Annotated in this window: 46 protein-coding genes; 28 read left to right on the top strand and 18 right to left on the bottom strand. The window is 60.8% G+C overall.

Annotation, left to right across the window (positions count from 1 at the left end):
• Positions 1–98 precede the first annotated feature (98 nt).
• Positions 99–368, bottom strand: coding sequence for an acyl carrier protein (locus tag JQ600_RS29680; protein WP_192738752.1), 270 nt, complete (start codon positions 366–368; stop codon positions 99–101).
• 247 nt (positions 369–615) lie between these two features.
• On the opposite strand from JQ600_RS29680, the gene JQ600_RS29675 reads away from it, so the two are divergent.
• From JQ600_RS29675 to JQ600_RS29630, 10 genes are all read left to right on the top strand, one after another.
• Positions 616–1,842 carry an acyl-CoA dehydrogenase family protein gene (locus JQ600_RS29675; RefSeq protein WP_212263826.1) on the top strand — a complete coding sequence of 409 codons (1,227 nt, stop codon included), beginning with the start codon at positions 616–618 and terminating at the stop codon, positions 1,840–1,842.
• Positions 1,843–1,870: 28 nt separating this feature from the next.
• Positions 1,871–2,824, top strand: a complete 954-nt coding sequence (locus JQ600_RS29670; protein WP_212389565.1) for an amino acid--[acyl-carrier-protein] ligase — start codon at positions 1,871–1,873, stop codon at positions 2,822–2,824.
• A gap of 83 nt (positions 2,825–2,907) precedes the next feature.
• Positions 2,908–4,182 carry an O-acetylhomoserine aminocarboxypropyltransferase/cysteine synthase family protein gene (locus JQ600_RS29665; RefSeq protein WP_212389566.1) on the top strand — a complete coding sequence of 425 codons (1,275 nt, stop codon included), beginning with the start codon at positions 2,908–2,910 and terminating at the stop codon, positions 4,180–4,182.
• 27 nt (positions 4,183–4,209) lie between these two features.
• The gene (locus JQ600_RS29660) at positions 4,210–5,271 is read left to right on the top strand and encodes a homoserine O-succinyltransferase (RefSeq protein WP_212389567.1); all 1,062 of its coding nucleotides are present in this window, start codon (positions 4,210–4,212) and stop codon (positions 5,269–5,271) included.
• Between the two features lie 101 nt (positions 5,272–5,372).
• Complete coding sequence (locus JQ600_RS29655) at positions 5,373–6,254, top strand: acyl-CoA acyltransferase (RefSeq protein WP_212389568.1); 882 nt, start codon at positions 5,373–5,375, stop codon at positions 6,252–6,254.
• A 25-nt stretch (positions 6,255–6,279) separates the two neighbouring features.
• A complete protein-coding gene (locus tag JQ600_RS29650; RefSeq protein WP_212389569.1) occupies positions 6,280–7,167 on the top strand; it encodes a branched-chain amino acid aminotransferase in 888 nt (295 codons plus the stop codon).
• Complete coding sequence (locus JQ600_RS29645) at positions 7,167–8,864, top strand: thiamine pyrophosphate-dependent enzyme (RefSeq protein WP_312017269.1); 1,698 nt, start codon at positions 7,167–7,169, stop codon at positions 8,862–8,864. The genes JQ600_RS29650 and JQ600_RS29645 overlap by 1 nt, the downstream gene beginning before the upstream one ends.
• Positions 8,865–9,162: 298 nt before the next feature.
• A complete protein-coding gene (locus JQ600_RS29640; protein WP_212389571.1) occupies positions 9,163–10,221 on the top strand; it encodes a TAXI family TRAP transporter solute-binding subunit in 1,059 nt (352 codons plus the stop codon).
• Between the two features lie 661 nt (positions 10,222–10,882).
• Positions 10,883–11,485, top strand: coding sequence for a DsrE family protein (locus JQ600_RS29635; RefSeq protein WP_212389572.1), 603 nt, complete (start codon positions 10,883–10,885; stop codon positions 11,483–11,485).
• A 110-nt stretch (positions 11,486–11,595) separates the two neighbouring features.
• A complete protein-coding gene (locus tag JQ600_RS29630) occupies positions 11,596–14,331 on the top strand; it encodes a hypothetical protein (protein ID WP_212490208.1) in 2,736 nt (911 codons plus the stop codon).
• Between the two features lie 150 nt (positions 14,332–14,481).
• Here the strand turns inward: JQ600_RS29630 and JQ600_RS29625 are convergent, their stop codons facing one another.
• The 6 genes from JQ600_RS29625 to JQ600_RS29600 all read right to left on the bottom strand — a co-directional run bounded on the left by JQ600_RS29625 (position 14,482) and on the right by JQ600_RS29600 (position 25,010).
• On the bottom strand, positions 14,482–15,909 hold the full coding sequence (locus JQ600_RS29625; RefSeq protein ID WP_212389574.1) for an HlyD family type I secretion periplasmic adaptor subunit: 1,428 nt from the start codon (positions 15,907–15,909) through the stop codon (positions 14,482–14,484).
• Positions 15,896–18,655, bottom strand: coding sequence for a type I secretion system permease/ATPase (locus JQ600_RS29620; protein ID WP_212389575.1), 2,760 nt, complete (start codon positions 18,653–18,655; stop codon positions 15,896–15,898). Before JQ600_RS29620 ends, JQ600_RS29625 begins: the two co-directional genes overlap by 14 nt.
• 113 nt (positions 18,656–18,768) lie before the next feature.
• Positions 18,769–20,613 carry a hypothetical protein gene (locus tag JQ600_RS29615; RefSeq protein ID WP_212389576.1) on the bottom strand — a complete coding sequence of 615 codons (1,845 nt, stop codon included), beginning with the start codon at positions 20,611–20,613 and terminating at the stop codon, positions 18,769–18,771.
• A 1,045-nt stretch (positions 20,614–21,658) separates the two neighbouring features.
• On the bottom strand, positions 21,659–22,453 hold the full coding sequence (locus JQ600_RS29610) for a hypothetical protein (RefSeq protein WP_212389577.1): 795 nt from the start codon (positions 22,451–22,453) through the stop codon (positions 21,659–21,661).
• A 173-nt stretch (positions 22,454–22,626) separates the two neighbouring features.
• On the bottom strand, positions 22,627–23,826 hold the full coding sequence (locus tag JQ600_RS29605; protein ID WP_212389578.1) for a glycosyltransferase family 4 protein: 1,200 nt from the start codon (positions 23,824–23,826) through the stop codon (positions 22,627–22,629).
• A 32-nt stretch (positions 23,827–23,858) separates the two neighbouring features.
• Positions 23,859–25,010, bottom strand: coding sequence for a glycosyltransferase family 4 protein (locus JQ600_RS29600; RefSeq protein WP_249136151.1), 1,152 nt, complete (start codon positions 25,008–25,010; stop codon positions 23,859–23,861).
• 244 nt (positions 25,011–25,254) lie between these two features.
• On the opposite strand from JQ600_RS29600, the gene JQ600_RS29595 reads away from it, so the two are divergent.
• Complete coding sequence (locus JQ600_RS29595; RefSeq protein WP_212389579.1) at positions 25,255–26,262, top strand: polysaccharide deacetylase family protein; 1,008 nt, start codon at positions 25,255–25,257, stop codon at positions 26,260–26,262.
• 21 nt (positions 26,263–26,283) lie between these two features.
• On the opposite strand, the gene JQ600_RS29590 is transcribed toward JQ600_RS29595, so the two are convergent.
• Both JQ600_RS29590 and JQ600_RS29585 read right to left on the bottom strand, forming a co-directional pair.
• The gene (locus tag JQ600_RS29590) at positions 26,284–26,484 is read right to left on the bottom strand and encodes a hypothetical protein (RefSeq protein WP_212389580.1); all 201 of its coding nucleotides are present in this window, start codon (positions 26,482–26,484) and stop codon (positions 26,284–26,286) included.
• Positions 26,485–26,550: 66 nt separating this feature from the next.
• The gene (locus tag JQ600_RS29585) at positions 26,551–27,411 is read right to left on the bottom strand and encodes an acyl-CoA acyltransferase (RefSeq protein ID WP_212389581.1); all 861 of its coding nucleotides are present in this window, start codon (positions 27,409–27,411) and stop codon (positions 26,551–26,553) included.
• Positions 27,412–28,028: 617 nt separating this feature from the next.
• Here JQ600_RS29585 and JQ600_RS29580 point away from each other — a divergent pair.
• From JQ600_RS29580 to JQ600_RS37465, 3 genes are all read left to right on the top strand, one after another.
• Complete coding sequence (locus JQ600_RS29580; protein WP_212389582.1) at positions 28,029–28,490, top strand: cupin domain-containing protein; 462 nt, start codon at positions 28,029–28,031, stop codon at positions 28,488–28,490.
• Positions 28,491–28,795: 305 nt separating this feature from the next.
• On the top strand, positions 28,796–29,896 hold the full coding sequence (locus JQ600_RS29575; protein WP_212389583.1) for a glycosyltransferase: 1,101 nt from the start codon (positions 28,796–28,798) through the stop codon (positions 29,894–29,896).
• Complete coding sequence (locus JQ600_RS37465) at positions 29,893–31,197, top strand: O-antigen ligase (protein WP_212490207.1); 1,305 nt, start codon at positions 29,893–29,895, stop codon at positions 31,195–31,197. Before JQ600_RS29575 ends, JQ600_RS37465 begins: the two co-directional genes overlap by 4 nt.
• A 511-nt stretch (positions 31,198–31,708) precedes the next feature.
• On the opposite strand, the gene JQ600_RS29565 is transcribed toward JQ600_RS37465, so the two are convergent.
• From JQ600_RS29565 to JQ600_RS29555, 3 genes are all read right to left on the bottom strand, one after another.
• Entirely contained in the window at positions 31,709–33,154 is a 1,446-nt protein-coding gene (locus JQ600_RS29565; RefSeq protein ID WP_212389586.1) for a lipopolysaccharide biosynthesis protein, read from the bottom strand.
• Positions 33,155–33,312: 158 nt separating this feature from the next.
• Entirely contained in the window at positions 33,313–34,455 is a 1,143-nt protein-coding gene (locus JQ600_RS29560; RefSeq protein ID WP_249136149.1) for a hypothetical protein, read from the bottom strand.
• A gap of 150 nt (positions 34,456–34,605) precedes the next feature.
• Entirely contained in the window at positions 34,606–36,102 is a 1,497-nt protein-coding gene (locus JQ600_RS29555; RefSeq protein WP_212389587.1) for an undecaprenyl-phosphate glucose phosphotransferase, read from the bottom strand.
• 345 nt (positions 36,103–36,447) lie between these two features.
• On the opposite strand from JQ600_RS29555, the gene JQ600_RS29550 reads away from it, so the two are divergent.
• From JQ600_RS29550 to JQ600_RS37290, 4 genes are all read left to right on the top strand, one after another.
• Entirely contained in the window at positions 36,448–37,815 is a 1,368-nt protein-coding gene (locus tag JQ600_RS29550) for a polysaccharide biosynthesis/export family protein (RefSeq protein ID WP_212389588.1), read from the top strand.
• Between the two features lie 166 nt (positions 37,816–37,981).
• Positions 37,982–39,088, top strand: coding sequence for a UDP-glucose 4-epimerase GalE (galE, locus tag JQ600_RS29545; RefSeq protein ID WP_212490206.1), 1,107 nt, complete (start codon positions 37,982–37,984; stop codon positions 39,086–39,088).
• A 123-nt stretch (positions 39,089–39,211) separates the two neighbouring features.
• Positions 39,212–39,421 (top strand): hypothetical protein, encoded by a 210-nt coding sequence (locus tag JQ600_RS29540; protein ID WP_212263847.1) that lies wholly within the window; start codon positions 39,212–39,214, stop codon positions 39,419–39,421.
• A gap of 79 nt (positions 39,422–39,500) precedes the next feature.
• The gene (locus JQ600_RS37290; protein WP_283814736.1) at positions 39,501–39,635 is read left to right on the top strand and encodes a hypothetical protein; all 135 of its coding nucleotides are present in this window, start codon (positions 39,501–39,503) and stop codon (positions 39,633–39,635) included.
• 582 nt (positions 39,636–40,217) lie between these two features.
• On the opposite strand, the gene JQ600_RS29535 is transcribed toward JQ600_RS37290, so the two are convergent.
• The gene (locus JQ600_RS29535; protein WP_212389590.1) at positions 40,218–41,114 is read right to left on the bottom strand and encodes a response regulator transcription factor; all 897 of its coding nucleotides are present in this window, start codon (positions 41,112–41,114) and stop codon (positions 40,218–40,220) included.
• A 658-nt stretch (positions 41,115–41,772) separates the two neighbouring features.
• Between JQ600_RS29535 and JQ600_RS29530 the strand changes: the two genes are divergently transcribed.
• The gene (locus JQ600_RS29530; protein WP_212389591.1) at positions 41,773–42,453 is read left to right on the top strand and encodes a response regulator transcription factor; all 681 of its coding nucleotides are present in this window, start codon (positions 41,773–41,775) and stop codon (positions 42,451–42,453) included.
• An 812-nt stretch (positions 42,454–43,265) separates the two neighbouring features.
• Here the strand turns inward: JQ600_RS29530 and JQ600_RS29525 are convergent.
• A complete protein-coding gene (locus JQ600_RS29525) occupies positions 43,266–43,916 on the bottom strand; it encodes a class I SAM-dependent methyltransferase (RefSeq protein ID WP_212389592.1) in 651 nt (216 codons plus the stop codon).
• A gap of 1,071 nt (positions 43,917–44,987) precedes the next feature.
• Entirely contained in the window at positions 44,988–45,875 is an 888-nt protein-coding gene (locus JQ600_RS29520; protein ID WP_212389639.1) for a LysR family transcriptional regulator, read from the bottom strand.
• Positions 45,876–45,997: 122 nt separating this feature from the next.
• Here JQ600_RS29520 and JQ600_RS29515 point away from each other — a divergent pair, with 122 nt between their 5' ends.
• The 6 genes from JQ600_RS29515 to JQ600_RS29490 all read left to right on the top strand — a co-directional run bounded on the left by JQ600_RS29515 (position 45,998) and on the right by JQ600_RS29490 (position 52,939).
• The gene (locus JQ600_RS29515; RefSeq protein WP_212389593.1) at positions 45,998–47,428 is read left to right on the top strand and encodes an amidase; all 1,431 of its coding nucleotides are present in this window, start codon (positions 45,998–46,000) and stop codon (positions 47,426–47,428) included.
• A 68-nt stretch (positions 47,429–47,496) separates the two neighbouring features.
• Positions 47,497–48,447 carry an ABC transporter permease gene (locus JQ600_RS29510; protein ID WP_212263852.1) on the top strand — a complete coding sequence of 317 codons (951 nt, stop codon included), beginning with the start codon at positions 47,497–47,499 and terminating at the stop codon, positions 48,445–48,447.
• Positions 48,444–49,340: an ABC transporter permease gene (locus JQ600_RS29505; protein WP_212263853.1), complete on the top strand. Its 897-nt coding sequence runs from the start codon at positions 48,444–48,446 to the stop codon at positions 49,338–49,340. The genes JQ600_RS29510 and JQ600_RS29505 overlap by 4 nt, the downstream gene beginning before the upstream one ends.
• A gap of 2 nt (positions 49,341–49,342) precedes the next feature.
• Positions 49,343–50,356: an ABC transporter ATP-binding protein gene (locus JQ600_RS29500; RefSeq protein ID WP_212490205.1), complete on the top strand. Its 1,014-nt coding sequence runs from the start codon at positions 49,343–49,345 to the stop codon at positions 50,354–50,356.
• A 2-nt stretch (positions 50,357–50,358) separates the two neighbouring features.
• Complete coding sequence (locus tag JQ600_RS29495; protein ID WP_409363313.1) at positions 50,359–51,387, top strand: ABC transporter ATP-binding protein; 1,029 nt, start codon at positions 50,359–50,361, stop codon at positions 51,385–51,387.
• 55 nt (positions 51,388–51,442) lie between these two features.
• Positions 51,443–52,939, top strand: coding sequence for an ABC transporter substrate-binding protein (locus JQ600_RS29490; RefSeq protein ID WP_212263856.1), 1,497 nt, complete (start codon positions 51,443–51,445; stop codon positions 52,937–52,939).
• A 74-nt stretch (positions 52,940–53,013) separates the two neighbouring features.
• On the opposite strand, the gene JQ600_RS29485 is transcribed toward JQ600_RS29490, so the two are convergent.
• Positions 53,014–53,274, bottom strand: coding sequence for a hypothetical protein (locus JQ600_RS29485; RefSeq protein ID WP_212389595.1), 261 nt, complete (start codon positions 53,272–53,274; stop codon positions 53,014–53,016).
• A gap of 135 nt (positions 53,275–53,409) precedes the next feature.
• Here JQ600_RS29485 and JQ600_RS29480 point away from each other — a divergent pair, with 135 nt between their 5' ends.
• Complete coding sequence (locus JQ600_RS29480) at positions 53,410–53,895, top strand: Lrp/AsnC family transcriptional regulator (protein ID WP_212034820.1); 486 nt, start codon at positions 53,410–53,412, stop codon at positions 53,893–53,895.
• Between the two features lie 3 nt (positions 53,896–53,898).
• Here the strand turns inward: JQ600_RS29480 and JQ600_RS29475 are convergent, their stop codons facing one another.
• Positions 53,899–54,585, bottom strand: coding sequence for a GntR family transcriptional regulator (locus tag JQ600_RS29475; RefSeq protein WP_212263857.1), 687 nt, complete (start codon positions 54,583–54,585; stop codon positions 53,899–53,901).
• A 140-nt stretch (positions 54,586–54,725) separates the two neighbouring features.
• Between JQ600_RS29475 and JQ600_RS29470 the strand changes: the two genes are divergently transcribed.
• Positions 54,726–56,123: a sulfatase gene (locus JQ600_RS29470; protein WP_212389596.1), complete on the top strand. Its 1,398-nt coding sequence runs from the start codon at positions 54,726–54,728 to the stop codon at positions 56,121–56,123.
• Positions 56,124–56,340: 217 nt separating this feature from the next.
• Here the strand turns inward: JQ600_RS29470 and JQ600_RS29465 are convergent, their stop codons facing one another.
• Entirely contained in the window at positions 56,341–56,499 is a 159-nt protein-coding gene (locus JQ600_RS29465; RefSeq protein WP_212389597.1) for a hypothetical protein, read from the bottom strand.
• A gap of 507 nt (positions 56,500–57,006) precedes the next feature.
• Here JQ600_RS29465 and JQ600_RS29460 point away from each other — a divergent pair.
• The gene (locus tag JQ600_RS29460) at positions 57,007–57,651 is read left to right on the top strand and encodes a FecR domain-containing protein (RefSeq protein WP_212389598.1); all 645 of its coding nucleotides are present in this window, start codon (positions 57,007–57,009) and stop codon (positions 57,649–57,651) included.
• The last annotated feature ends 20 nt before the right edge of the window (positions 57,652–57,671 follow it).

Raw genomic sequence — 57,671 nt, 5'->3', positions numbered from 1 at the left:
CGGAAGGAGCGACGAGGCGCACTGGACCGCGCGCGACCTTGCGATCACTGTCGAAGGGGTTTCGCTCGATCGCACCGGGCGCATCTCTGTCCAACTCCCTATCCCGTCGCGGGTCCGAGTTGGTTGAGGATCATGACCTCCAGCGTCTTCACCGATTGGAAGTTTTCGGGCGTGATCTCGGGCTGGGGAAGGGTGAGATCGAACTCGGCCTCGACCTTGAGCATCAGCGCGACCATATCCATCGAGTCCAGTCCGATATCCACCAGCCGGGATTCCGGGTGGACATCCGCGATGATAGCGTTCTGCGCGAGGACGTTCCTGACGACGGAAAGAACACGCTCTTGGACGTTTGCGGCAAAGTCTTGCATTTCAGCTCCACTCATCGCGTGACGGGGCAGATCATAATCGGCGTGACGATACCTGACTGCAGCTCAGGTCAGTAGCTCCACTTCGGGGGTACCCCGCTTGGGAGCACGTTCTCGGCAACATCCACCTTTGCGCCGCCGACTCCGCAACTGCGGTCGGTTAGATTGCCGCCATCGAACTCGCGCGGAATTCGTCTCGACCCGGTCGGGTCTTCGACCATCAAACCATCCAAATGGGAGCTGTTGGGCCATGAATGTGCAGGAAGTCCAGTTCCGCAGTCTCGCTCGAGAAGCCAGCCGAGTGCCATTCTCTCCCGATCGCGCTTCGTTCCAGCAGCGGGTTGCCGCCGTCGCGGAGGCTGCGGCGTCGGAGGCCGTAGCGGTCGACCGCGAAGCGCGCTTCCCGCAGAAGGCTATCGACGCTGCACGCGCGGAAAGACTTCTAGGCGCCCAGATCCCGATCGAGTTCGGCGGCGACGGCGCGTCGATTTCCGAGGTGGCCGACATGTGCTACGCGCTCGGACGCGCCTGCGCATCGGCCGGGATGATCTTCGCGATGCATCAGACCAAGATCGCCTGTCTGGTCCGTCACGGCGCGGGCAGCAGCTGGCACGAAAGGCTGATGCGCCGCGTGGCGGCCGAACAAATGCTCCTGGCGTCTTCGACCACGGAAGGCCAGAACGGCGGAAACATTCGCTTCAGCTCGGCCGCGGTGGAGCACGAGGGCGCCGAGATATCGCTGGTGCGCGACGCGACGGTGATTTCCTACGGCGCCGAGGCGGACGGCATCGTAACCATCGCCCGCCGCTCCGACGACGCCACCGGATCCGATCAGGTACTGTTGGCCATCACACGTGACGACTACACGCTGGAGCAAACTCTCGCATGGGAGACGCTCGGCATGCGTGGTACCTGCAGCGCCGGCTTCAAGCTGAGCTTCAAGGGCTCGGCGGAACAGATATTCCCCGTGGCATACGAAAAGGTCCATGCGCAGACCATGACGCCCGTCGCGCACCTATGCTGGTCGTCGGTCTGGGCGGGGATCGCGGCTGCGGCAGTGGACCGGGCGCAGCTCTTCATCCGCAAGGCTGCCCGCGGGGCCGGCGGCAACCTGCCTCCCGGCGCGCCGCATTTTACCTCCGCCAAGATGACTCTGACGAAACTGCGCGCCATCATCGCCGCAAACCTCGATTCCTTTGCGGCCCGCGAACAAGACGAGCGCGCGCTTTCGTCCATCGACTTCCAGTCCTCGATCAACCTTCTCAAGGTGGAGGCTTCGGAACTCGCGGTCACGGTCGTCATGCATGCGATGCGCGCGTGCGGCCTGTCCGGCTATCGCAACGACACCGATGTCAGTGTCGGCCGCCATCTCCGCGACGTGCTGTCGGCTCCGATCATGATCAACAACGATCGCATCCTTGCCAGCATGGGTAGCGCCACTCTGATGAGCGCCGTCCCGGCGTCCCTGCGCGATTGATTTTTTTTCTCGAAGAAATGGGGTTGGTATGAACGTAGCCATGTTTGCTGCACCGGCGGAACCCACTCAGGCTGAGGCTGATCCGCTGGACCATCTTGCCGACGTGCTGTTCCACAAGATGGGCTCTCCGGGTGTCTATGCCCGCACCGCGCTCTATGAAGACGTCGTGGAGCGGCTCGCGGCGCTGATCACGCGGCACCGCGAACCGGACACCGAGGTGATGCGCTTTCCTCCCGTCATGAGCCGCGCGCAGCTTGAGAAGTCGGGTTATCTGAAGAGCTTTCCGAACCTGCTCGGCTGTGTCTGCGGCCTGCACGGCACGGACAGTGAGATCGACGCGGCGGTCAGCCGTTTCGATGCTGGCGGCGACTGGACCATGTCACTTTCACCGGCCGACCTCGTGCTGTCGCCGGCCGCCTGCTATCCGGTCTATCCGATCGCGGCGAGCCGGGGTCCCCTGCCGGCGGGCGGCTTATGTTTCGACGTCGCCGCCGATTGCTTCCGTCGCGAGCCCTCGCGCCATCTCGACCGGCTGCAGTCCTTCAGGATGCGCGAATACGTCTGCATCGGCAGCCCCGACCACGTCTCGGCGTTCCGCGAGCGTTGGATGGTGCGCGCTCAGGAGATCGCCCGCGATCTCGGACTGACCTTCAGGGTCGACTATGCCAGCGATCCGTTCTTCGGCCGGGTCGGCCAGATGATGGCGGTGAGCCAAAAGCAGCAGTCGCTGAAATTCGAGTTGCTGGTGCCTTTGCGCTCCGAGGAGAAACCGACTGCATGTATGAGCTTCAACTATCACCGCGATCACTTCGGCACCACCTGGGGCATTAAGGACGCGACCGGTGAGCCGGCCCATACTGGTTGCGTGGCCTTCGGAATGGATCGTCTCGCCGTCGCCATGTTCCATACCCACGGCAAGTCCGTCGCAAGGTGGCCGACTGCGGTGCGGGATCTGCTCGGCTTCCCGCGGAACGACCGGTAGCCGACGACGGCATTCGAGGAACTGAAATGCACCAACGAACTCCCGAGGTAGCCCGCGACCGAATAGCCGAAGGGCCGACCTCCATGAAAAGAGAGACTCTCGCCGTACACGGCGGCTTCGACAACGATCCGACCACCAAAGCCGTCGCCGTCCCGATCTATCAGACCGCCTCGTACGCCTTCGACAGTGCCGACCATGGCGCCGCGCTCTTCAACCTCGAAGTGGACGGCTTTCGCTACACCCGGATCGGCAATCCGACCAACGCGGTGCTGGAGAAGCGCGTTGCCGCCCTGGAAGGAGGCGTCGAGGCGATGAGCGTGGCGTGTGGCCAGGCCGCGGTGAACTATTCGGTGGTCAACATCGCGGAGATGGGCAGCAACATCGTCTCGGTCCCGCAGCTCTACGGCACCACGCATACGCTGTTCGCACACATCCTGCCGAGGCAGGGCATCACGGTCCGGTTCTCGGAAGACGACAGTCCGGCGAGCATGGAGAAACTGATCGACGACGATACGCGTGCGGTGTTCTGCGAGAGCGTAGGAAATCCGGCCGGAAATGTTTGCGACATCGAAGCGATCGCCGAGGTCGCCCACAGGCATGGCGTACCGCTGATCGTCGACAACACGGTTCCTACCCCGATCCTGCTCAGGCCGATCGAGTACGGAGCGGACATCGTGGTCGAGTCGCTGACGAAGTTCATGGGCGGGCACGGCACCACGCTCGGCGGAATCATCGTCGATAGCGGCAGGTTCCCATGGGCGAAGCATGCCCGGCGCTTTCCGATGCTGAACGAGCCGGAGAAGTCTTACCACGGGCTGGTCTTCACCGAGCGCTACGGGGCCGCCGCCTACATCGCCCGCTGCCGCGCCGTTTCCCAGCGGACCACCGGCTCCATCCTGGCGCCCTTTAACGCTTTCCTGCTGCTCCAGGGCATCGAGACCGTCGCGGTGCGGATCGATCGGCACGTCGAGAATGCCGAGAAGGTCGCGCGGTTTCTGCGCGACAACCGCCGCGTCGGATGGGTCAACTACGCGGGCTTTGACGATAGTCCCTATTACGCGTTGACGCAGAAATATCTGGGCGGCCGCGCGTGTTCGCTGCTGACCTTCGGCGTGGCCGGAGGGTTCGAGGCCGGCAAGCGGTTCTACGACGCGCTGAAACTGTTCAAGCGGCTGGTCAATATCGGGGACGCGAAATCGCTTGCCTGCCACCCGGCATCGACCACCCACCGGCAAATGTCGCTCGAAGAGCAGGAACGGGCCGGCGTGCGGCCCGAGATGATCAGACTGAGCGTTGGTATCGAGCACGCCGACGACATCATCGCCGACCTCGATCAGGCGCTCCGTGCCGCAGATTGAATTGAGGTCAACCATGAAGGCATTCCGATGCCCGTCCTAGTAAATATAGACTCGTACGAACACCACCTCTTCTCAAGAGCGCGCAACGGAAGCGGCGCCGAGTCCCCGGGAAACCGGAAGGAGTGTCTCGATATCGGGCTGATCAACAACATGTCGGATGCCGCCTTGATGTCCACCGAGCGCCAGCTGTTCGACCTGCTCGGCGCGGCGGCCGGAGAGCTCTTGGTTAGGCTGCATTTCTACACGATGGAGACGACGCCCCGTTCGGACTGGGGGCGCGACTACGTGCGTCGCTACTACCGTGGCACCGACGATCTGCTGAACAGGAGCCTGGACGGAGTGATCGTGACCGGCGCCGAACCGAAAGCCGCCAGCCTGCCGGAAGAACCATACTGGTCCACCTTCGTCCAAATCATCGACTGGGCCAGGGAGAGCACCGTTTCTTCGGTGTTTTCCTGTCTGGCCGTCCATGGGGCCGTCCTGCACCTGGATGGTGTGGAGCGCCACAAGCTGCCTGCCAAATGCATCGGCGTCTTCGCTCAAACGAAGACGAGAGATCATCCCTTGATGCGCAACGTTCCGGCGACCTTCAGAACACCGCACGCCCGGTGGAACGAGGTGCAGGAGGGGGCTGTCGAGAGCTGCGGATATTCCGTTCTCACCAAGTCGGCAGAGGCCGGCGTCGACTGCTTCGTCAAGCAACAGGGGAAGAGCCTCTTCGTCAATTTCCAGGGCCATCCGGAGTACGACACCCATAGCCTGCTGGCCGAATTCAGAAGGGACATGGGTCGTTTCCTCCGGAGAGAGAGCGAGGTCTGTCCGACGATACCGAGAGGCTATTTCGCCTCGGAGGCGGAAGAGATTCTGACGGCCTTCCGTCGGAAAGCCCTTTCCGACAGAAGTCCGGAGCTTTTCGCCGATTTTCCGGTCGACCAACTGGCGAAGGATCTGAGAAACGTCTGGCATCCGCCGGCCCGGCGCATATACCGCAACTGGCTGCTGTACATGGCCTCGCAGCGAGCTGGACGCTCAAAGCCGTTTGCCTTCAACGGAAGTTATCGAACGAGGCCCAGACCTGCCGCGGCGTAGATCATGCATGCGTCCGGGCAACATGGAGAACCGGAACAACGGCCGCGATCCGTTCGCCGGGCTCTCGCTCGCCGACCTGCCGACGAAGAAGCGGGAGCGGATTGTATGATGGAGTTCGGACCGTGATCCGATGCCGCGAGATAGGACCAGCCGATCTTGCTGCCATCGCCGATCTTCTGACGCGTGGCTTTGCCCGCCGTTCGCGCGACTACTGGATGGACGGACTCCGGCGCGCTTCCGTGCGCGAGGTACCCGATGGTTTCCCTCGCTTCGGGTACATGCTCGACCATGAAGGGATGCCCGTCGGCGTTCTGCTGTTGATCTACACGGAACGGGACGATGACGGCGGGACCTCGATCCGCTGCAATCTCTCCAGCTGGTATGTGGAACCTGCCTTCCGCAACTACGCGCCGATGCTGACCAGCGTCGCGCAGCGCCACAAGCGCGTCACCTACGTTAACATCAGCCCGGCGCTCTGGACCTGGCGGACCATTGAGGCCCAGGGATTCCGCGCCTATTGCGGCGGCTTGTTCTTTTCTTTTCCGGTGCTGTCGCGTCCGGCGAAGGGTATGCGCGTCGAAGTCGTTCAGCAGGGCACGCATGCGGTCGACGGCTTGTCCGATGCCGACGTCGCGCTGCTTACGCGGCACGCGGCCTATGGCTGCCTAAGCCTGGTGTGCCGCGCGGGCGACGGCCGCGCCTACCCCTTCGTCCTGCAGCCGATGCGCAAACGCGGGATCCCCCTGCTGGCGATGCGGCTGATCTATTGCCCCGATGTGACCGACTACGTCGCCTGCGCCGGCGCCATCGGCCGCTTCCTGCTCCGGCGCGGCCGGATATTGCTCGCCCTCGACGCCAACGGCCGCATGAAGGATCTGGTCGGCTTCTACAGGGGACAGCGCGGCCGCAAATACTTCAAGGGTCCGCAGTGTCCCCGGATTGCCGATCTGTCGGATACCGAGCTGGTCATCTATGGACCGTAACTTTGCTGCCCAATGGAGAGCCGTCATGATTCCCACCAGCAAGTCCGTCAGCCATTCGCAGACATGGACATTCTTCCAGGGCCAGTGGCACGAAGGCAATGTTCCGATCATGGGGCCACGCACCCATGGGCTTTGGCTCGGCTCGACCGTGTTCGATGGCGCACGCGCCTTCGAAGGTGTTACGCCCGATCTCGACCGCCATTGCGCCCGCGTCAATCAATCCGCGCTCAACTTCGGGCTCAAGCCGATCGTCGATCTCGACACGTGGCTGGGTCTGGCGCGCGAAGGCATCGCGCGCTTCCCGGCCAATGCCGAACTCTACGTCCGCCCGATGTACTGGCCGCAGAATGGTGTGGGCGGCGGCGTGCTCTTCGATCCGGAGACGATGGACTGGTGCCTTTGCATCTACGAAGCGCCGCTACCGAAGCCTGTCGGCAACGCGATCACGCTGTCGCCGTTCCGCAGACCGACCGCCGAATGCGCGCCGGTCGATGCCAAGGCCGCCTGTCTCTACCCGAACTGTTCGCGTGCGCTGATCGAGGCCGCCTCGCGCGGCTTCCAGAACTGCCTGATGCTGGACATGCTGGGTAACGTCGCGGAGTTCGGCAATGCCAACGTGTTCATGGCGAAAGACGGTGTGGTCTACACGCCGGCGGCGAACGGCACCTTCCTGAACGGCATCACCCGGCAGCGGGTGATCGAACTCCTGCGTGGTTCGGGCGTCACCGTGGTGGAGGCCACGCTGCGCTATGCCGATTTTCTCGCCGCGGACGAAATCTTTTCGTCCGGCAATTTCGCCAAGGTTGCGCCCGTAATTCGGATCGACGACCGGTCGCTCACGCCCGGGCCGTTCTATGCGCGTGCGCGGAAGCTGTATTGGGAATTCGCGCACGCGGTAAGGCTTGCGGCGTGATGATGATGACCTTCCAACCGAGATCGTGTCGCATGGCTTTTCGAGTTGCCGATCTACTCGTGGATTCCCTGATCGCGCACGGCGTCGACCGGGCATTTAGCGTACCCGGCGAAAGCTTTCTTGCGCTCCTTGACGCTCTGTATGAACGCGCCGAGATCGATCTCGTGACTTGCCGCCACGAGGGAAGCGCGAGTCTTGCCGCAGTTGCCGACGCCAAGCTCACCGGCCGGGCCGGCGTGGTGATGGTGAGCCGCGGGCCGGGCGCATCCAACGCGGCGCTTGGTCTGCATGTAGCTTCCCAGGAGGCCATACCGCTCGTATTACTGGTTGGTCAGGTCGGTACGTCTGAGCTGAATCGTGACGCAGTGCAGGAGATCGACACGGGGCGGGCGTTCAGTGGCCTTATCAAGTGGTCCACTAGAATCGATTCGGCGGCCCAGGTGCCCGAGATGATGGCGCGCGCATTTTCCGTGGCGCTTGGCGGCACGCCCGGGCCGGTGGTGATCGAGCTTCCTGAAGACGTTCTCGAGATGGAGGCGGGTCTGCTCTCCGCCAGGGTTCACGGCATCGCGCGAGCCGAGCCCAGTCGAGCCGCCGTGGAACAGGCGATCGTCTTGCTTGGCAAGGCGGAGCGACCGATCCTGCTGGTTGGAGGAGAGTGTCGAACGGCGGAATTTCGTAAGGACTTGCTCGCGCTGAGCGAGCGCTGGAACGTTCCGGTCGCGGCCACCAACAAGATGCAAGATCAGTTTCCGAACGATCACCGGCTCTGGATTGGACAGCTTGGCTTCTTCACGTCGCCAGCGCATGTTGAGCTCTTTGAGCGAGCGGATCTGATCGTTGCGATCGGAACACGGCTCGGCGACCTGTCGTCCATGGGTTTTCGGTTTCCGCGACAATCGCCGCCGTCTCAGCCACTGGTTCACGTCTATCCCGATCCGAATGCGATCGGAACCCACTTCCATACGGATCTTCCAGTCGTCGCGTCGGCGCATCCGTTCTTGAGATCCTGGCTCGACTTTCCGGCCGTGTCGCGTGAGCGCGGTGGGTGGATCGAAGCCGTGGCGAAAACTCGAGAGGCGGTGCACGCGTGGCCCGAGCTGGGGATCCCCAGCGCTGATGTCTTCGGGCATGCGGTTGCGGCCATCGTCAAGCGCTTCCCGGCAGATGGTATCGTGACGACCGATTCCGGCAACTTCGCCGCCTGGGTACACCGCATATTCCGCTTCCAGCCGTCGGCCCGGCTGCTTGGCTCCGCCTGCGGCGCGATGGGCAGTGGTGTTCCTTCTGCATTGAGCGCGAGCCTTCGTTATCCGAACAATCAGGTGATCGCGTTTTGCGGAGACGGCGGTTTCCTGATGACCGGAAACGAGCTGGCAACAGCGGTCGCCCGCCGGCTCAATATCAAGATTGTGATCTCCAACAACCAATCGTACGGCACCATCCGTTCGTATCAGGAGAAGGCATTTCCGCAACGTCCTTGCGGTACCGACCTGTTCAACCCCGATTTTGCGGCCCTTGCCCAAGCATTCGGCGCGCAGGGCTATACGATCACGAACGCGGCGCAGGCAGCCGAGGTCGTCGCGGAAGCAATGTCGGCCAAGGGCCCCGTAGTGATCGAAGTACGATCTGATGTACGCCAAACACTCGATCGATCCCTCGCTGCTGCGCGCGCTGATGCATCGGAGCGCCGGTAGGCTGTTTATCTGCGGTCCTCGGGCCGCGAGCGCCTAATGATTCTGATTGTCCCCCGCTAGGTGTACCTCTGAAGGGTTACCTACGGATATCAGCTGCGCATTGAAAACAGGGATCGTGAGAGGGAATGGGGCACGAGAGCCGATACCAAACCAATTCGTGCCGTTCCATCTGTTCACATGATGAGGGCTCCGCGCAGAGCATAGCCCGGAAGGGTAGGTGTGGTTTCTCCGTGCAGGGAATAGGATGCGCAGCGAAGTGCATAAAGCTGCGTAAGACGGATTAGAAAAGGATATCACCATGGGACAGGTGATTGCCGATGGGGCGCGGAACGCAAAGGCTGCGTTGCGCAAGCTGCTTGTGCTGGCGGCGCTGGCCCCGCTGCTCACGATCATTCAACCGTCCGACGTGGATGCACAGACGCAACCTGCCACTCGTCAATTGCGACGTGAGGCACCGCTGCAAAAGCCGCAAGTGACGATGAACGCCTGGACGGTTGGCCTCGCCGGAGGTCTTCTTGAGGGTGCACCTATCCGCCTGGCGGCTGAAGTAGCCCGCGTCGTGGATGATGGTGACAAGCTGCACGTTCTTCCGATCGTGACGCGCGGGGCCACGGAAAACGTGAACTCGCTGCTTTATTTGCGCGGCATCGATGCTGCCATCATCAATTCCGACGTGCTTGAGGAATACAAGAGCCAGGTGCCCGATATTCAGCAACGGCTGGCCTATGTGCTGAACTTGTTTCCGTCCGAACTTCATATCTTCGTTCGTCCCGAGATTCAGAGCCTGAACGATCTCGTCGGCAAGAAGGTGAACTTCAATACCCAGGGCACCGCGGCAGCCTATTCGGGGCCGCTGATCTTCAGTCGTCTTGGCCTCGATGTGGAAAAGACCTTCATCCCGCATCAGATCGCACTCGAGCAGATGCGCAAGGGCGAGATGGCCGCGGTCGTCTTCATTACCTCGAAGCCGGTGGATGCTTTCGTGCGCGGCCGCTGGGAGTCGGGGTTCAAGTTCCTGCCCGTCCCCTATGACCGCAAGTTCGAAGACTATTATCTTCCTGCCGCGCTCGATGCCGCAGAATACCCCAACCTGATCAAGCCGGGCGAACGTGTAACGACGATTGCGGTGCCGACCGCTCTCGTCGCGTTCAACTTTCCAGCCAAATCAAACCGCTACGAGCGGCTAGCGCGCTTCGTGGACCATCTTTTCTCCCGGATTGAAAAGTTGCAGCAGCCTGGCTTCGACCAGAAGTGGAAATCGATCAATCTCGCGGCTACCGTTCCTGGTCTGGCGCGCTTCCCTGCGGCGCAGGCATGGCTCGATCGTGGGCCGCGTGCTGCGCATGCATCGCAATGAGACGCGCAGCCGTATGGTTCGTGGCTGGAATCACGCTCGCAAGCGGCAATGCGTTGGCGCAAGGGGCACAAGATCATCCGGCAGCGCAGCTTCACGATTGTTCCCCGGCTGAACGCGCAGCAGGCCTGGAGTGCCCCGAGAGGGCGCCGCGGACCACCGCGCCGCGTCAGGCGAACCAGGCAAACAACTGGATCATCAGCGTGACGATCTCACCCGTCGACTATTCACCGGTCGCTACCGCCACAACATCGTCACGCGATGGTGCAGGCGAATCCGGAGTGAAGCTTTCGATTCGCTGCCGCGGCGGGCGGAGCGAACTGGTGGTCGCCGGGCCCGGCGTTTCCGGTCGCGGCACCGATTATGCGATTTCCTATCGCGTCAACGATGGTCAGGGGCTGCAGATCGCGGCAACAGCGCCGACGTCCGGAATCGGAGTGGCGTTCGGGGGCGACGTTGTTCGCTTGCTGCAATCTCTTCCAGACAGCGGAAGCCTCAGTGTTCACCTTACATCCCGGATGGGGACTGCTCTGGATGCAGTGTTCTCGCTAGGCGGGCTGGAGGCGGTGCGTACGAAGATGGCCACTGTGTGCAGGTGGCCACATCCAGCCACGAAACCTAACGGATGAGCGGTCCAACAACGTGTATTGATAGGAGAGGCATCATGAGCATGTTTCAGTATATTGCGCGGGTAATCACCATGGCAGCCGCAACGGTACTGTTCGCCGCGCCATTCGCTGCGGCGGAGCAGGGCGGACGGTACTGGGTGCCGACAACGACTGAGCCCGCTACACACCATCAGCGCATTGCAGCAAAAGCCACCACACCTAACAAAGCAACCACACAAAAAAGGGCACGATCCCCTCTTGCCGCCAACGCCCGGCTTGCGTCCGACTCCAAAGCGCACCGTTTGATTTTGCAAGTGAACACGAACGACCCCGCCGCCATGAATCTCGCGCTCAACAATGCAACGAACGTTGCGCAATACTACAAGGATGCCGGCGAGAAGGTGAAAATCGAGGTGGTCACGTTCGGGCCCGGCCTGCATATGCTGCGCGATGACACGTCGCCGGTAAAGGCCCGTATCGAGGAGATGGCGCTGAGCACGCCGGAGGTATCGTTCAAGGCCTGCGGCAACACTCAGGAAAGAATGCACAAGGCCGAGAACAAGGACATCCCGATTGTTCGTCAGGCGGAGGTGGTGAAGTCAGGCGTCGTGCGCGTGATGGAGCTGCAGGAGAAGGGCTGGTCCTATGTAAAACCCTAACCCGAAAGGGGTGGGGGGTCCCCCATGCGAATCATAGGATTTGCGTAGCGGCGGGGCGCATAATAGCGCGACCTGAACGGGTCGCATCGCCAAGCGACGGGTGATTGCAGATGGGCCGCACGGTTATTCCCAGTGACGGATTAAATACCGTCTCCGATATCGAAAGCGCGTCGCGCAACGATTCGGACACGCCGCCGTTTGGGCAGAAGACATTGCAAAGGACAATGAGGCAACTGCCTGTGCCCGGACGATCCGCGCCCCTGTGGATGGCCGCCGCCATGCTCGCAATGACATGGGCGTCGGAAACGCAGGCGTCCCCCGATCGAGTGCGACCCTTGGCGGATGCGCAGCACGCGACGGCTGCCCGCAATCTCGATTCCGTTGGAACGGAGGGTGATGGCAATTTGGTAACCCTGCTGCCGAGCCGGGGCGGCTACGGCAAATCGGTGCAGGTTGTCCAAGCGACGATCGGCGACACAAGGCAGTCTCCGGAACAGGAACTTCACTGGGCGGAGACCCTGTCCCGCGAACTCAGCAATGCAAGGCGCGATATCGAGTTGCTGCAACGTCTCGAGCAGGAGCGCGATCGGGCCGAGAGGCTGGAGCAGGGTCTTGCGGCAGCGCGAAGGGATGTCGAAACCCAGAGCGCGCTAGCGGCTAAAGCGGTCGAAGAAACCGCGCGCATGAGGCAGGCTGCGCCGAGCGGTGCGGCGGAGTTGCAGAACTCCCTGCAAGAGGCGCGTGAACTGGCAGACCGGCTGGAGCAGGACCTCGCGGCGGCGCGACGCGATGTCGGGACCCAGACCGCATTGGCTGCAAGGGCAGGCGAGGAAGCTTCCCGGTCGAAACAGGCGGGGGAGAGCATCGCTGCGGAACTGCAGAAATCCCTGCACCAGGAGCGCGAGCGGTCCGCGCGGCTGGAGAAGGATCTGGCGACGGTGCGGAATGATGTCGAGACCCTGACCGCGCTGGCGAAGAAAGCGGGTGAGGAAACTGCCCTGCTGAAAGCGGCGGGAGAGAGCGGCGCAGAGCTGCAGAGATCCCTGCACCAGGAGCGCGAGCGGTCCGCCCGGCTGGAGCAGGATCTTGCGGCAGCGCGGGGTGATGTCGAGACCCAGGCCGCGCTGGCGGCAAAGGCAAGCGAGGAGGGTTTGCGGCGGAAGCAGGCGGCGGAAGCCGGGGCTGCCGAACTGAGGCAGTCGCGCGCAAGGGCCGACGCGCTGGCACAAGACCTCTCCCTGACGCGGAGCGCGATCTATGCATACGAAGCTCAGGCCCGCAAAGCTGGAGACGAAGCGGCAGAACTCAGGCAAGCAGCTGCAAACGGCGCGCCGTCGCCTGGCAAAGCCGCTCCGGACGAGCGCGAGCGGTTCGCACGTCTGGAGCAGGATCTGGCGGTTGCCCGACGTGACGTCGAGACCCAGGCTGCGCTGGCGGTGAAAGCGGGTGAGGAAGCGTTCCGGCTGAAACAGGAAAGGGAGAGCGGCGCGGCGGAGCTGCAGAAGTCCCGGCAACAGGAGCGTGAGCGATCCGCGCGGCTGGAGCAGGAGCTTGCAGCGGCGCGGCGTGATGTCGAGATCCAGACCGCGCTGGCGACGAAAGCAGGGGAGGAAACTTCCCGGCTGAAGGCGGCGGGGGAGAGCGGCGCGGCGGAGCTGCAGAAGTCCCGGCAACAGGAGCGTGAGCGATCCGCGCGGCTGGAGCAGGAGCTTGCAGCGGCACGGCGTGATGTCGAGACCCAGACCGCGCTGGCGACGAAAGCAGGGGAGGAAACTTCCCGGCTGAAGGCGGCGGGGGAGAGCGGCGCGGCGGAGCTGCAGAAGTCCCGGCAGCAGGAGCGTGAGCGATCCGCGCGGCTGGAGCAGGAGCTTGCAGCGGCGCGGCGTGATGTCGAGACCCAGACCGCGCTGGCGACGAAAGCAGGCGCGGAAACTTCCCGGCTGAAAGCGGCGGGGGAGAGCGGTGCGGCGGAGCTGCAGAAGTCCCGTCAACAGGAGCGTGAGCGATCCGCACGGCTGGAGAAGGAGCTTGCAGCGGCGCGGCGTGATGTCGAGACCCAGACCGCGCTGGCGACGAAGGCGGGTGAGGAAACTTCCCGGCTGAAAGCGGCGGGGGAGAGCGGCGCGGCGGAGCTGCAGAAGTCCCTCCAACAGGAGCGCGAGCGATCCGCGCGACTGGAGCAGGAGCTTGCAGCGGCGCGGCGTGATGTCGAGATCCAGACCGCGCTGGCGGCAAAGGCCGACGAGGAAGCTACACGGCGGAAGCAGGCGACGGTAGCCAGTGCCGCGGAGTTGAGGCGATCGACCCAAAAAGAGCACGAAACGGCCGATTTGCTTGAAGGCCTCCCGATGACGCGGAGCGCGATCTATGCGTACAAGGCGCAAGCCCGCAAAGCTGGAGGCGAAGCGGCGGAACTCAGAGAGGCGGCTGCAAACGGCGCGCCGTTGCCTCGCAAATCGGCACAGGACCAGCGCGAGCGGCCCGCGTGGTTGCAGCAGGATCTTGCAGAGGCGCGTGCCGAGTGGGCACCAGCGGCGCCCTCGCGTGGCGATGCTCAGCTCGATTCCGAGCAAGCCGCGGTGGCGACAGGGTTGGTTGCGCGCGCGAGCGCACTGCTCCGGCAGGGCGATATAGGCGCGGCGCGGCTTGTACTTGAGCGTGCCGTCGAGATGGGCAGCGCCCAGGCGAGCTTCGCGCTGGCAGAAACCTACGACCCATTGATCCTTGCGAAATGGAAAACTCAGGGCACGCGCGGCGATGCGAGCAAGGCGCAAAGCCTCTATGCAAGGGCCGACGCCGCAGGAATCCAGGGGGCGAAAGCGCGGCTGGAAGCGCTGCGTCGCTAGCGCATACGCCAATCGACTGGCGACATCCGCGCAATCGTCTCCACGGCCGGCATCTCCCGGCAGGTGCTTCGTTCGAAAGCGGGCAGCGCCTTACGGGCAATTGTCCGCTGCCAATTACCCGTAAGGCTCACCGATGGTGTTCCGCTTCGTCTACCGCTCTCGCATCGACTCCTGCTTGTATCGCGCCAGCGGCGACAGAAGGTAGCTGATGATCCTGCGCGTGCCGGTCTTGATTTCAACCGTCACCGCCATTCCGGGGCCGAGCTTGACGAGCTTGTCCTCCACCTGCATCTCCGGACGGTCGAGTGAAATGCGGGCGGCATATTCCAGTTCTTGACCTTTCGGCTCACTGCTGCTCTGCGCTGTACCCGATCCCCGGTCATTCGAACCGCTCTGCGGCCTGTCGCGCGTGATGGCATCTGACGACACGCTGAGCACGTCGCCATGAAGGAGCCCATAACGCGTGAAGTTGAAGGTGTCGACCTTGATCTCGGCCTTCAGTCCCGGATGAACGAAGCCAATGTCGCGATTGGAGAGCATGGCCTCGATCTCGAGCTGGCTGTCGCTCGGAACTACCACGGCCAGCGCCTGTGCCGGCGTCACCACGCCACCCACCGTATGAACGGCAAGCTGCTGCACGATGCCGTCGACCGGTGCGGTCAAGCGCTGTAGTTTCGTGCGCCGGTCCGCCTTGACCACCTCCTGCGCGGCGTTCGCAGCCTTCTGCTCGGCCTTCGCAAGTGCGTCATAGGTCGTGCGCCGATACTCCGCTGCGGTCCTTTCCTTCGTTTCCTTCAGCAACGCGGTGGCTGCGTCGGCTTCGAGCAGTCGACTTTGCTGCAAGAGGAGGTCCTGCTGAAGGCCGACCAGCTCCTGGTACTCCGAGAGGTAGATGACCTTCGAGGCCAATGCCTTCTCGACGAGGCCTTTGCGGATGTCGACGCGTTCCTGCAGCACCGGTATCGTCGCCTGCAGCTTCGCCGCGCTCGCCGACGTGGTCGCCCGTTCCGCTTCCTTCTGACCCAGCTGGCGCTCGATCTCCGCGAGCTTGGCGTTCTGTTCGGCGCGCTGGCTGATCAGGAACTGGCGATGCATTTCGACCTCGGCGGCGCTTGCGCTCTGCGGCGGCCGGAAGGCGGCGAGCGGATCAGCCGCCAGTGCCGCGCGCAGCCGCGCGACTTCGAGCTCGGCCGCAAGGAGATCGCTCTTTTGGCGCTCCTGGTCGGCTTCCGTCATCGTCGGGTCGAGCTCGATCAGGACGTCACCGGCCTTGACACGCTGTCCGTCGCGAACCTGGATGGCGCGGACAACGCCGGTTTCGAACGGCTGGATCAGCTTTGTGCGCCCACCCGGCACGATCTTGCCCGTCGCGCTGGCGACGATATCGACGCTGCCGAGCGACGCCCAAGCCAGCGCGACGCAGAAGAGTGCGATGATACTCGCCCCGATCGCACGCCCGATCGGCGACGGAGGCGATTCGGTGATTTCGAGAGCCGCCGGCAGGAACGCAATTTCGTTCTCGCGCCGGCGAACTTCGGCTCTCGGAAATGCAACGACGTTTCGGTTAGCGGACGTCATGGATACCAGCCTGCAAATAGTGAAGGTTTGCGTAACGACCGTTCGTGCGGATCAGCTCATCATGGCTGCCGTCCTCAACGATCCGACCATGCTCGATCGTAATGATCCGGTTCGCATTGCGCACGGTAGAGAGCCGGTGCGCGATGACGAAGACGGTCCGTCCGGCAGAAATTTGTTTCATGTTCTGCTGGATAGCGCGCTCGCTTTCGTAGTCCAGGGCGCTTGTCGCCTCGTCGAAGATGAGGATGCGCGGATCGGTGATAAGTGCGCGCGCGATCGCGATACGCTGGCGTTGCCCGCCTGACAGACTGCTGCCGCGTTCGCCCACGACGGTGTCGTAACCTTCGGGTAGCTCAAGGATGAAGTCGTGAGCGCCGGCGAGCGATGCCGCCTCGATGACTCGCTCCATCGGCATGGCCGGATCGGCGAGTGCGATGTTCTCGCGAACCGAGCGGTTGAAGAGCACGTTCTCCTGCAGCACGACACCTATCTGCCGTCGTAGCCAGCTCAGATCAACCATCGAGAGATCGACGCCGTCAACCAGCACGCGCCCGCTCTCCGGCACATAGAGGCGCTGGATCAGCTTGGTGATGGTGCTCTTGCCCGAACCCGAGGAGCCCACGATGCCGACGACCTGGCCGGGCTCGACGCTGAAGGAGACGTTGTGCAGCACCTCGGGGCCGTCGATGCGGTAGCGGAAGGTCGCGTGCTCGAACGTGACCTTGCCGCGGATCGCCGGCAGCGCGGCGCGGCCAGGATTGAAGCTCGGCTCGGGTTGGGTGTTGAGGATGTCGCCGAGACGATCGATCGACAGCCGGGCCTGATGGAAATCCTGCCAGATCTGTGCGAGCCGCAGCACCGGCGTGCTGACGCGCGCGGCCAGCATGTTGAACGCGACGAGCTCCCCGACTGTCAGTTCCCCGCCGATCACGAGCCTGGCGCCGAAGTAGAGGATTGCGGCGATGACCAGCTTGTTGATCATCTGCACTGCCTGGCTCGCCGTGTTGTTCAGGCTGAGCACGCGGAAGCTTGCAGCCACATAGCCGGCAAGTTGCTCCTCCCAGCGGCGTTGCATCTGCGGCTCGACGGCCATGGCCTTCAGGGTTTCGACGCCGGTGACGCTCTCGACCAGGAAGGCCTGATTCTCGGATCCGCGATTGAACTTCTCATCGAGGCGCCGGCGAAACAGCGGGGCAACTCCTGCGGAGATCCCGATGTAGAACGGGAAGGACGCGAGGACGATCAGCGTCAACGTCGTCGAGTAGTAGAACATTACCGCAAGGAAAACGACCGTGAACAGGAGATCGATGACCAGCGTAAGGGCCGAGCTCGTCAGGAACTGGCGGATATTCTCGAGCTCGCGGACGCGTGCCACCGAATCGCCGACACGGCGGACCTGGAAATAGGCGATCGGCAGCGCCATCAGGTGACGAAACAGCCGGGCGCCGAGTTCGACGTCGATACGGTTTGTCGTGTGCGCGAACAGATAGACGCGCAGCGTTTCGAGAATGGCCTCGAAAACGGTGAGGGCGACCAGGCCGATGATCAGAACGTCGAGCGTGCTCATGCTTCGATGCACGAGCACCTTGTCGATGACCACCTGGAAGAACAGCGGTGAAACGACGGCAAAGACCTGAATGAAGAAGGAGGCGACCAGCACCTCGCTGAGCAGGCTGCGATACTTGTGGACTGCACCGACAAACCAGCCGATATCGAAACGCCGGGAGAGATCGGTCAGGGTCGCGCGCCGGGCCATCAGGATGATGTCGCCGTCCCAGATGGCCTCCAGTTCGGCCTGCGTCATTGTTTCGGGTCGGGGGGACAACGGGCGCTGAACGAGGAGATTGTCGTCGACCACTTTGCCGAGGACCAGAAATCCGCCGTCGCGCAGCACGGCGATCCCCGGCAGCGGGGTAACCGCAAGCCGCTTCCAGCTCGTTTTCTGTACCCGTGCCTTGAGCCCAAATTCCTTGGCACAGCGCAGGATTTCGGTAACACCTACGCGCGCCGCGCCTATCCGATGGCGGATTTGCCCCGGGTCGGCCGCGATACCATGGCTACGCAGCAATATCGTCAGCGCAACGAGCGCGGAGTCATCGGCATTGTCGGATTCGGGACTCGCCGCCGCGACTTCGGTGTTCACCGGCGGGGGAGCAGGAGCAGTAGCGCCGCGGGCGGCGAAACGTCCACGCATCAAGGTATTGCGGGCTTTCATCAAGCTATCGCGCGTACGCATCAAGGCATCGCGCGTACGCGTCAAAGGCGCGAGGGCACGGAGCAGAAGGTCTCCGGCACGGCGCGCCAGGTCAACTCCGCTTGTGCTGATGCCGGCGAATGCATGAAGCACCCGATTGGCGACGTTCTGAGGTCCGGGCAGGATCAAGCCGCCGTCCCAGATTTCCTCGAATTCCGCGCGCGTCATCACCCTGGGATTTGACCAGGTCGGGTGCAGCACAAGCGCACCCCTGTCGTCGACCTTTCCGAGAAGCAGAAATCCGCCGTCATTCAGCGATGCGATTCCAGGCAGCTGGATGCCCGCAAGTCGCTTCCAATGCGTCGTCCGCGCACCGAGATTGACGCCAAATTCGCGCGCACAGCGCAGCATTGCGCGGATGCCGATTGCGTCGCTTCCGCATCGATCGCGGAGCTGCTCTGGCGTAGCGTTGACGCCATGAATCCGCAGGAACAGAGCCAGAGCTCGGAGCCCTAGATCTGCGGCGTGGGAATTTCCATTCTGGATCGCCATGTTTTCTACTCAACCCTTCGCGGCTACCGACCGCTTCCGATGTTCCTTCTCATGCATTCCCAAATTTCGATGTTGCCGCACCCGGGCGGCGAGCGCCCGGGTGCGGAAGCGGATCATGAAGCTGGTGGTCTGGTGAGGAACGATTCCTGACCCCAGGTCGTGCCATTCGATATGGCCGACACAATCTGACCGGAATCGACCCGGCCTGGGCTGGCGGCCATATACTGGTTCAGCAGCGCAAAGCTCTGGTTTGCCAGGGACGCCGTGGTAGTGCTGGTCGCAGGCGCCGTGGCCGTGGTGGTCGCAGGTGGGGCAGCCGTCACGGTGATCGACTGTGGTGCGGAGGCCGTCAGCGTGCTGGTGACCGGGCTCGTGGTAGCGGTCGCAGGCGCCATTACGCTGGGGGTCTGCGGCGTCGTGGTGGTCGGCGTGGTCGCAGACGTGGTGGTTGTAGACGGAGCATCCGACAGGGTCATCCACTTCGTCGAGGATGTCGTAACGGCGCCGGTGACCGGGTCCTTGGCGGTTGCGGTCAGCGTGATTGTGTCGACCGGATCGCGCGAGCCTCGGTAGTAGTTGTGCAGCGTCAGTCCGCTGTCAACCTGCTCCTTCGTCAAGGTGATGTTTCTTCCACTGAACGTGTGACCGAGGCCGTCGGTGATCGTCTCGTACGACGCCAATCCCCTGATGTTCACGGTCACCTTGTCGTTGGGATCGGTCGTTGAAACCTTCACCCCCAGGCCGACCGTGCCGCCCCTGCCGGCCACCGTGAGCGTGGGATCCACGACGGTGAGCACCGGCGCGACCGAGGATGGAGACGTCGGTGATGTCGGGTTCGTCGGTGAAGTCGGCGATGTCGGTGAAATCGGATCGACATCGACCTGGAGACCGGTGAATGTCTTCACCGCGCCCGAAAGGTTCGCCGCCAAGCCACCAGCATCCTTGATGCTCGAGCCGGTCGGAATATTGACGCCGGTGATGGCAAGCGCCGAGGTGTCGGTGTGGGTCGTCGCGACGGTCGTCTTGAAGGTGAGCGTATTCGTGCCCGACCCGCCGAAATAGGCGGCCTTGGCGCCATCATTGAGCGACAGCGTAGGCGTACCAATGACGTTCACGGTCTCGCTGAAACGGAGCGTCAATGTGATGGTATCGCCGACATGCTCGATTCCCGTCCCCGGTGAGGCGGACGCCTGCGTGACCGATGGCGCGAGGTTTTCCGGGGTAGTTGGGTTCGTGGGCGTGGTTGGCGTCGTCGAACCACCAGGCTCCAGGCCGGGCGGCGGATCTGCCGTCAATTCCGCCGCAGTGAGCGTAGTGAAATAGAGTTGCTGATACTCGGTTGTCAGTTTGGTCCAGTTGTTGTTCCCGGCCAAGGGATTGTTGGAAAAGTCGTTGACATATCCAGCGCTGGAGTTCCGCCACCAATCGGCGCCGAGCTGGGCGACCAGATTCGCGCTCGGATCGTTGGTCTTCATGTCCGCTACGACGTAAATACCGTCGACCGTTCCGGGTGTGTAAGTTCCGCGTCCCAAGGGCCAGAAATGGTCGTTGTATCCGCTTGTAGGCGCATCCACGATTGCGCTGCCATCGGACAATTTTTGCAGGCTCCATGGCACAGTTGCATCACCACCAGCGTAGTCAGCGTAATAATGCGCCCCTTGGATGCCCTGCGTCGACTGATTTTGCACCAGCACCCAGTTGCCATTTGTGAGATGCAGATACGTGCGGAAATTCGCGATCTGTACAGTGTCGTCCGATGGGCTCGGGCTGAGCGGCACTCCGGTCTGGGGATAGATTACTCCCCATGCCGTGACAGCCGAGAAATCGGAAGGCGGGTCGTCGTTGGCAACAAGTGCGCCCTTATACCAGCCCCAGCTCGAAGGGACGCCTAGCGGGTATCCATCGCTGTTCCCAGCCGTATTTTGATGGATGGCTTCGTTCAAAGCGCTTGTGGACACTAAGATCTCCTTTGCAGGAAGTTGAAGTTGAAGACGGGATTCCACTGCCGCGCATAACGGGGCGCACGACATATTGCTTGCTCGCAGTGTCCGACCGCGAACAGATTTCAAAGCATTGCAGCCTCGAACCGCGAGGGTATTTCACTGCCGCGCATGGTGGGGCGCGCGACATACCGCCTGATCGCAGCCTCACGCCGCGAACAGATTTCAAAGCATTTCAGCCTCGAACCGCGAGGATATTTCAAAGCAGTGGGATTTTGCCCCCCCGACTGCTGGATCGGTTGGTTAGTAAGCAAAAATGGCGAAAAGACTTCCAAAAAGTGATTTTAAACACATGTATATCGCCCTATTACGTGCGGATATTTCGTCGAAACGCGGCCGACTTCAAGACAGCCACTTTAGATCTGTCTGTCATTTGCGGCGGCGTCGCTGGCGCTGGAGCGTCATGCGGGTCGTCCCAAAGCGTCGGCGAACCAAGCTTGCGGATCGGTCGGCGCTCGCCACCGACTTCGCCACAGAGGTCACGAGGGGCTGGGGGTGTTCAGCAGGCTGGCCGGCGGATCAGCTTCAGTCGCTTTGGACTCAGCGATGAGTAGTAAAGCGTTTGCCATGGCGTCGTCAGCTTGATCCAGTTGTTCAAACCGACAGCGGTGTTGTCCGCGTTCAGCCCCGCGTATTGATCAGTGGCGTTTCGCTACCGATCGGCATCCACCAGATCTGCGTTCGGATCATTGGTCTTCATCTGCGCTTCAACGAAGACACCGTCGACGTTCCGGGCGTGAAAGCGCCGCGCGCCGCGGGCCAGAATGATTATTATATCAGCGGGCGGAGCCCAAGGACACCTGCCATCTGGCAATGTTTGCTTGCGAATTGGAATATGTGCGTCACCAGAGAAGTCCGCGACTGTTGGCTGCGCTGATGCCGACCTGAGCTTGGTCTCGTGCCTTGACCCAGGTGCCGTTGGTAAGGTGAACGAAGGTCGTGAAGCCGTGTACCTGCACAGTGTCGCTGGCATTATTCGGCCGCAGAAACGCCGATAGATCAGCTATTTCAAAGGCGGAGGCGGTTCGGCTTGTAGCTGCGATTTAGTCATGCTCGTGAAGAAGAAATACTGGTACGTCGTGGTCAACTTGACCCAGGCGCCCATGCCGACGGCGGGATTATTCACTTCTACTCCATTCTGTTTGAGGTACCGAGCCGAGGCACTTCTCCACCAGTCAGCGCCAAAGTTTGCGATCAGATTTGCACTTGCACTATCGGTGCGCAGCTGTGCCATCGAGAACACCCCGTTGACTGTTCCGGGAGTATAGGAGGCCCTCGGATCAATCCAGAAGTGATCGTTGTAGCCGGATGCCGGCGAACTCATTCTAGCGCTTCCGTCAGGCTGAACGATGAGACTCATTCGCGAAGCGGAGTCATTGGAGTAATCTGCCACGTAATGCCCGCCCTCGACAGAATTCGTGGCTTGATCTTGTACGAGCTGCCAGCCGCCACTCGTCAAGTGCACATAGACCCGATAATCCTTCAAATAAACATTGGCAGCTACGTTCGAAGCGCCGATTTGCGGATATATCTGTCCCCAACCAGTCAGTGCAAGGAAGTCGAAAGGAGGAGTACTGTTCCTCGTGGCCGGTCCACCTGCATACCACCCGAAGTAGGTCGGGACTCCGTATGGATATAATCCGTTGTCATATCCGGAATTTTGCGAAACGACACAATCGATAGATAACGATGTGCAGATGGGTTGGAGCTTCGGACGCTTGGTCTCGGCGCTCGCCGATGAGACGAGGGCGCCGAGGAACATGAGAGCCGGCAGCGGAAGAGCAAGATAGTTTTTCATGTTATTTATGGTCCAATTGGGCCGGTGATACAATCAGCGGCCACCAACGCGGACGCGACGGTTCGCCGTCCGAGACGCGAGGCGTTGTCGTCAGACCTAAGGCTACGCTCCCATTTCACAGGCTTGCGCCACGCTGGCAAAACACGTCGTTGGCGCCGCACGCTCATCCACCCTCACGCACTCACCAGTGATCGGTAGGTGTCTGTCAAATTGGCGTTGTGTTTCTCGATGGAAAATTGCCGCTCTGCTCGAACCCGCCCCGCAGCACCCATGCGCGCACGCAGCGAAGGATCGCCCATCAAGCGGCTGATGTGGCTTTGGAGTTCATCGGCATCGCCTGGCTCGAACAAGACTCCCGTCTCGCCTTCAACAACCAGTTCCGGAATGCCGCCTATCCGGCTCGCCACAACGGGTTTGCCATGAGCCATCGCTTCCAGCACCGACATTGGGCAATTCTCGTACCACTCTGACGGCACGACGATTGCCGAGGCGCCGCGGATCGTCTCCTTCAGCGGCTGTCCTGACAGCTGGCCAACAAACCGCGCATTGGGGTATCGCATCTGCAAGCCACGCTCCAAAGGACCGGTCCCGGCAACCACCAGGTCCCAGCTGCCGGCAGCTTCATGGGCCCGCAACAGAGTCTCGACGCCCTTCTCTCTGGAAAGCCGCCCCAAATAGAGAACGTATCCGTCGTCCTGCGTGCTCGCGTCGATTTCGGCGGTATCTACCCCATTATAGAGCAATACGACCTGTTCCGATCGGAACCGATGCAAAGCCGCATCGCGCATGAATTGGCTCGGCGCAAGAAATCGATCCACCTTTTCATAGCTGCCGAGCCAACGCTGAATCGCTGCTTCTGCGAAGAGCAGGGCACTGTCAGCGATGGCCCCGCCGGCACAGCGGTTCCTCAGGACGTGGCGGAAATCTCCGTCCAGGCACAGCGAACAAGGGCGCCCCTCCCGCAGACGCAAATATGCCGGGCAGACCGGCTTGAAGTCGTGCAGCGTCAACACAACCGGAATGCCCCGCGACTTGGCAATGCTGATGATCGAGGGCGTTATCTGATGATAGACGTTATGGCAGTGCATGAGATCTGGTTGCGTCTTGTCGATGAGCGCAGCGATCTTGCTTACTGCCTCGCGCGAATGAATAAACGAAAGCGCGGGGCTCAACTTCGACAGCTTGCTGCCTTTACGATAGTCCTTGTTGGATACGAAATGGGATTCGTAAGGGGAGTCACGATTCCGTTCGTCGTGCATGGAGAAATCGATCACTTGCTCGCCCGAGTGCAACAGGTAGTCGCGCTCCTGAAACATGACGACTTCTGCCCCGCCTTTGGGGAAGAAAAACTTATTGACCATCAGTACCTTCATCAGCGCAGTCTCGCTCCCAAGCCGACGTTTATTCACCCAGCTGACGCTCTATGCCGCCTAAGTTCGGCTTCTCCGCTGCGTACTGCTCTTCGATACACCCTCATGGTCTGCTTCACCACGGAGTGCCAGTCATAACGTTCGGCGACCCATCGGCGAGTGCTCTCGCGCATCTCCACCGGCCACGGCATGCGCGCGAATGACTCCAACCGAGCCGCAAGTGCAGGAACATCCCCCAAAGGAAAATAGTGCTTCGTCTCCAATCCAATCTCCTTATGTGCGGGGAGATCGCTGGCGACCACGGGGAGCCCGTAACTCAATGCCTCCAGCAGCACGATCGGCAAACCTTCGTGAGAAGATGGCAGGACGAAAACGCCGGCATGAGCATACAACTCGCGGAGCGCAAGGCCGTTCTGGAAGCCGGCCAAGACCGCGCCGGGGGTCGCATGTACGAGCGTCGCCACTTCCGCAGCGTATGCGTCCGGGTGATCGGACCCCCCAACCACCACAAGTTTCCATCCGTTCAGCTTAGCTGCTGCGTAGGCCGCGATCAGATCCTTGTGCCGCTTCTCTGGCACCATGCGGCTCACCGTCAACACGTATCGGCCCGGCGTCAGCCCGAACGTTTCCAACGCCGAAGTGCTGCTCGGCAATTCCGGCAGGTCGACACCGTTAGGTATCACGTACGATTCCAGACCGTATTTTTCACGTATGAGGTTGCGGATCGTCCGAGAGATTACAATACGGCGGTTGCAGAACCGCATTCCCCATGCCTCTCCGGCACGCAAAATTGCCTTGGCAAATAGCCCCCATTTTTCTCGATCATAATCAGGGCCATGATGCGTCACAACCACATGCAGTCCCAGCAAGCGTGCCAACGGCACCATCAGAGAGGGCCCGATTGCCTGGATGTGCAGGATCTGTGGGCGCCGCCAAGCTGCGGCCAGCACGCCCAGGAACGAATGAACTATCGTCTCAAGAGCCCGGGACTTGGGCGACCAGATCCGCAGGTAGCGTACCCCCTTCCAACCGTCGCCTCGATGACGCGGCACATAGGCAGAACGAACGACCACCTCAACATCACAATCCAGCTCCCTCAACATCTGGCACAAATGCTCCGCGTGAGCTTCCACTCCGCCTTGCACGCCGGGAAATCCGCGCAATCCAAGCATCATCACACGCAACATGGAACGACCCCGTGCTTACCAACATAGTCATGCTGTTTCAGCGAAAGTGACCTTGCCGACGGTCACGTTAGGCCACTCGCCAATGTTGCTGCGGGGCTAAAAGGCGTTACTGGGAGGGAGTCCGGAGTACCCACAAAGAGGTGTCCGCACGAGACGAGTGGTGGTCTTGGCAAATCCGCTCGCTCGATGCGATGCTTCCGCTCATCGAAATTGGGTTGTGCGAGCAGAAGGAGTCCCTTTCTCCATGAACCAGCAACTGAAGGATTTCGTGTGCCGCGGCGTTAGTTGGGCTGGGCTTATGCCGGCCGTTCGCAGTCTTTTTGCGGGCCGCGCCGCGATAATCATGTTCCACGAGATACAGAGAGAGTTTCGATCTGAATTGGAAACCGGGACGTCAGTTGCCCTATTTGAGCACTCACTGAGTTGGCTGCGGCGAGAAGGGTGGGAAATTGTGAGCCTCGAGGAATGCCTTGATCGAGTGTCGAGGGACGACCGATCGCGTCGCTATGCAGTGCTTACTTTCGATGACGCTTACCGGGACAATGTTTCGGTGGCGCTTCCAATCCTGGAGCGTCATAAAGCGCCATTCATGATGTACGTGCCGACTGGTGCTCCCACCCGAACGTTACAATCGTGGTGGCTCGGATTGCGCGAGTTAATTCGCTCACGGGATGATGTTACGATCGATGCAATGGACACCCGATTCCATTGTCCGGACATCCAGACGAAGGTATCGGCGTTAACCCGAGCCACGCAGTGGGTTCATGAGGACTATCATCGTGCAGCGATGCTTGATCCGACCATCCGCAAAGCTGGTATATCGCTGTCTGCATTGAACGACGCGTATTTTCTTGACGAACGGGAAATTCAAGTTCTGTCGCATCATCCACTCGTTTCGATTGGCGGGCACACGACCTCGCACCCAGCGCTCAAGAATCTTGACAGTGCTTCCGCGCGAGCGGAAATGGCCGATAACCGAAACTATCTCCAGAACCTGACCCAAAGGCCGGTGCGGCACTTCGCTTATCCATATGGCGGCCCTAAAGCATGCGGTCTTCGCGAAGAGCAACTCTGCAGCGCAGTGGGCTTTTTGACGGCGGTAACTACACGGCCTGGACCACTAGATGCTCTGCCCTTGAATAACTTTGCGCTTCCTCGTGTATTCGTTGACTCAAAAGTAGGATTTCAGGCCCGAATGAACGGTCTCCAGCGGGCCTTTCGGATGCTGATTGGTGATGCACGCGCGGCATAAGCTGCCGACCGTCGATCCGGGTCACCGGCGCAACATTGCGAAACTGCTGGTCGAAAAGTTCTCGTCCGCGGCCAGGAGATCGGCATAGCGCAGCGTTGAAACGAGTTCGATCACCCGCTGCAGGGCATTGCCGTTCAGGCAGGTGTCGTTCGGCACCGGCGTGTAGACGGCACGCCATGAACCACGTTGGCATTGACAGAACTCCGAGACGGTGCCGAGCATGTCCATCTTCGGTTCTGGAACCCGCTTGACCGCGGATTGATTGACGCGGCCGTATGGGTCACTGAGTTACGGTCCGTGGATCACCAGTTCGGTATCCGACAGATCGGCAAGGCGGGGGCATTGTGGACCCTTGAAGTATTTGCGGCGGCGTTCCCTGTAGAAGCCGACCAGGTCGTTCATGCGGCCGTTCGCGTCGAGAGCGATCGCGACTTTTCCGCGACGGAGCAGGAAGCGGCCGATGGCGCCGGCGCAGGCAACATAATCGGCGACCTCGTGGCAATAGATCAGCTGCATCGCCGGAGGCACGATCCGTTCTTTGAGGCGCATCGACTGTAGCACGAAGGGATAGCCGCGGCCGTCAGCCGCGTGGCACACCAAGCCGAGGCAGCCGTAAGCTGCGTGCCGCGTCAAAATCGCGACGTCGGCTTCGGCCAGACTCTCGACCGCCTTCGCATCTCGCGGGACGATTTCGACGCGCATGCCGTTCGCCGGGCGCGAAAGTGCCGGGAATGAGAAGAACAAGCCGCGGCAGTAGGGGCGGAAACCCTGGGTCTCGATGGTCGGCCAGGTCCAGTCCGCCGGGCTAATGTTGACGTAGGTGACATGATCATGGCGCTGCGCGACCTTGGTCAGCATCGGCGCGTAGTTGCGGTAGGCAGGTTCTACGTACCAACTGGAGAGATTGCAGCGAATCGAGATCGCGCCGCCATCGTCTCGTGCGCTGTAGATCAACAGCAGAATCCCGACGGGCGTCCCATCATGGTCGAGCATGTAGCCGAAACGCGGGTAACCTTCGGGTACGTCGCGCACGGACTGGCGCTGAAGTCCGGCCATCCACCAGTCGCGGGGGTGGCGCGTAAAACCGTGCGCCAGAAGGCGGGCAACGGCGTCAAGATCGGCTATTCCTATCTCGCGACATCGGATCATGGTCCGAACTCCGTCATGGGATCGGTGCAGATCAACCCGGCTGAGCTGCAGGCGCGGCCGAGCGCGTAGCACGTATCCGCCACCCTGGAGTTCAACGCGCCATCCGACGCGCTCGCGAGAGAGTACGACTCTGCTTTCCGCCCGGCCTTGTTGCGGGGCTGCCTTTCCTGCACATTCATTGGTCCAACGCTTCCCCATGTGATGGTCGGACGGATCCACGCAGAGATTAGCTCCGCGCGAACTCGCTGGCTGCAATCTAACAGACCGTACTTGCGGAGTCGGCGGTGCAAAAGTGGATACTCAGGAGCATGCCCACCAAGCGAGGTACCCCCGAAGCTGAACTACCGACCTAGGTGCGGTGTGGCGTAAAACAGCCAAACCGACGGCTGCAGCCATCCCTCCGCTCAGCGTGGAGCGATTGGCAGGAATTGCCTGGTGAGGGTCGCTCTCAGCTTCATCTCGGTTTCGAGAAGGCGAGGTACCTCTTTTGAGCTTCAACGAACGCTGATCGCGCCAAAGTAGCCTCTTCACACTCTTTGCGAAAAATCGGATTGTTCAAGTCCCGGGAGAACTCGGCAACAGGCACGCCGGGATGCTTTCAGTTTGAGGTGAGACCGATGCCGCTCGCGCTTATCGAAACTGGTCATTGCAACGTGGATCTCAAGCCAGCACCGATTGAGCCATCCTGGATCATTGAGGGCAATCCGGAAGCCCGCAACTGCGCGCTGTCGGTCAGCGCAGATCGCGCGGCCTGCACGCTGATCTGGTCCTGCACCGAAGGCAAGTTCAACTGGTACTACGACTGCGACGAGACCATCGTGATCCTCGAGGGATCGATCGTGCTCGAGAGCGATGGCATGCCGCCGCAGCGCTATGGAGTCGGTGACGTAATCTTTTTCCGCGACGGTGCGCACGCGAAATGGCATGTCGAGGGCTATGTGAAGAAGGTGGCCTTCTTCCGTAAGACCAATCCGGTGGGGCTCAGTTTCGCCGTCCGCGTGGTCAACAAGCTCAGGTCCTTGATCCCGCGGCGCCACGATCCGGCTGTCCAACGAGGGGTAGGCGCCACCGCTCGTTAGGGGCAGGGAGGCGGATTTGTTGTCAGAGACTGAGAAAGTTGGCGCGCGTAATCGGCTCCGCAGCAACGGGAGGCAGGCTGCAGGTGCAGCGCTTGCCCGGCCATCAATCCCATTTGGGCTAGCTCGAACGGCTGCGCCGGGGTTGGCGTCGGTAACTCGATTGACCATTCTCGATGCCCCTTTGGCCCTTTGCCCGGGAGTCACTCGTTTTATAGGCTTGGCGAAGAGGAAGATCGATTTCGTCGATTTGGACTAGGGGGCCGGCGGCTGTGCGGCGGGAACCCACGTTCGTTAAGGAAATGAATGTGTCCACGGAAACACGACCAAGTGTCAGCATCATCATCAAGGCGCTGAACGAAGAACGTCATATCGCCGCGGCTATCGAAAGCGCGCTCGACGCGCTCGGAGAAAGCGACGGAGAGGTAATCCTGGCCGATGGCGGTTCGAGTGATCGTACCGTCGAGATTGCACGCCGATACCCGATCCTCATCGTTCAGCTGAACAGAAGCGAAGACCGATCCTGCGGGTCGGGCGCGCAACTCGGTTTTCAGTACAGCCGCGGCCGCTATCTGCTGCTGATGGACGGCGATATGCGGGTGCATTCCGGTTTCCTGGCCGCCGCCATCGACACCCTGAGCCGAAATCCGGGCCTCGCCGGCGTCGGCGGCGTGCTCTCCGAGCCCAGCTTGGTGAACGAGGAATATGAACACCGACGCAAGCGCCATAGTCCTGATCGCCACCCCGGCCGTGTCACGCGGCTGGAGGGCAGCGCGTTTTATCGTCGAACGGCGATCGAGTCGGTCGGCTATCTGACCGACCGTAACCTCCACGGCTTTGAGGAATTCGATCTGGGTGCCCGGCTGCATTCCGCGGGCTGGGCGCTTGCCAAAATAGACCGTCCGATCGCCTATCATGAGCCTCACACCGGGAGCGCCTATCGTCTGTTGCTTCGTCGTGTTCGCAGCCGGTTCGCCTGGGCGCCCGGCGAGCTGGTCAGAGCGGCTGTGGGTCGCCGACATTTCTGGTTCGTCATGCGGAACGACAGCCCGTGGAAGGTATGCCTGCTCGTGACCGGCTGGTGGATCACGGTGCTCACAATGCTGGCAATACCGGGCTGGCTCTCGGCGTCTGCTGCCGTCGGGATATTCCTCCTTCCCTTCGCCGGCATGTCGCTACGCTGGCGATCGGTTCGGCTCGGCATCTACTCCGTCGCGGCGTGGAACGTTATGGGTCTTTGCTTCTGGCCTGGTTTGTTGCGGCCGCGTCGTTCCCCGGCCAGCTGGATTGAAAGCACTGTCCTGCGGGACCGTCGTCACGAACGCGATGGGACGGGGCACCAGGGCTGCCAGATACCCGGCAGACAATCGAATATGCCCGCGCGCGACGCCGAGGAGGTCAAATCGTGACCATTGCGCTGCCAGCGAGCCGGCATTCTCTCGTCCGACCGTTCGCCGGAAGCGACCGTCTCATTCGCAGCGCGCTGTTCCTGGCGACATTTGTGCACATGTGGTTGACCGCGAGCCCGTTTCCCGACCTGTCGGATGCGAGCGCGCTCGAGCTTTCAACCGACGGAAACGTCACGGGGCAAATCATTATGATAGCGTTGACGGGCGCCCTGGGCGCGTTTGCGCTGACCCACCGATTGCGCGTTATTGCGCAAGTAGTGACGCCCATCCTCGTTGTAATTTTTCTGTGGTTCGCTTGCTCCGCGGTATTCTCGCTTCACCCTGATCTCGCTGCGCGTCGATTGGTGCTGGCGAGTTTCGTGATGTTCCATGCCGGCATGTTTGTTTTTCTGCCGGAAGATCGCATCCACTTTGCGCGACTGCTGGCGATCGGCGCCCTGTTCGTCCTGGTTTTGTGTTATGCCGGAGTGATATTTGCGCCGCAATTCTCCATCCATCAAGCCGCCGACCTTGCCGAGTCGCAGCTCGCCGGGAATTGGCGCGGCTTTTTCGCCCAAAAGAACGGGGCGGGGGCCGGCATGGCTATCCTCATCATTTTCGGCATTTACATCTTTCGTGCGCTGAGCGGCGTGCTCGGATCGTTGATCGTCGCGCTTGCGTCGGTTTTCCTCATCTTCACGGAATCGAAGTCATCGATCATGCTGTTGCCGTTTGCGTTGGCCGTCAGCGTCGTTTTTGTGCGGCTCCGCAATACGGCCGCGAAGCTGATCGTCCTGATCTGCGTCCCGGCGATCATCGGCGTCCTTACTATCGGATCGATCCAGTTCGCCGCCGTGAACGCGTTGGTCAACGAACTGATGCCGGACCCGACCTTCACGGGCCGAGTCGAAATCTGGCAGTTCTCGCTCGATCATATCGCCCAGCACCCCATCGTCGGCTTCGGATTTCAGGCCTTTTGGGGAACGAGCGAGTTGGTGAACAGCTGGACCTGGCGTGGATCGTGGGGCTACCGCGCTCCCGATGCACACAATGGCTATCTCAACATCGCGGTGATGACCGGGCTCGTGGGCCTGGTGCTGACGCTCGGATGGGTATTGGTCCGGCCTTTCATCGACCACGTGCGCACTCCCCCGGGCCGCGCCGATCCGGCGCTCAATTTGATGTTCATCCAGACCTGGCTGTTCGGGCTCTATCTGAGCGGCTTCGAAGCCGTGCTGTTCACCAACGGCAGCGTCCGCGTCGTGTGGTTCATGATGGTGGTGTCAATCTTCGGGCTGCGTCTTCAGGCCAGGGCCAAGTAGGTTGGAGAGAGGGCATGAGGCTCTCCGCGCACTGCCTCCTGTCGATCAACAAATATTTCTACCCACGGGGCAGAGCCTGTCCTGCCTGCACCATGAGGCAGCAAATGGGCCATGTGAACGCTGTCGCGGCGGCCGCATTCACAGCGTCGGGGTTCATCGCTGTATCAAGGCATCGTTCGCGCTGAGCAGCCTGGTCGCGGCCGCGGTGACGAGGCTCAAACATCGCTCGCCAGGGCGTTTCGAGCTGCGGGTCGTGGTGACGCATCACTTTGCGAATTATGAAATGGGGTCGCGCGAGCGATTAATTGGTTAGTTGCCGTTTACCGGTCATCCTCACCGACATCCCCGCGCTCGCCGAACATCTCGAGGCGATAGGCGCGGCCGGCGCCGAGCGCACGCTCGCTTCTTGAGAGACCACGATGGGCGACAGGTCGCCCAGCGGACGCTCGATCTTTGCATCTCGGCGCTGGCTCGCTCGCGCACCCGCCGGGATTCGATGCAGGATGGAGCATCATGCTCCGGTCCGCCGAATCGCCGATCGACAGTAATAGAAGGCGATAGCGGAAAGGCCGGACACGCTCACAATACCCCACATCGCTGCACCGGTAATCGCGTATGAGACAAGGACGATGATCCCGGCGCCGATCAGGAGCAAGTCGCGCGGCTCAAACGTCCTGACATCGAACAGGGTTTTCACGCGCGCTGCGAGCGGATAGAGCAGAGCGGTCGCGAGCGCCATTGTGACCGGAATCGCCGTCGGACCGAGAAACGGCGCTGTCACGAACGGCGTGGTGACCAGCATCGCGAAGGTCGAGGCGGTGGTCGTGAGCGAGACGTTCGCCTGGCCAGCGATGAGCAGCAGTCGGTCCGAAGTTGCAAAGAACGAATGCATGAAAGCGTGGATCGCCAGCCACACCAGGAACGAGCCGGCGCCCGCGTAATTGCCGAATAGCGGCAGCAGGAAGGGGCCGACGCATAATATGCCTGCGATGTTCAGCGCGCTGCAGCCGACCATGAGCTTGCGGCAGAATACGTATTCCTGGCGCACCGCGGCAACGTCCTTCGTCTGGATCATGTGCGCGGCGCGCGGCGCAAAGCGCTTGAGCAGCGCGATCTGAAAGAAGGAGTAAAGCGCCGCGATTCGTGCGGCGACCGCGTAATCCGCTACAACTTCCGAAGGGAACAACATGCCGGCGACCAGGATGTCGACGGCGCCCAATTGATTGGCGAAGAGCGTTGCGGCAACGTACTTGCCGCAGTAGCTCAGGTCCCAGGAGGTCCAGGGCCGCCATCCTACGACCGAGCGGTCACACAACGAGCGAGCGGACCACAGCCATGGAAGGAGAACTGAAACTGTCATGGCGTGGGCAACGTATGCGCTCGGCAGGCCCGCCAATGCCACGGCGGGCAACAGCACCATCCGCACCGCGTTGGGAGCGGCTTCTCCGAGCGCGATCGATTCCGTGATGCGCGAACGCCCTTCGAGCGCGCCGGTCGACGTCACCAGCAATACGGTGAAAATTCCAAATGGAGCGAGTTCGCGGAACCAAGCCTCCAGCCCCGGCTTGGCGAGCGCATGCGCGATCGGCCCGGCCAGAACAAAGCCTGCGAGTGCGACGAGGGCGGCCGCCGCGGCGCTGATGACCGCCGAATAGCGGTGCAGCCTAATTTCCGCGGTTCTGTCGTTGGGATGCCGCGACACGTGATAAATCAGCACGAGCGAGGCGCCGATCCCGAACGCTATGCCGATCAGTCGATAGAAGCCAAAGGCGATCATCATGTCGCCGAAACTGTCTTTGGACAGTATGCGGTTAAGGATGATCAGCACGATGAACTGCGAGGCCAGCCCAAACACGCGAGCGCCGGATCCAGCTGCCAGAACGGCCAGATAGGTGCCGAGCTGGCCTCCACGGAAGGCCGCGCGAACGCGGTCTTGGGAAAAAAACGCGGCTAGCATCCCTGCTATTCCAATCCTGACGCCTTGACGATTGACGGATCGAGTGCGGACCTTTCGGCGTGCTTTATCAAGAGACACCAATACTGCCGCTGTGAACGCATGTGGTGAGGGGATTATTCAAAGACTGCGGCCCTGCGCACGATCCAAACCTTTCGTGCCTAACTGCCCAAACTCGGCTCTTTGTATTCGCGATGTTTTTCGAGCTCGGACGAGCCGTCGAACTGGGATTTAGAAGCGCTGGCCTTGCCCATCGGGACAACTGCGCGTCCTCCAGACCTGCCCTCCGGTGCGGCCGCTCGATCTGATAGATCTCGCAGCATTCCGATGGCGATGCCAAGAAGCAACCCTGCAACGGTCGATATCCCAAGCGCGATTCCGACTTTCGGCGTACTAGCCGTCAAGGGACGCGACACATCGGTGAGCTGGTACGCCTCGAACGTCGGTGAGGGTTGCTGCTGCGTGGCTTCCATATAGCGTTGCACACGGAGAAAATTATCATAGCTCCTTGCGGCGGCTTCCGCGGTGGCTTCCAGTTCGCGGAGCTCTCCTTGCATGCTCGCCATCGATTGCGATGGTCTGCCTGCGTCATCTGCGGGATCCGCGATCGCGTTCCTCTTATCCGCAAGTGCCTTTTTGGCAGCTGACACCTGGCTGCTCAATTCGATCGTCCGATCCTTGACCCACCTCTCATTTTGCAAAGCCGATTTGTACTTTGCGTCCATTTGACCCACGATGTACGTTTCGGCGACAGCGTTCAGGATCTTCACCGCGCGCTCGGGGTCGGCGGAGTCGTAGGCAATCTCGATAATGTACGTCGAGCCGACGCGCTTCGCCGAAAGATTGCGGGCGAACGAATCCGTAGCATAGCGCATCAAGCTATATTCCGTTTCTGGCTTACTCCAGCCGAGCAGCCGAGATACGGACCTTTTCATGCGTTGCGCGAAGCCTTGCTTGGCAAATTCAGGATCGCCTGCCAAGCCGAGTTTCTGGATCACGACGCGAGCGACACCCTCTGACCTTATGATTGCGATCTGACTGTCCGCGATCGTTGACACGGACGCAGCGTCTCCCGGTGCAGCTTTCGAATTTATGACAAGTCTCACGTTTGCGGTAAACGTGGGTACTGCAGTGATGAGGTAGAGTAGAGCGATGAAAAGCGTTGCCGAATAGGCCATGACCATGATCGACAGGTGTCGCCGTATGAAGGCCACCCCTTCTGCCAGGATCTGGTAAGGCGATCGATTTTCAGGCGGCATATTGTCCTGATCTACCGAGGTATCCGTTCTATAAATCTGCAGCATTTTCACGTACCTGTACTAACAGTTACACTACCGAGGCGCTGGGCATCAGGCGCAAATGGGACACGACGGATATCTCGGTCTAATCGCCGTGCGTTTTGCTAAACAAAAGTCGGCTGGCAGAAGATGCTGCGGACGTAGGACGTAGCCGCGTTAATAAGCATTCCAATACACCTTTCTGGAAAAGAAGGTCATGACCAGGATCTTGAGGTCGAGAAGGGGTGACCAGTTGTCGATATAGTAGAGATCATGCTCCACGCGGCGCTGCATCTTCTCGAGGGTATCAATCTCGCCGCGGTACCCGTTGACCTGAGCCCAACCTGTAATGCCAGGCTTGACGTTGTGGCGGCGGGAGAATGACGAAATCAGCTCAGCGAATACTTCGTTCTGCGAGGTTGCGTGTGGGCGGGGTCCGACGAGCGACATGTCGCCTATCAGGACATTGAATAACTGTGGGAGCTCATCGATATTGGTATGGCGCATGAGGCGTCCCAGTCGAGTCACGCGTGGATCGTGTCTGGTGACAGGGCTGAAACTGTCGCCTTCCTCCATCACGGTCATTGATCTGAATTTCAGCACGCGAATGGGCTCGTTGTTGTAGCCATGCCGCGTCTGGCGAAAGAACACCGGCCCAGAGGAATCGAGCTTGATTGCGATCCCAACGAGGACGAAGAGGGGGCTAAGCATAATAAGCCCTGCGCTTGCAGCGGCGACGTCGAATGCTCGCTTTATTGCCCGATTGAAAGGAGCGAGGGGACACTGGAAGACCCGCATCGTCACCATGTCGCCGAACTGAGTGACCCGTGACACGGCCATGAGATCGATGGATCCAACAGGGAGGACGTGAACGTCAACCGGGAGGTCTGACAGGGCGCTGGCGAGCGCGAGAGCAGACGGAACTTCTGCTTCCGAAGGCAAAATGACAATGTCATCTGCTCGGAGGGGCCGGCAGCTTGCGACAAGCTGCCGCGCATCAGGTAGCACGCGGACCGCGCTGGGAGGCGCCGGTCTCGAGGCGTCGCTGCGTACCGTCGGAAAATCGAACGAGTGGATGGTCCGGATTCCGGTGTTCATTGCCCGAACGGAAAACCTCAGGCAGTGCCCCTGGTCTCCAATAAGAATGATGCGTCTGGCGTCGATCAGCCCCGTTGCAATGGCGCGGCGCAGTAATGAGAACCATACCGCCCGTGTGCCAAGTACCGTGAGGAGGACACTCACAGCTTGGGCTATGACGGTCGCGCGGGAGTAGCCTTCTGAGACCTTCAGAACGAATAGTGTCGAGATGAGGAAGGCGAACACGAAGAAGACCGCGCTGGCGCCGCTCCACAGGAAGACGTGCCGGGGCTGCGTCTGGATCCGCGAATATTGCCGGAGCCCCATGGAAACGAGCAACTGCAATGTGGAGATCAGAAGAGATTCCTGAATGTACTTGGCAGCGTCCGGCGGGCTCAGCAGGACTAACCGATGGTAGAGGATGGCTGCGGAATAGGCCGCGACGGTTACGAGCAGGAATTCGGTAGCTGCGGCCATCACCAACAGGACAGCCAATCGGTTCCTGCCGACGCGTGCCGGGACTACCCTGCCGACGTCGACCGAACGTGCCGGCAACTCGGTAGAGGCCGGCAAATTGGTAAAGGAGGCATAACTCATTTGCACTCTGCCACCCAGTCACTCCGTGGCCAAATCAGTACCATCGGTGTCGCCGGTTCGAACTGGCAATAAATGGGTAGGGAGGGGTAACCACGATGGTCGATTGAGCTGCGGCTGCGCGGGATTAGAATTGCCGGAAAGCAATCCGTCGCAATGCTGAGCACTGATCAATCGAACAGCGAGGGAGGCATTGAGCGGCCCGGCGCCAAGGAGGGGAACACGAACGGTAAGCCTTGCGGATCGCTTCTCCGGGCAGTCGCTCGGACGATAGCGATGCAGGCGCGCTGCTTTCCATCGAGAGAAGAATTTCACCCATAGACCACGTCCATGCAGGGAATTGCTACCATGCCGAATGCCGGACTGCGCAATGATTTCCATATCGATGTCTTCGGCGGCAAACTGGGCCGCAGCATCAAATGTGGTTTGGTGGCCGTTGGCCTGACGATTTTCGTTCCTCAAGCAAAGGCCGAATATCGGGTAAGCATCGGAGACGTGCTGGAGGTCTCGGTGGCGGGCGTACCGGAGCTACGGCACCGTGCTGCCGTTCAAATGGACGGGAACATCTCGTTACCACTGGTCGGAATGCTTCCAGTAGCCGGCCTGCCCTTACCGGAGCTCCGGGCCAAGATTAGCGCCGCACTGGCGAGCAAGGTGTTTCGACAGCGCGAGGCCGTCATCGTGATAGACGCCGATCACGTCACAACGATGGTGGCGGAATACAGACCGATATATGTAAATGGGGACGTGTCGAAGCCGGGCGATTACCCTTATCGTCCGTCCATCACCGCGCGCCAACTTGTCGCTGTGGCAGGCGGCTACGACATCATGCGTATCAGAATGAATAATCCGTATCTCGAGTCAGCGGACTTGAGGAGCGAATACGGATCGCTTTGGACAGAACTCGCCAAAGAACAGGCGCGTATGTGGCGCATCAAGAATGAGCTCGGAGAGGCGACGCAGCTCAATCCAAGTATTCTGACGGACGTGCCCATCGCTCGATCGGCGATTTCGGAAATAGTCAATGCAGAAACGGAATATTTGAAAACGAAGCAGAGTGACTTTCAGCAGGAAAAGACATTCCTTCAGGGCGGCGTAAGGCGGGGGGACGACGAGATCCGCGTGCTCTCAGAGCAGCAGAAGAAAGAGGAAGAGGGACTTCACACAGACCTCGAAGAACTGCAAAAAGCGGCCGATCTCTTCGGCAGGGGTTCCTTGACCAGCCCTCGCGTCACGGATGCGCGTCGCGCGGTGTTGCTGTCGTCAACCCGGAAGCTGCAGACCACTGCGCAACTGCTGCAGGCCAAGAAGCAGCAGGACGATCTCACCAGAAAGCTGGCAAAGCTTGACGATCAGCGGAGGCTCGATCTGCTCCGTGAGCTGCAAGACACCAGCGTAAAGCTTAACCAAATTCGCGAGAAGTTGCAGAGCGTCGGCGAGAAGCTTCAGTACACTTCGATGGTTCGATCGCAACTCGCTCGCGGAAGCGGTAACAAAACAGAGATTGCGATCATTAGAAAAGGCGACAAGGGCCAGGAACGGATCATCGCAGGCGAAGATACCGAGTTGGAGCCGGGTGACGCAGTCGAGGTCACCTTGCGATACCATGACCGGCCTGACGCTTCTCCCCGAAGCTTAAGCAGTTCAAGTATTCCGTCAGGAATAAGCCGGGTCGACGCGACTGGGAACGATTCGCTGCGCGTCGGGAGGAGGTGACGAGGTTGCCGCCAACGGCGTTCGTCTATGCCACGACACGCCTTGGCGCAGCTGCCGAAGCTTTCTCGCAGAAACAGTTATCGCGAGTCCGAGTCTGGAGAGCGTAGCCGGCGTCCAGGCAGGCATTGCACGGAAGCCGGTTGGACGAATGCGGAAAGCGGCCAAAATGATCTTGTTGACCGGCGGCGCTGGCTACATCGGGTCCCATGTCTGTGTCGCCTTGCTGGACGCTGGGCTCGACGTCGTCGCAGTCGACAATCTCTCCAACAGCAAGAAAGCCTCTCTCCAACGGGTGCAATCCATCTGCGGGAGGTCGCTTGTCTTCCGGCACGCCGACATCCGGAATGAAGAGGCGATCTACGAAATACTTCGTACCTGCGGAGTGACTGCGGTTATTCACCTTGCGGGGCTGAAAGCCGTGGGCGATTCCAACGTTCGGCCCTTGACGTATTACGACAACAACGTCCTGGGAACGATGCGGCTCGTGTCGGCCATGAAGCGGGCGAACGTGAAGTCGCTCGTCTTCAGTTCGTCTGCAACCGTTTACGGCGTACCCGGCTATCTACCGCTCGACGAGAAGCATCCGCTCGGACCGACAAATCCGTACGGCCGCACGAAGTTCTTTATCGAGGAAATGCTGAGGGATCTTTACAGCTCCGACGACGAGTGGCGGATCGGTATCCTGCGGTACTTCAATCCGGTTGGCGCGCACGAAAGCGGACTCATCGGAGAAGACCCGCTGGGCGTTCCGAGCAACCTGTTGCCGTTTGTGGCGCAAGTGGCGATTGGAAAACGAGAAAAGCTGCTCGTTTGGGGAAACGACTATGACACGCCGGATGGCACCGGTATCCGCGACTTCATCCATGTCGTCGATCTTGCATCCGGTCACCTCAGTGTCTTGCGCCACCTGAAACGGCCAGGGGTGCTCACGATCAACCTTGGAACGGGCAGCGGCAGCAGCGTTCTGGAAGTCATTCGAACATTTGAGGCGGTGAGCGGCAGGTCTATTCGGTATGAAATCGGGGCGCGCCGGGCAGGGGATGTCGCCATCTGTTATGCCGACCCCACGTTTGCGAAGGAGGAGTTGGGTTGGAAATCGGCGCGATCGTTGGAGCAAATGTGCGCGGACCATTGGCGTTGGCAATTGCAGAACCCCAACGGCTATCGTGATATCGAGCTTAAGGTCCAGGAGCGGTCCAGGCATGCCGACCGTCACCGCCCGCGCGTCCGCTCCAGGGGGGGTGAGCACGCACGGAATGGCCCGACCGCATGAGCGGGCTTGAGGACGAGTTGCGGCAGCAAGCACGCCGCCCATCAGAGGTAGCCCGTTAAGACCCGAAATCTCCATGCCTCGCAGCGTAACTTGCAGATAAAACGGTGACGGTAGGGACAAACGATGCCGCATTATCGTGTCTACGTTTCGGACGAACACGGCCGGTTGGTGGGCGTGGTCAACTTTGACTGTACCGACGACGACGCAGCGAAAGAGCGCGCCAAGCAGTTAGGGAACGGCCACGAGGTGCAGCTTTGGCGACAGGTCACGCAGTTCAAATTCGAAAATCCGCCGGACCGATCCAAGCGGCGACGAGGCGCCCTCACGCACTAGGACCAGCGCAATCACGCGCCTGTGACGCTGTACCGCACACCAATGCCGATTGTGCCGCGATAACTTCAGGGATCGTCTGATGGAACGATCCCAGCTCCAGCCAGCATGGTCCCAACGCATCATCGACGATCCGACCACGGCCGAGATCACCGAGAAGCAGGCGCACGCGATCACATACCAGCTCACCATCGCCAGGCGGTGCGCGCGACCCTGAGCCCCAGCCAGGCCGCCGCGTTCATCGGTACGGTCTTCGGGTAGCGGCGGATGACGTCCGCTTCTCGCGAGACCTGCCGGATGGGGCCGGCCAAGCCCGGCTTCGAATGCCTCATCTCAAGAAGGGCGGGCGCACCGTGGCGGCCTGAACGCAGCGACGGGTGGGTCGAGGTCAAGCGCGTGCAAAGGGCGGCATTTCCGGTCGTCGACTTGTGAAGGATCCGACCCGCGCCGTCCTTCGCCTGGCCAAGAAGAGGGGCGCTACCCGACCTAGGTCGGCATCGACGGCTCCAGGTGGTCGCGCGCGGTTTCGAGCCGGATCGCCTTCTCCAGCGTCTCGGTGCCGATGTGTCCGTGTGACAGTGCAGGATTCCGTGCAGATCGAGATCGGCCACCAGCTTCGGCCGCCTGCCCGTCAGCGCCCGCTCGATTTCGCTGCGACCTTCGCATGCCATTCTGGCTCGATGTCGGCAGCCGGACATCGCGCAACGCGAAGACGTCGCGGCGGCACGCTTCGTTTTTGCGCGCGCAACGCATGCAAACCGCGGCGGCACTGACTTTCAAATCCCGCCGCGATTGCCGGCTATTTACCTACCCGCGCTGCACCAAGAGTCCTTGGGTTGATGTCCTTGCGGATCAGGCCGTCGTAACGCGCTACCTCGGCATGATTTGTCTCGTGGTTAAGTACTTCAACTGGCGCCGGCCCCCCGATTTGCTTGATTTCGGAGATTGCCGCGATGGGGGTCGGATGTCGCTCGCTCACATTTGAGATTGAGGGCTGAAAGCTGCTTGCCCGATTGTTCATCCCCCAAATCGCCGCTTGTGTCCGGTTCTGGACCCGGATCTTGCGCAAGATTGCCTTGACGTGGACCTTCACGGTCGCCTCGGCGATGTCGATTTTTCGCGCTATGGATTTGTTGGACTCGCCTTCGATCAGGCCGCGCAGAATCGACTTCTCCCGAGGGGAAAGCTGCGGCGCGATCGTGTCCTCGGTCGTAACGAGGATTGCCTCGCCGCTTTCGACGCTCGGCGCCGCCTCAGGCAGGTGGCTGCCTTTGGAATCGAGAAACAATGACAGGAATGCCGGCGGAAAAAATGTTTCACCCATCATCACCAACTCGACGGATTTGATGAATACATCACACCTCATTACGTCGACGAAAAAGCCGTTGGCGCCGGCCCGAAATGCCGAAACCAGTTCATCCAGCCGATAGTGATCGGCCACGATCGCAAAGCGGCCGCCCGGATACCTCTCTCGCAAGAGTTCGATCTGTTCCAGGGCGACGCCGAAATCATCACCAGTGTGGACAATGAGAAACAGCAATTGGTGTGGTTGGAGTTTGCCAGGCGGCAAATCATCAGCGCACGATACCGAGGCGGATGTGCGACAATTTGCTGCGCGTAGGATTCTGGCAATTCCTTCCCTAACTAAGATGCTTCTGCCAACGAGAACCGTTGTAAAAGATTTTTGCCTCCGCATTTTACTCTCCCGCCAAACGCAATTGTTTTGAACTAAATGTAAATGATTGGCTTGTTCAGTCGGTCTTCTTCTCCGGTCGTCTTACTCCTTCGTTCACAGGGTTTTTCGTTGGCGGATTTCAAGGGCCCCGAATCTGTGATGCTTGTTATCCTTCGTTCGCAGGGATATCGGCTTGGCAGGTTTCGAGGGATCCGCGTTGGTAAAGCCTTTATGAATGTTAGATTCGAATTCTCCGTATCCCTATATACCTTTGGTTATAGTGCTCGCTCGGGCAGATGGATGTCGTTCATAATGGCTAACGCCCCCTTCTTCCGCATTCTCTGAGCGAGTTGATAGCGCGACGCTAATCAAGCGTTGTGAGATTTTCTTAGCTGCTGACGGTGTCGCCAAGTGCGGATGCATTGGCGCGAGACTTCAAATGATGAAAGGCGAAAGCGAAGTAACACGTCACTCGAAACCAATCCGTACTTCTACGGAAGGGGTACGTCTTTTGAGACGCAGACAGGCTGACAGGACGCGGGTTAACCTCGTTTTGCGTTGCGGCATCAGATGCGGTGCATTGTTGGAAATTTGTCTCGAACTCGTTTAGGTTAGCAATGAAACAAGCGGGGGCGAGTGGGGTTTAAGTTGTTGGGGGGACAGGCTGAGGAACCGCTCGATGCGTTGTACCAGCGTAGTGATCGCAGACCGGCATCCAATCGTTCTGCAGGGGTTGAGCCGCCTGCTTGGCGCCGACGGCGACTTCAACATTGTTGCGAGTTGCAGTGATGGTGCGAGTTGCGTCGAGGCGCTGCGGAAGTTCGGGCCGGACATCGCAATTCTCGGCGTTTCAATTCCCGGCGTGACCGAGTCGGAAATTCTCTCCATCATCAATTCCGAGAATCTTTCCACGCGACTGGTCTTTTTCACCGCATCTGATGAGGACTGCGAAATGGTGATGGCAGCTGCGGCCGACGGCTACAGCGTCATTTCGAAGGATACGGAGTCCGAAGCTCTGATGCAGGCCTTGCGCGAGGTTGCGACAGGTCAGCGGCTGTTGCCGCTGCTTTCGCCAGAGCAAACGATGGCTCGGGAGCCAAGCGCGGTCGCTGAGAATGCGCTGACAACGTTGACGGACCGTGAGCGCCAGATCATGCGCCTGGTGTCCGAAGGATTGTCGAACAAGGAAATTGGTCGACGGCTGAGTATTACCGACGGCACCATCAAGGTGCATCTTCATCACATTTTTCAGAAGCTCGAAATCAGTAACCGGACGGTGCTTGCGGCGCTCGCAATTTCGCAGAGCGATCGCGCGGGTACCCCTGAGGACAAGCCAGCGCTGCCCATCTCGTCCGATTGAGTGCAAGGTGGGGACAGTCCGAGGGAAAACCCGTGCCTGTCTGAATGCGTAACAAAGGTAACCTTATAAGTGCCAAGTCATCTAAGTGCCACGTCATCGGCACGACGTCGGCAGCAGCCTGCGCGGCAAAACCACCGCCGTGCGCGGCCTGACCTTCAAGCCCTGACACCGACGATATGCGCGCGGCGCCGTCGATTCCGCTGGAAGGGGGTCGCTCGATCGGAAGGCGGGCCGTGGGCATGAATGACATGTTGGCAAGACGGCCGAGCCGCGAAATTTTCGCTTTCAGTGCCGCTTTGCCGGGCTGTCTCGTATTGTGTCCAGGGCTGGTGGCATCACTTCAACGTATTCGCGATGAACTGTGGTCGGCGATCTATTCCCACCAAACAAGACGCTGACGCTATTGACGTAGACGCTCCCTCCAACAATTGTGCCCGTCCTGTTGGCAAGGCGCGCGCAGCGTTACGCGCCGCCGCGAAAACAATGGTGAAAGAGAACAGCTGCCAAGGGAGCGAGCAGCTACAATAGACCTCGTGCGATGCAGCCGCGATGCTTCCCAGGTTCATTTGAGCCTCCGGCGCGATCAACTTCATGTTAGCGAAGGCGCAGTTAGCGGATGGTTTTGAGGAGATTTGGCGACTGCTCGCGCGCCCAGATTTCGACTATCCGCGGAACCGACCTTAGCGCGAGCGGAGCGCCCCTCGCACCACTCGTCAGATTGACGCTTACGTGCATTCGTCTCGGCTGGCTACGTCGCGCTTTCGATCTCCATTTTGGCGGATGAGTGAGGGGGAACGACGGAGGATGGAGGTCTATTTTTGCCAGATAACGCTAAAGGTCATGGGCAGATAAAACCTGTTCTTAAGTAGAGTGTAGTTCGAAATGTGTGCATCGGCAAAAAGCGAACGGATATCCTTCTCAGAAAGAAGATGCATATAGTCACCGGTAGCCCATTCTTTTCCTATGCATACCAGGAAGGAATCAAACATTCTTTTGTGAAGGAGAAGATGAAGAAGGGGAGTACGCGTATGAATTTCGATGGGAAAGTGCCGATTGGGTGTGGTGAGGTAGCCACGCTTACTGACCCGTACCAATTCGGTAAGAAACTGTAGTTGATCGGCCCGGGTGGAGCCGACATGTTCAATGACGGCGTTGGAGTAGGCTATATCAAATGAGTTGTCGTCGAAGGGAAGAGCACGGCCATCACCTTCGAGACTGTTTGTTTTTGGATAGCGCTCACGAAAACGAGAGAAATCACCAATTCCTACGGCAGTAATGTTTTCGGGATAGGAGTAAAATTTCTCCAAGTAATTGTCGACGGGCGAGTATTCTTCGGTATTCACCCCGACGTCTACCAACGTTTCATGAGGCCGAGGGGCGACGAAACGAAGAAATTGATCAAATTTTTTCTTGCGACTCCTCGCTGAGATAGAGTTGGCAATCTTTTCTATCACTGAAAACATAGACGGCTCTCGGTTCGCTTTCGCCCACACACATATCTCCATCGGAAAATTGTGTCCCGAATCCCGGGGTATCGCAATAAACCTTACGAGCTACCCATGAAATGCGGGCGCCACGGGGGGGCGCCCGCGTCGAGCCCTTGCGGTAATCAATGTGGCAAGCTCTATGATGGCGCGAGCGGGCCAAATCTGCTGCAAAACTCGCAGGTCGGGAGGCCGGCCGAATAGTTTGGCCATCCGGCACGGGCACGGGCGCCCGCTGGTCGATGGTGTGCCGCCGCGAAATTCTGGCTTTCAGTGCCGCTTTGCCAGGCTGTCTCGTCCTGTGTCCGGGGCTGGCGGCACGACTTCAACGTATTCGCGATGAATTGTGGTCGGCGATTTATTTCCATCGAACAAGACGCTGACGCTGTTAACGTAGACGCTCCCTCCAACAATCGTGCCCGTCTTGTTGGCGAGGCGCGCGCAGCGTGACGCACCAAGAGCGCTCATTCGAACGCGAACGCCCATCGATGGATTGGACTTCATTGGATAGTCCAGGCTGCAATCGACTCAGTGCTGCTAACACATGACGATATTCGGCTGGATGCGGCGCGACCGGAACACTTCCTTGGCGGAGAAGGGGTTTTTAAGGGGTACCCCCATTGGGTGGTAGACTTGGCGCGTCGTCTGGCGACAGTCTAGGTGCGATTCGTGCAGCTCATGATCAACGCGGGCTGTGTGCCGTCCGGCGCGCGGCTATCGAAAGCCTCAATCAGGGCGACACGAACGAACGTTATTCAAATATTGTTCACCCGTCTTGGTTTCGTGCGTTTTCGAGCGGAGGCAAAATGCGTATTGCTCTGCCATACACGGCTATTGTCTGGTGCATCGCTGTCGCGGTTTGGATCGCCTTGGGCGCGGCGCTATAGCAGGTGCTTCGGGTATCTGGCAGTGACGTCGCTGTCCAGGCGTAGGCCTAAGCCTGTTCGAAATTGTAGAGCGCGGCCATATTGTCCCGGAGAATCTTCCGATAAAAGTCCTCGTCGCCAAGCCGGCTGGCAAGAGCGCGAACGCGCGATAATATCAGTCGGCTCAAGCCTGACGGATCACCTTTTCGGCGCACTTCAGGAAATTCCGGACTAACGGATTGAGAGAATCCCGGCGCCAGCAAACCGCGACATCGATGGCGTCGTCGGCATCCAGGAAGTGCCTGAACACGACGCCCGTTGGACATCCGAGTTCGGCGCAGGCAGGAAGGATCGCCAGGCCTTCTCCGGCGAGGACCATGCTGAGAGCCGAGTGGACCGTTTCGACCCGGTTCGCAACCGGCATACCGACCTGATGCCGCCTCAGCAGCGACGTCACAACGGAGGTCGCCGGATCTTCGGTGGGCCAGGGCAAGCTGATAAGCGGACGCCCTTGCAGTCTTTTTACCGGCACTGCGGCGGAGCGCGCCAGCGGCGAACCGGCCGGCATGGCCAGCATCAATCGCTGCGTTCCGATCGTGGAGGCTTCAATCTCGCTGTGGCGAATTGCAGGCATGCACAGTGCGACAGTCACGCTGTGGTCCAGCAACCGCGCCTCCCGCGTCGACGCGCTCAGTTCTATGAACTCGAGGTCGACCTTCGGAAGTGACCTTCGGAGTTCCGGAACGAGCTTGGGCAACACGGCGTGGGCGAGCGCGAACATGTATCCGACTGACAATCTTCCCCGGCGTCCAGCCGCCACCGCGCGGGCTGCCTCGAAACCTTCAGCCGTCAAGGCCAGCGCTTCGCGCGCGCGCGACAGCAAGGCGCGACCGGACGCCGTCAGCTCCATTCCCCGGGTGTCCCGACGAAACAGCGAAGTCCCTACTTCCGATTCCAGTTTGCGAATCTGAACCGACAATGGCGGCTGCGCCATACGAAGGCGGACGGCCGCCCGACCCACGCTGCGTTCTTCTGCAACGGCAACGAAGTAGCGGAGACGGCGGAGGTCCATTATCGGCATACCGAAATCTCATGCCATACCGAAATCGTATGGCTCGGTTGTGCGATGGTATTGGACCTGAAGTCAATGCGAATGTCATCTTTGCGTCAAATCGATCCTGGGGCTTTAGCGTGATGAGCGACGAACTGTGCCTGCTGCCCGCCAGCGAACTCCGCGCGCGGATTGCCCGCAAAGACGCCTCACCGGTTGAGATCATGCGTGCCGTGCTTGCGCGCGCCGAGCGAATGCAGCCCGAGTTGAACTGCTTCATCACGCTCTGCGGCGATGAGGCGATGGCCGAGGCAAGCAAGGCCGAGCATGCGGTCATGGCCGGGGAGCCGCTGGGTCTTCTTCACGGCATTCCGTTCACCGTGAAAGATCTGGTTAATACCAGGGGGGTGCGAACGACTTTCGGAGCGGTCCCCTACAAGGACAACGTTCCTGATCATGATGCGGTCGCCGTGGCGCGAATGCGGGCAGAGGGTGCCATTCTCATAGGCAAGACCACGACGCCGGAGTTCGGCACCAAGTGCCTCACGGATTCGCCGTTGTTCGGCCGCACGCGCAATGCCTGGAGCGGCGCGCGCTCGAGCGGTGGCTCAAGTGGGGGAGCGGCGGTTGCCGTCGCCGGCGGCATCGCGCCTCTGGCGATCGCGACGGATGGCGGCGGCTCGACGCGGATTCCGGCGGCCTGCAACGGCGTTGTCGGGCTGAAGCAAAGCAACGGCGTTATTCCCCACAGCCAGGTGCACGACGCGTTCGGCAACCAGACCTATGTTACCCCGATGACGCGCACCGTCGCGGACACCGCCTTGATGATGCAGGCAATGTCGGGAGAGGATGCTTCCGATCCGTGGTCGATGGGATTCCCGCAATGGAATTTTGTGGAGGGATCGGCTCCAAACGGCGATCTGCGCGGGCGCAGGATCGCATTCTGCCTTGCGCCTTCAGGCCGGCCGGTTGCGGCCGATGTCGCTGCTGCATTCAAGGCCGCGCTTGTCAGGCTGGAAGCCCTTGGGGCCGAGGTCGAGGAAATGTCCGCCAACGGATTTGAGGTGGAGCCGATCTGGCGGGCCATCAATCACACCGCCTGGCGCGCACGATTCGAGAAGCTCGCGGCCGATCATGGCGATGTGCTGAGCGAGACCTTCATGAAGCAACTGGCGCTGGCCACGAAGGTAAGCGGTGTTGACTATCAGCAGGCGATGTTTGACCGTACGGCTCTGTTCCGGCGGATTCAGAGTTTGTTGCAGAGGGCCGATATTCTCGCGATGCCAACCATCACCCGCACCGCGCTTCCGATCGATCAGGACCTGTTCGGCACGATAGAAATCGACGGGCGGGTGTTGAGCGACGTCCGGCCAAGCTGGTTTCCCTGGACGATGCCGTTCAACATGACCGGCCATCCGGCGGTCAGCTTGCCCTGTGGCTTTGACGCGGACGGCCTGCCGATCGGCATTCAACTCGTCGGCAAATTCCGTGGAGACATCGAACTGCTGCGCGTCAGCGCGTTGTTTGAGGGCTCGCAAAATCTGCTCGGCCGGTGGCCGGGCTTGGACGGCTAAGCGAACATGCGGCCGCCATCACACCTGATCGCTGACAAGGGACTGGCCGCCAACAAGGGAATCGAGACTTGAGCGTCTTCCTTTTCCGCCGCTTTCTGACGCTGATGGCGACGCTGGTCGGCGCGTCGCTCATCATCTTTCTCGTTCTGGATGCCTTGCCCGGCAACGCCGCACAGATGCTGATGGGCGCGGATGCCTCGCCTGACGCCGTCCGGGCGCTGACGGTCAAGCTCGGGCTGGATCAGCCGCTGTACTATCGCTACGTCCATTGGATCAAGGGGATGCTGACAGGCGATCTAGGCAACAGCTATGCCTATGGCACCCCTGTCGCCGGCCTGATTGCGGAGCGCCTCACGCTGACAATTCCGTTGGCGGTCATGTCCATGTCAGTGACGGTCGTGCTGGCCCTGGCTGCGGGAATCTATACGGCGGCAAATCACAACAAGCTAGGTGATGTGGGCGTGATGTCGCTGACGCAGTTCGGCATCGCGCTTCCCAATTTCTGGTTCGCCATCCTGCTGATCCTGCTGTTCTCGGTGAAGCTGCAATGGCTTTCGGCCGGCGGCTTTGCCGGCTGGGACGAAAGCATCGTTGCCGGGATCAAGTCGCTGCTGCTGCCTGCGATCTCGCTATCGGTGGTGCAGGCGGCGATCCTCGCAAGGGTCACGCGTTCGGCGGTGCTTGAGGTGCTGCGTGAGGATTTCGTGCGCACCGCACGCGCCAAGGGTTTGAGCAAGCGCGACGTCCTGTGGCAGCACGTGCTGCGCAATGCGATGATCCCGGTGATGACGATCATGGGCCTTCAGTTCGCCAACCTGCTGGCGGGGACGATCGTGATCGAGAACGTGTTCTATCTGCCGGGTCTCGGCCGGCTGATCTTCCAGTCGATCGCCAATCGCGACCTGATCGTGGTGCGCAACTGCGTGATGCTGCTGGCGGCTGTGGTCGTCATCGTCAACTTCGTGGTCGATGTGCTCTATGCCTTCATCGATCCGCGCATCAAGGTACACAGCCTATGAGCACCCCGCTGAGCGCCTCAGTCGAGGTTGGGGCCGCCACCGCGCGACCGCGGCTTGCGAGCGGCTTCTGGCGCCGCGCGCTGCGCCACCGCAGCTTTGTCACGGGCGGCACGCTGAGCCTGGTGGTGCTCTGTGCCGCTTTGCTGTCGCTGGTTTGGACGCCGTGGTCCGCCTATGAAATCGACGTGGCCTCCAAGCTGCGACCACCGTCGGCCGCGCATTGGCTCGGCACCGACGTGCTCGGCCGCGATATCGTCTCGCTGCTGCTGGTAGGCGCCCGTTCCACCATCATGGTCGGCATCATCGCCGTCGGCATCGGCCTCACTTTCGGGGTGTGTCTTGGACTGATCGCCGCCGCGCGCAAGGGCTGGACCGAAGAGATCATCATGCGGATGAGCGACTTCACTTTTGCGTTTCCCGCGGTGCTCTCGGCCATCATGCTGGCGGCGGTCTTCGGCCCGGGCATGGTGACCTCGATCGTTGCCATCGGCATCTTCCAGATTCCGACTCTCGTCCGGTTGACCCGTGGATCGGCCAATGCGATCTGGGCGCGGGAATTCGTGCTGGCCGCGCGCGCCTGCGGCAAGGGCGGCTTCCGCATCACGATCGAGCACGTGCTGCCCAACGTCCTGCCGATCCTGATCGTGCAGTCGACGATCCAGTTCGCTCTCGCAATCCTGGCCGAAGCGGCGTTGTCCTATCTCGGGCTCGGCACGCAGCCGCCGCAGCCGTCCTGGGGCCGCATGCTAAACGATGCGCAGACGCTGCTGTTCCAGTCGCCGATGCTCGCGGTCTATCCGGGCGCTGCGATCGCCATCGCTGTGCTTGGCCTCAATCTGTTCGGAGACGGATTGCGCGATCTGCTTGATCCCCGGCTGGCGCGGGAGCGTTGAACATGAGCGGGTCCGGCAACGCGCCTTTGATCGAAGTCAGCGACCTCGGCGTGCGGCTCAACACCAGCCGCGGCCCCGCGCAGGCCGTTCGCGGCGTCAGTTTCTCGCTGAGGCGCGGCGAGACCCTGGGCCTCGTCGGCGAATCCGGATGCGGCAAATCCGTCACCGCGCTGGCGCTGATGGGCCTCTTGCCTGACAGTGCCGTCATCAGCGGCAGCATCCGCCTTGACGGCATGGAGCTGGTGGGTCTGCCGGATGCGAATTACTGCAAGCTGCGCGGTAATCGCATCAGCATGATCTTCCAGGAGCCGATGACCGCGCTCAATCCGATGCACACGATCGGCCGTCAGGTGGCCGAACCGTTGCGGCGCCACACCAATTGTTCGGCGGGAGAGGCGCGCAAGCAGGCCATCGCCTTGCTCGATCGTGTCGGGCTTCCCGATGCGGCGAAACGCGTCGATGCCTATCCGCACCAGTTCTCCGGAGGGCAGCGGCAGCGTGTTACCATTGCCATGGCACTGGCCTGCCAGCCCGAAGTGCTGATCGCCGATGAGCCGACCACGGCACTCGACGTCACCATTCAGGGACAGATTCTCGACCTGATCGCGGATATCGTTGCCGAGCGCGGCATGTCGATGATTCTGATCTCGCACGATCTCGGCGTCATCGCCGAGAATGTGCAGCGCATGATGGTGATGTATGGCGGCACCGTCGTGGAAAGCGGTGCGACGGATGCGGTGTTCACGCGCATGGGACATCCCTATACGCAGGGTCTGTTTCGCGCTCGCCCGCGCCTTGGTGCGCGCAAGGGCACCCGGCTGAAGACCATCGCCGGCACCGTTCCCGAGCTTGCCGATCTGCCCTCCGGTTGCACTTTCGCCGACCGCTGCGCGATCGTCGAGGATCGTTGCCGCGTGGCGCCGCCGGCCGCGGTGGACGTCGGCGCCGGCCACGGCGTGCGCTGTCTCAGGACGGATGTTTCGATGGCCGAAGCGGTTGGAGTTTTGGGCGCATGACCATGCCTGAGCAGACGCCACCGCCCGCCGAATTGCCGCTGCTCGATGTGAAGGATCTGGCGCAGCGCTACACCTTGCCGCGCGAAAGCGTGTTCAAGCCGGCCGGGCAGGTGCATGCGCTCAACGGCGTCACCGCAAAGGTGACAGCGGGCCGAAGCCTCGGTGTGGTCGGCGAGTCCGGATCAGGCAAGTCGACCTTCGCGAGGCTGGTGATGGCGCTGGAGCGGCCGTCGTCAGGTTCGGTGTCGCTCATGGGCCGCGACCTGAACCGGCTGCCGGCCGACGAGTTACGCCGCGCCCGGCGTGATTTTCAGATGGTGTTTCAGGATCCCTACGGCTCGCTGGATCCGCGGCAGACCATTGCGCGCATCGTCGCGGAGCCCTTGACCGCGCTCGGACGGATGGATCGCGCCACGTTGCGTCAGCGCGTTGCCGACGTGCTGCGGCAGGTCGGACTGCGCGAGGCTGACATGGACAAGTTCCCGCATGAATTCTCCGGTGGCCAGCGCCAGCGCATCGCGATCGCGCGCGCGCTGATCACCCAGCCAAAACTGATCGTCGCCGACGAGCCGGTCAGCGCACTCGACGTCTCCGTGCAGGCGCAGGTGCTCAATCTCCTGCAAGACCTGCAGGATCAGTTCGGGTTGAGCTACGTCCTGATCAGCCACGATCTGGCGGTGGTGGATTATCTCTGCGACGAGATCGCGGTGATGTATCTCGGGCGGATCGTCGAGCAGGGGAGCCCTGAGGATCTGTTCGCGCATTGCGCCCATCCCTACACGCGGGCGTTGCTCGAGGCGGTGCCGCGCGCCCGGGCCGGAGGTGTGCGCCGGCGTCGCGGTGCGCAGGTGATCGCTTCGCATTCGCTGGGCGCGACGGGATGTCCCTACGCGTCACGCTGTGCGCTGGCCGACCAGCACTGTCGCGAGGTCGCGCCTGCGCTGCGCAAGGTGGGACCGGCGCAATCAGCCGCCTGCCATCGCGCCGAGACGGTGATGGCATTGCCTCCGGTAGCGTCGGAGGAGGGTTAGCCTTTTATGCGGGACTGGCTTAGTCTGGTCGCGCGATATTTCAGGGGAGCAAGGGATGTTCAGGAAGTTAGCCATTTTTGCAGTTGTGGCCGCGTTCGCCGCCGCGCCGCTGCCGAGTCTGGCGCAGGGCAAGAAGGACAGCGTCGTCATGGGCATGACGCTGGAGCCGCCGGGACTCGATCCCACCAACGCAGCCGCTGCGGCCATTGCCGAGGTCACGCTCTATAACCTCTATGAGACGTTGACCAAGATCAACGAGGACGGTTCGGTATCGCCCTTGCTCGCCGAGAGTTGGCAGGCGTCGGCCGACCTGAAAACCTATACGTTCAAGCTCCGCAAGGGCGTCAAATTCCACAACGGCGAGCCGTTCGATTCCTCTGCGGTGAAGTTTTCCTACGATCGCAACGCGGCGCCGACCAGCACCAACAAGGACAAGAGCCTGTACCAGGCGTTTGAGTCGGTCACCGCGCCTGACGCGGAGACGATCGTGGTCGTGCTCAAATATTCCGAACCGAACCTGCCGTTCCTGATCGGTCAGGCGGGCGGCTCGATCGTCGAGCCGAAGAGTGCACCGACCAATGCGACGCAGCCGGTCGGCACCGGACCCTATACGCTCGGTGCCTGGGCCAAGGGATCGTCGATCACCCTGAGCAAATGGCCGGATTATCGCAACGCCGCCGCGATCAAGCTTTCCAAGGTGACCATCCGCTTCATCGGCGATCCCGCCGCGCAGGTCGCGGCGCTGCTGTCGGGTGACATCGACGTGTTTCCGCGCGGCGCGGTGGCGCGCAGTGTGGCGCAGTTCAAGGCCGATCCGCGCTTCAATGTCCTGATTGGCGGCTCCAGGGCCAAGACCATCGTCGGCATTAACGAACGGAGGAAGCCGCTCGACGATGTGCGGGTTCGTCGCGCCATTCTCGCCGCCATCGATCGCAAGGCGATGATCGATGGCGCTGTCGATGGATTTGGCTCGCCGATCGGCAGCTTTTATACGCCGGGATCGCTCGGCTATGTCGATACGACAGGCATCAATCCATACGACCCGGAAAAGGCCAAGAAGCTGCTGGCAGAAGCGGGCGTCAAAGCGCCGCTGGAGCTGAGCCTCAAGCTGCCGCCGCCACCTTATGCGCGGAACGGCGGAGAAATCCTCGCGGCCCAGCTCGCCAAAGTCGGCATCATCGCCAAGATCGAGAACGTCGAATGGGCGCAGTGGCTGTCACAGGTCTTTGCCGGCAACGGCCCGCACAATTTCGATCTCACCATCGTCTCGCATGTCGAGCCGTTCGATCTCGTGAAGATAACCGAGCCGGACTATTATCTCGGCTATAACAACGAGGCCTTCAACGCGCTCTACCAGCAGATCAAGGCAACACCGGCCGAGGCCGAACGCGCCAAGTTGCTCGGCGACGCGCAGCGCATGCTGGCGACCGATGCGGTTGCCGGCTTCCTGTTCCAGCCGCAATGGATCACCATTGCGAGCAAGAAGCTGAAGGGTGTGTGGAAGGAAGTCCCGCAATTCGAAAATGACTTCTCCGCCTGGTCCTGGGAATAGCCGTCTCGCGAGGGGCGGTTAGCGGACCTGTCGGAAGCTGTTGCGGCGACCATTGCGCGCCTGATCGTGTGAGATCATGGGGCGGCCGCTAGTATCGCGTGCTGACGTCCGCCGCTCACCTCGATCGCGGCAACGCCGATGATCGCGCCGACGCGGCGGGCAAGCCTTTCGACGGCCTGGCGGTCACGGACGTCGATGGAAGCCTGGATTTTGTATTCGCCGGCTTCCTCGCGGGCATCGACGGCCGCCAACCGCAGATCGGCGACGCGCACCTGGTCGAGAAGGCGGCCGAGCGCGGCATGTAGATCGCTTGCGTGCAGCTCCAGAATGAACACGGCATCCCCATTCAAATTTGGAGAAGTTGTATCCGTGTTTCCCGAGAAGAGGCTTCCTTTTGCCTGGCAATTTGGCAAGTTAGCGATATAATTATCCTCGGAAACTAACCAATACCCAGAATAGAGTTCTCGGTTATGAAGGCGACGCGGCGGAAGGACTCACTGCGCCTTGACGAGACCGACCGGCGCATCCTGCGGGCGATGCAAGCCGATGCACGGCTCACGACGGCGGAGCTGGCCGACAAGGTCGGGCTATCCACGACGCCGTGCTGGAACAGACTCAAGCGACTGGAGAAGCAGGGTTACATCGACGGCTATGTTGCGCTCCTCAATCAGGAGAAGCTCGGTCTGCCGGAAACAGTGATCATCGAAATCACGCTCGACCGTCACGATGAAGAGGTGCTGGAGCGGTTCGGAGAACTGCTCGCTGGCTTGCCCGAAGTGATCGAGGCCTATCTCACCACCGGAGATTATGACTATCTGGTAAAGGTCGCCGTCGAGAGTACGGCCGGCTACGAACGCTTCCTGCGTGAAAAGCTTTATCGCATTCCAGGCATCCGCCACAGCCGATCGTCATTCGCGCTGCGGTGCCTGAAGAAGCTGACCTCGATTCAGGTCTGATCTTCAGGTGTGCGGCTTGCGATCGCTTTCGCCCCAGACATGGCGCGAACGTTCGAGGTGGCGGCGCATCACCGCAACAGCGCCGGCCTCATCCTGTTTCGACAGCGCGTCGATCAACTGGAAATGCTCACTGGCCGACTGCGCGATATGCTCCCGGGTCGATCCATTCTTGAAGCCGTGAAGCCGAACGCGATCACGTAGCGTCTCGACCAGGTCGGCGAGGGGCTTGTTGCCGAGTGTGGCGATGAGCCCAATGTGGAATTGGCGATCGGTCTCCAGGAACTCAATGAGATTGCCATCATCGGCGGCGCGTTTCGTGGCTTCGGCAAGGTGGCGCAGTTGCTCGGTCTGCGCGGGCGTGAGGCGAGCCCGCGCGATCTCGGCGACAACAGGCACTTCCAGCAGCAGGCGGATCGCGAAGATATCGTTGAGTTCGCCCGGTGACAGCGAGACCACGCGGAAGCCGCGATTTCGTACGGGCTCGAGCAGGCCTTCGCGCGCGAGATCGAGCAGAGCTTCGCGTACGGGTGTCGCCGAGACGCCGAGATCGATCGCAAGACGCGGGACGGAATAGAGCTGATCGGGCTGCATCTGTCCCGTGATGATCAGCCCGCGGATCACCTGCCTCGCTTGCTCCCGCAGGCTGGGTCCGGACACCAGGCTTGATGCACCGATTTGTCGAAGATCCATGGCTTTTACTACCCGAACCCCCCGGATGTGTAAATGTAACGTGTGACATACTACCGTTGACGCCTTCCGAGTGATATGTGATATATTACTATAAAAGGAACGCAGAAAAAGGGAGGTTTGCCGTGGTGGAGCGCATTTTGATGATCGTATCCGACACTGTCCGCTGGGACATGCTCGGCTACAACGGGGGCCACGTCCGAACTCCCAATCTCGATCGGCTCGCTGCGCGATCGATGGTCTTCGATCGTTATTATGCGTCGAGCTTTCCGACGGTGCCTGCGCGCTACGACTATCTCACCGGCAAGCCCGCCTTTGCCGGCGTCGGCTGGGGCGCGTTGCCGCGCGCGGATCGCTCGATTGCGACCGCATTGACCGAAGCGGGTTACACGACGCTCGGCGTGGTGGACACGCCGTTCTACCAGGTCAACGGCTATTCATATGATCGCGGCTTCAACTTCTTCTACGACATGAAATCCCAGCTTCTGGGAACGCCGCATTACAGCTCCTACACCGCACCCAACAAGACCAAGCGCCAGGGCGAAGGCAAGCTTCCGCAATGGCCGATCACCGGCAAGGTGAAGCCCGATCCCCGTACCGGCGAGATGGATTGCCCGGCACCGATCACCATGGTGCAGGCAGCCAAGTGTCTGGAGGAAATCTACCAGGATAAATTCTTTGCGCTGGTCGACACCTGGGATCCGCATGAACCGTGGGACCCGCCGGCCTACTACGTCAGACACTATCTTCCTGACTATGACGGCGAACGCGTGCACCCGCCCTATGGCGACTGCAAGAAGCACGGCATGACGGATCGCGACATCGCGGTGGCGCGCGCGCTCTATAGCGGCGAGCTCGAACTGGTCGATCGCTGGATCGGGCATCTGCTCGACCAACTCGTCTATCTCGGCATCGAGGACTCCACCGCCATCATCTTCGTCTCGGACCACGGCTTCCTGCTGGGAGAGCATGGGCTGATGGGCAAGATGGTCCGCAGGGCGCCCGGCGAAGCGACGTGGATGCGTTCGCCGCTTTACGAGGAGATCGCCAGGGTGCCGCTGTTGATCCATGTGCCGGGCGCAAAGCCCGGACGAACCAACAAGCTGACCTGCGCGCTCGACCTCGCTCCCACGATCTGCGACATGGCCGGCCTGCCGCGCCAGGCGGAGATGCAGGGACTCTCGCTGCTCCCCGCCGTCCGGGGGCAGCCCTTCGAAGGGCGCGATCACGTGCTGACGGCTCTGCCGCTCGCCAATCCCGGCGAGACGGTCGAAGTGGTCGACGACCTGATGCGGACGGTAGTCGAATGGCAACCTGTCACCATCACGACGGAACAATGGTCGCTGCTCTATGCGACACCGAGCGAACCGGTCGAGCTCTACGATTTGAACGCCGATCCGAAGCAAACGACCAACGTGGCGGCAAAGCATCCCGATGTCATCCGTTCTCTGCTGGAGTTGTATGCGGAGGACCTGCGCCGTGCTGGAGTCGCCAAGAAGTACAGCGATCCGCGCCTTGCCGGTTTGCTCGAACGCGCATGACGGTTCGCGACATCGCTCGGAAGGGCTCGACGCCCAAGCTGCCGAGGCGGCATCGTCGAGATCGCTGAGGTGCCGCGGAAGACGTCGCTGAAAGCGTCCATCAAACAGCGCAAGATGGGACAGCGAATTGCTGTCCCATTCTCTTTCGCCTGCATCAAGCGACCCATCGACCTGCAAGAATACGGTGATGATGACGGCCGTATCCTCGGCTGGCTAATCAGTCGACCCTCACCATCAGGGTGCGGCCGTTGACGTAGCCGATGGCATAGGTGTGGCCGTTCATCGTTTTATAGTGAAACTTGCGGTGACCGCCGACGACGGCATTGGGTTCGTTGTCGCCGAGTTGGTTGTGGGTGTTGTTGGGCCGGGTGATCATGACTTCTCCATCTCCGTCCGACCGGCAGCGGTTATCGCTGCCCTCACGTCGGCGGTACAGAATAGGGGACGGCGCTTTACCCCGCTGTTCCCTGGGGAACAGCGCAAGACAGCGAGCATTCGAGTGTTTGCCTGCCCGATAACTTATTGGAAATAAGGAACTATATGGGAGTGAAGTGAGCTGGCGGGGCTGGCAATTGTTAAGCCCTCGAGAGCCTTGGGGGCTGTTCGGCGTCTCTCTCCCGCATGCGGGTGACAGAGATTCAGACTTGAGGAAGCCGGCGCTGCAATTTGTCGCAGCGAATTGTCGTGGCAGCATCCAAACGCGCTCGATGCGGGCTCGAGAACATCGGTCGCGGCCGCGTGTCATCCATTTGGTTTACGATTGCTCCTGAGCTGATCGGCAGTTCGGTAGTGAGATCACACTGGAAGCCTGCCATTGTGGCTTCCGGTTGCCTGGACTTGGCTGCTCCGCTAGCATCAATCCCGCAATAGAGCGGATTGTACGATGCGTTTCATGCTTCAGGGATCGCGGCGATACTTCGGGCATCCGTTCGATCGACGAGAGGTCTTGGGCTTCGTCGGCACGCTGCTTGCGTCAGCCCTCAGTTCGCCAGTGCGCGCCGCCGATCCTGCCGGCCGCGTCGAAGAGGTGAAGGGCGAAGCGTTTGTCGATGCGAGCAGCCAGCAGCGGCCTTTGCAGAAAGCATCCTCGCTTTTTGTCGGTGATCGCGTCGGGACGGGGCCATCCTCCCGGCTGACGATGTTGATGGGCGAGGACACGACGATCAAGCTCGGCGAAAAGGCGCAACTGGTCATTGATCAGTTTCTTTCGACCACCGGAGGCGAAATCTCGCTGCAGTCTGGTCCGATGCTTTTTGACCGGCCGAGTGGGAGCCGGCCCGTCCCAATGAAGATCAGGAGTTCCTACGGACTCATAGCCGTCCGCGGCACGAAATTCTTTGCCGGGCCGAGCAATGGCGTTTTTGGCGTGTTTGTCGACCACGGCACGGTCACTGTTTCCGGAGGTGGGAGCGAGGTCGTGCTACAGGCAGGAGAGGGGACAAACCTGGCCACTCCGGGTTCGAAACCCTCCGCGGCCACCAAGTGGGGCACGGAGCGGATTCGCGGCGCTTTGGACAGCGTTAGTTAGCTTCTCTGATCAATTCGCAC

Origin of the sequence: Bradyrhizobium sp. AUGA SZCCT0176 (genome assembly GCF_018130145.1) — a bacterium.
Classification (GTDB): domain Bacteria; phylum Pseudomonadota; class Alphaproteobacteria; order Rhizobiales; family Xanthobacteraceae; genus Bradyrhizobium.
Note: the sequence above shows the minus strand (reverse complement) of the source record. Positions and strands in the feature narration are given on the sequence as shown.

Excerpts from the sequence above, each read along its gene's own strand:
- JQ600_RS29505 (WP_212263853.1), top strand. The coding sequence starts at position 48,444 with ATGAGCACCCCGCTGAGCGCCTCAGTCGAGGTTGGGGCCGCCACCGCG.
- JQ600_RS29585 (WP_212389581.1), bottom strand. The coding sequence starts at position 27,411 with ATGATCCGATGTCGCGAGATAGGAATAGCCGATCTTGACGCCGTTGCC.
- JQ600_RS29660 (WP_212389567.1), top strand. The coding sequence starts at position 4,210 with ATGCCCGTCCTAGTAAATATAGACTCGTACGAACACCACCTCTTCTCA.
- JQ600_RS29520 (WP_212389639.1), bottom strand. The coding sequence starts at position 45,875 with ATGGACCTCCGCCGTCTCCGCTACTTCGTTGCCGTTGCAGAAGAACGC.
- JQ600_RS29495 (WP_409363313.1), top strand. The coding sequence starts at position 50,359 with ATGCCTGAGCAGACGCCACCGCCCGCCGAATTGCCGCTGCTCGATGTG.
- JQ600_RS29515 (WP_212389593.1), top strand. The coding sequence starts at position 45,998 with ATGAGCGACGAACTGTGCCTGCTGCCCGCCAGCGAACTCCGCGCGCGG.
- JQ600_RS29665 (WP_212389566.1), top strand. The coding sequence starts at position 2,908 with ATGAAAAGAGAGACTCTCGCCGTACACGGCGGCTTCGACAACGATCCG.
- JQ600_RS29635 (WP_212389572.1), top strand. The coding sequence starts at position 10,883 with ATGAGCATGTTTCAGTATATTGCGCGGGTAATCACCATGGCAGCCGCA.
- JQ600_RS29595 (WP_212389579.1), top strand. The coding sequence starts at position 25,255 with ATGAACCAGCAACTGAAGGATTTCGTGTGCCGCGGCGTTAGTTGGGCT.
- JQ600_RS29680 (WP_192738752.1), bottom strand. The coding sequence starts at position 368 with ATGCAAGACTTTGCCGCAAACGTCCAAGAGCGTGTTCTTTCCGTCGTC.
- JQ600_RS29620 (WP_212389575.1), bottom strand. The coding sequence starts at position 18,655 with ATGGCGATCCAGAATGGAAATTCCCACGCCGCAGATCTAGGGCTCCGA.
- JQ600_RS29590 (WP_212389580.1), bottom strand. The coding sequence starts at position 26,484 with ATGCTCGGCACCGTCTCGGAGTTCTGTCAATGCCAACGTGGTTCATGG.
- galE (WP_212490206.1), top strand. The coding sequence starts at position 37,982 with ATGATCTTGTTGACCGGCGGCGCTGGCTACATCGGGTCCCATGTCTGT.
- JQ600_RS29600 (WP_249136151.1), bottom strand. The coding sequence starts at position 25,010 with ATGTTGCGTGTGATGATGCTTGGATTGCGCGGATTTCCCGGCGTGCAA.
- JQ600_RS29580 (WP_212389582.1), top strand. The coding sequence starts at position 28,029 with ATGCCGCTCGCGCTTATCGAAACTGGTCATTGCAACGTGGATCTCAAG.
- JQ600_RS29650 (WP_212389569.1), top strand. The coding sequence starts at position 6,280 with ATGATTCCCACCAGCAAGTCCGTCAGCCATTCGCAGACATGGACATTC.
- JQ600_RS29610 (WP_212389577.1), bottom strand. The coding sequence starts at position 22,453 with ATGAAAAACTATCTTGCTCTTCCGCTGCCGGCTCTCATGTTCCTCGGC.
- JQ600_RS29560 (WP_249136149.1), bottom strand. The coding sequence starts at position 34,455 with ATGCTGCAGATTTATAGAACGGATACCTCGGTAGATCAGGACAATATG.
- JQ600_RS29630 (WP_212490208.1), top strand. The coding sequence starts at position 11,596 with ATGGGCCGCACGGTTATTCCCAGTGACGGATTAAATACCGTCTCCGAT.
- JQ600_RS29475 (WP_212263857.1), bottom strand. The coding sequence starts at position 54,585 with ATGGATCTTCGACAAATCGGTGCATCAAGCCTGGTGTCCGGACCCAGC.
- JQ600_RS37290 (WP_283814736.1), top strand. The coding sequence starts at position 39,501 with ATGGAACGATCCCAGCTCCAGCCAGCATGGTCCCAACGCATCATCGAC.
- JQ600_RS29640 (WP_212389571.1), top strand. The coding sequence starts at position 9,163 with ATGGGACAGGTGATTGCCGATGGGGCGCGGAACGCAAAGGCTGCGTTG.
- JQ600_RS29605 (WP_212389578.1), bottom strand. The coding sequence starts at position 23,826 with ATGAAGGTACTGATGGTCAATAAGTTTTTCTTCCCCAAAGGCGGGGCA.
- JQ600_RS29675 (WP_212263826.1), top strand. The coding sequence starts at position 616 with ATGAATGTGCAGGAAGTCCAGTTCCGCAGTCTCGCTCGAGAAGCCAGC.
- JQ600_RS29490 (WP_212263856.1), top strand. The coding sequence starts at position 51,443 with ATGTTCAGGAAGTTAGCCATTTTTGCAGTTGTGGCCGCGTTCGCCGCC.
- JQ600_RS29530 (WP_212389591.1), top strand. The coding sequence starts at position 41,773 with ATGCGTTGTACCAGCGTAGTGATCGCAGACCGGCATCCAATCGTTCTG.
- JQ600_RS29555 (WP_212389587.1), bottom strand. The coding sequence starts at position 36,102 with ATGAGTTATGCCTCCTTTACCAATTTGCCGGCCTCTACCGAGTTGCCG.
- JQ600_RS29535 (WP_212389590.1), bottom strand. The coding sequence starts at position 41,114 with ATGCGGAGGCAAAAATCTTTTACAACGGTTCTCGTTGGCAGAAGCATC.
- JQ600_RS29550 (WP_212389588.1), top strand. The coding sequence starts at position 36,448 with ATGCCGAATGCCGGACTGCGCAATGATTTCCATATCGATGTCTTCGGC.
- JQ600_RS29645 (WP_312017269.1), top strand. The coding sequence starts at position 7,167 with ATGATGATGACCTTCCAACCGAGATCGTGTCGCATGGCTTTTCGAGTT.
- JQ600_RS29670 (WP_212389565.1), top strand. The coding sequence starts at position 1,871 with ATGAACGTAGCCATGTTTGCTGCACCGGCGGAACCCACTCAGGCTGAG.
- JQ600_RS29480 (WP_212034820.1), top strand. The coding sequence starts at position 53,410 with ATGAAGGCGACGCGGCGGAAGGACTCACTGCGCCTTGACGAGACCGAC.
- JQ600_RS29625 (WP_212389574.1), bottom strand. The coding sequence starts at position 15,909 with ATGACGTCCGCTAACCGAAACGTCGTTGCATTTCCGAGAGCCGAAGTT.
- JQ600_RS29540 (WP_212263847.1), top strand. The coding sequence starts at position 39,212 with ATGCCGCATTATCGTGTCTACGTTTCGGACGAACACGGCCGGTTGGTG.
- JQ600_RS29565 (WP_212389586.1), bottom strand. The coding sequence starts at position 33,154 with ATGCTAGCCGCGTTTTTTTCCCAAGACCGCGTTCGCGCGGCCTTCCGT.
- JQ600_RS29470 (WP_212389596.1), top strand. The coding sequence starts at position 54,726 with ATGATCGTATCCGACACTGTCCGCTGGGACATGCTCGGCTACAACGGG.
- JQ600_RS29500 (WP_212490205.1), top strand. The coding sequence starts at position 49,343 with ATGAGCGGGTCCGGCAACGCGCCTTTGATCGAAGTCAGCGACCTCGGC.
- JQ600_RS29460 (WP_212389598.1), top strand. The coding sequence starts at position 57,007 with ATGCGTTTCATGCTTCAGGGATCGCGGCGATACTTCGGGCATCCGTTC.
- JQ600_RS29525 (WP_212389592.1), bottom strand. The coding sequence starts at position 43,916 with ATGTTTTCAGTGATAGAAAAGATTGCCAACTCTATCTCAGCGAGGAGT.
- JQ600_RS29465 (WP_212389597.1), bottom strand. The coding sequence starts at position 56,499 with ATGATCACCCGGCCCAACAACACCCACAACCAACTCGGCGACAACGAA.